Origin of the sequence: uncultured Martelella sp. (assembly GCF_963677965.2) — a bacterium.
Lineage (GTDB): Bacteria > Pseudomonadota > Alphaproteobacteria > Rhizobiales > Rhizobiaceae > Martelella > Martelella mangrovi.
In genome coordinates this window covers 3505788-3562733 of the sequence record NZ_CAXXFM010000001.1, presented here as the reverse complement: position 1 = coordinate 3562733, position 56946 = coordinate 3505788, and the positions used below count along the sequence as shown (strand labels likewise).

55 protein-coding genes and 2 tRNA genes (1 of these 57 cut by a window edge) are annotated in these 56946 nt (G+C 59.6%); 19 read left to right on the top strand and 38 right to left on the bottom strand.

Annotation, left to right across the window (positions count from 1 at the left end; all coding sequences use genetic code 11):
• The 5 genes from ACHZCU_RS16565 to ACHZCU_RS16545 all read right to left on the bottom strand — a co-directional run.
• Positions 1-721: the 5' portion of a glutamine synthetase family protein gene (locus ACHZCU_RS16565; RefSeq protein ID WP_319519615.1), read on the bottom strand. 653 nt of this gene lie to the left of the window's left edge; 721 of the gene's 1374 nt are visible here — the first part of the coding sequence; its start codon is at positions 719-721; its stop codon lies beyond the left edge, outside the window.
• 268 nt (positions 722-989) lie between these two features.
• A complete protein-coding gene (locus tag ACHZCU_RS16560; protein ID WP_319519614.1) occupies positions 990-2036 on the bottom strand; it encodes a TRAP transporter substrate-binding protein in 1047 nt (348 codons plus the stop codon).
• 114 nt (positions 2037-2150) lie between these two features.
• Positions 2151-3461, bottom strand: a complete 1311-nt coding sequence (locus ACHZCU_RS16555; protein WP_319519814.1) for a TRAP transporter large permease subunit — start codon at positions 3459-3461, stop codon at positions 2151-2153.
• 14 nt (positions 3462-3475) lie between these two features.
• Positions 3476-3985, bottom strand: coding sequence for a TRAP transporter small permease subunit (locus ACHZCU_RS16550; RefSeq protein WP_319519613.1), 510 nt, complete (start codon positions 3983-3985; stop codon positions 3476-3478).
• On the bottom strand, positions 3985-4767 hold the full coding sequence (locus tag ACHZCU_RS16545) for an N-formylglutamate amidohydrolase (RefSeq protein WP_319519612.1): 783 nt from the start codon (positions 4765-4767) through the stop codon (positions 3985-3987). Before ACHZCU_RS16545 ends, ACHZCU_RS16550 begins: the two co-directional genes overlap by 1 nt.
• A 149-nt stretch (positions 4768-4916) precedes the next feature.
• Here ACHZCU_RS16545 and ACHZCU_RS16540 point away from each other — a divergent pair, with 149 nt between their 5' ends.
• The gene (locus ACHZCU_RS16540; protein ID WP_319519611.1) at positions 4917-5789 is read left to right on the top strand and encodes a MurR/RpiR family transcriptional regulator; all 873 of its coding nucleotides are present in this window, start codon (positions 4917-4919) and stop codon (positions 5787-5789) included.
• A gap of 347 nt (positions 5790-6136) precedes the next feature.
• Here the strand turns inward: ACHZCU_RS16540 and ACHZCU_RS16535 are convergent, their stop codons facing one another.
• The 18 genes from ACHZCU_RS16535 to ACHZCU_RS16450 all read right to left on the bottom strand — a co-directional run bounded on the left by ACHZCU_RS16535 (position 6137) and on the right by ACHZCU_RS16450 (position 24369).
• On the bottom strand, positions 6137-7810 hold the full coding sequence (locus tag ACHZCU_RS16535; RefSeq protein ID WP_319519610.1) for a ribonuclease J: 1674 nt from the start codon (positions 7808-7810) through the stop codon (positions 6137-6139).
• Between the two features lie 7 nt (positions 7811-7817).
• Positions 7818-8588 carry a biotin--[acetyl-CoA-carboxylase] ligase gene (locus ACHZCU_RS16530; protein WP_319519609.1) on the bottom strand — a complete coding sequence of 257 codons (771 nt, stop codon included), beginning with the start codon at positions 8586-8588 and terminating at the stop codon, positions 7818-7820.
• Entirely contained in the window at positions 8589-10028 is a 1440-nt protein-coding gene (gene nuoN / locus ACHZCU_RS16525; protein ID WP_319519608.1) for an NADH-quinone oxidoreductase subunit NuoN, read from the bottom strand.
• A 17-nt stretch (positions 10029-10045) separates the two neighbouring features.
• On the bottom strand, positions 10046-11557 hold the full coding sequence (locus ACHZCU_RS16520) for an NADH-quinone oxidoreductase subunit M (RefSeq protein ID WP_319519607.1): 1512 nt from the start codon (positions 11555-11557) through the stop codon (positions 10046-10048).
• On the bottom strand, positions 11557-13566 hold the full coding sequence (gene nuoL / locus ACHZCU_RS16515; protein ID WP_106301217.1) for an NADH-quinone oxidoreductase subunit L: 2010 nt from the start codon (positions 13564-13566) through the stop codon (positions 11557-11559). The genes ACHZCU_RS16520 and nuoL overlap by 1 nt, the downstream gene beginning before the upstream one ends.
• A gap of 7 nt (positions 13567-13573) precedes the next feature.
• Positions 13574-13882 (bottom strand): NADH-quinone oxidoreductase subunit NuoK, encoded by a 309-nt coding sequence (gene nuoK, locus ACHZCU_RS16510; protein ID WP_106301220.1) that lies wholly within the window; start codon positions 13880-13882, stop codon positions 13574-13576.
• Positions 13883-13925: 43 nt separating this feature from the next.
• Positions 13926-14540 carry an NADH-quinone oxidoreductase subunit J gene (locus ACHZCU_RS16505; RefSeq protein ID WP_106301223.1) on the bottom strand — a complete coding sequence of 205 codons (615 nt, stop codon included), beginning with the start codon at positions 14538-14540 and terminating at the stop codon, positions 13926-13928.
• 137 nt (positions 14541-14677) lie between these two features.
• Positions 14678-15169, bottom strand: coding sequence for an NADH-quinone oxidoreductase subunit NuoI (gene nuoI / locus ACHZCU_RS16500; protein ID WP_319519606.1), 492 nt, complete (start codon positions 15167-15169; stop codon positions 14678-14680).
• A gap of 40 nt (positions 15170-15209) precedes the next feature.
• Positions 15210-16256 carry an NADH-quinone oxidoreductase subunit NuoH gene (nuoH, locus tag ACHZCU_RS16495; protein ID WP_106301229.1) on the bottom strand — a complete coding sequence of 349 codons (1047 nt, stop codon included), beginning with the start codon at positions 16254-16256 and terminating at the stop codon, positions 15210-15212.
• Between the two features lie 10 nt (positions 16257-16266).
• Positions 16267-18348: an NADH-quinone oxidoreductase subunit NuoG gene (gene nuoG, locus ACHZCU_RS16490; protein ID WP_319519605.1), complete on the bottom strand. Its 2082-nt coding sequence runs from the start codon at positions 18346-18348 to the stop codon at positions 16267-16269.
• 82 nt (positions 18349-18430) lie between these two features.
• Positions 18431-18790: a pentapeptide repeat-containing protein gene (locus ACHZCU_RS16485; protein WP_319519604.1), complete on the bottom strand. Its 360-nt coding sequence runs from the start codon at positions 18788-18790 to the stop codon at positions 18431-18433.
• 4 nt (positions 18791-18794) lie between these two features.
• Positions 18795-20093 carry an NADH-quinone oxidoreductase subunit NuoF gene (nuoF, locus tag ACHZCU_RS16480; protein WP_319519603.1) on the bottom strand — a complete coding sequence of 433 codons (1299 nt, stop codon included), beginning with the start codon at positions 20091-20093 and terminating at the stop codon, positions 18795-18797.
• Positions 20094-20102: 9 nt separating this feature from the next.
• Entirely contained in the window at positions 20103-21068 is a 966-nt protein-coding gene (gene nuoE / locus ACHZCU_RS16475; protein WP_106301239.1) for an NADH-quinone oxidoreductase subunit NuoE, read from the bottom strand.
• A gap of 122 nt (positions 21069-21190) precedes the next feature.
• Positions 21191-22381, bottom strand: coding sequence for an NADH-quinone oxidoreductase subunit D (locus tag ACHZCU_RS16470; protein ID WP_106301242.1), 1191 nt, complete (start codon positions 22379-22381; stop codon positions 21191-21193).
• A complete protein-coding gene (locus ACHZCU_RS16465) occupies positions 22378-22812 on the bottom strand; it encodes a GFA family protein (RefSeq protein ID WP_319519602.1) in 435 nt (144 codons plus the stop codon). Before ACHZCU_RS16465 ends, ACHZCU_RS16470 begins: the two co-directional genes overlap by 4 nt.
• A 10-nt stretch (positions 22813-22822) precedes the next feature.
• Complete coding sequence (locus tag ACHZCU_RS16460) at positions 22823-23419, bottom strand: NADH-quinone oxidoreductase subunit C (RefSeq protein ID WP_106301248.1); 597 nt, start codon at positions 23417-23419, stop codon at positions 22823-22825.
• A gap of 15 nt (positions 23420-23434) precedes the next feature.
• Positions 23435-24013: an NADH-quinone oxidoreductase subunit B family protein gene (locus ACHZCU_RS16455; protein WP_024707024.1), complete on the bottom strand. Its 579-nt coding sequence runs from the start codon at positions 24011-24013 to the stop codon at positions 23435-23437.
• Positions 24004-24369 carry an NADH-quinone oxidoreductase subunit A gene (locus tag ACHZCU_RS16450; RefSeq protein ID WP_106301251.1) on the bottom strand — a complete coding sequence of 122 codons (366 nt, stop codon included), beginning with the start codon at positions 24367-24369 and terminating at the stop codon, positions 24004-24006. The genes ACHZCU_RS16455 and ACHZCU_RS16450 overlap by 10 nt, the downstream gene beginning before the upstream one ends.
• Before the next feature lie 123 nt (positions 24370-24492).
• Between ACHZCU_RS16450 and ACHZCU_RS16445 the strand changes: the two genes are divergently transcribed.
• Positions 24493-24792 carry a hypothetical protein gene (locus ACHZCU_RS16445; RefSeq protein ID WP_319519601.1) on the top strand — a complete coding sequence of 100 codons (300 nt, stop codon included), beginning with the start codon at positions 24493-24495 and terminating at the stop codon, positions 24790-24792.
• Here the strand turns inward: ACHZCU_RS16445 and ACHZCU_RS16440 are convergent.
• Positions 24781-24857 (bottom strand) — tRNA-Asp (locus ACHZCU_RS16440). The genes ACHZCU_RS16445 and ACHZCU_RS16440 overlap by 12 nt on opposite strands.
• 630 nt (positions 24858-25487) lie before the next feature.
• Between ACHZCU_RS16440 and ACHZCU_RS16435 the strand changes: the two genes are divergently transcribed.
• Together ACHZCU_RS16435 and ACHZCU_RS16430 are read left to right on the top strand one after the other, a co-directional pair.
• Positions 25488-25563: transfer RNA gene (locus ACHZCU_RS16435), tRNA-Val, on the top strand.
• A gap of 329 nt (positions 25564-25892) precedes the next feature.
• Positions 25893-26120 carry a hypothetical protein gene (locus ACHZCU_RS16430; RefSeq protein WP_319519600.1) on the top strand — a complete coding sequence of 76 codons (228 nt, stop codon included), beginning with the start codon at positions 25893-25895 and terminating at the stop codon, positions 26118-26120.
• A 344-nt stretch (positions 26121-26464) separates the two neighbouring features.
• Here the strand turns inward: ACHZCU_RS16430 and ACHZCU_RS16425 are convergent, their stop codons facing one another.
• Positions 26465-26791 carry an HlyU family transcriptional regulator gene (locus ACHZCU_RS16425; RefSeq protein ID WP_106301256.1) on the bottom strand — a complete coding sequence of 109 codons (327 nt, stop codon included), beginning with the start codon at positions 26789-26791 and terminating at the stop codon, positions 26465-26467.
• 101 nt (positions 26792-26892) lie between these two features.
• On the bottom strand, positions 26893-28143 hold the full coding sequence (gene ilvA / locus ACHZCU_RS16420) for a threonine ammonia-lyase (RefSeq protein WP_319519599.1): 1251 nt from the start codon (positions 28141-28143) through the stop codon (positions 26893-26895).
• Between the two features lie 104 nt (positions 28144-28247).
• On the opposite strand from ilvA, the gene ACHZCU_RS16415 reads away from it, so the two are divergent.
• From ACHZCU_RS16415 to ACHZCU_RS16385, 7 genes are all read left to right on the top strand, one after another.
• Positions 28248-29702: a TrkH family potassium uptake protein gene (locus tag ACHZCU_RS16415; protein ID WP_106301262.1), complete on the top strand. Its 1455-nt coding sequence runs from the start codon at positions 28248-28250 to the stop codon at positions 29700-29702.
• Between the two features lie 130 nt (positions 29703-29832).
• A complete protein-coding gene (gene purL / locus ACHZCU_RS16410; protein WP_319519598.1) occupies positions 29833-32094 on the top strand; it encodes a phosphoribosylformylglycinamidine synthase subunit PurL in 2262 nt (753 codons plus the stop codon).
• Between the two features lie 2 nt (positions 32095-32096).
• Complete coding sequence (locus tag ACHZCU_RS16405; protein WP_106301267.1) at positions 32097-32330, top strand: BolA/IbaG family iron-sulfur metabolism protein; 234 nt, start codon at positions 32097-32099, stop codon at positions 32328-32330.
• Positions 32331-32465: 135 nt separating this feature from the next.
• A complete protein-coding gene (gene grxD, locus ACHZCU_RS16400) occupies positions 32466-32801 on the top strand; it encodes a Grx4 family monothiol glutaredoxin (protein WP_106301270.1) in 336 nt (111 codons plus the stop codon).
• A gap of 167 nt (positions 32802-32968) precedes the next feature.
• Complete coding sequence (locus ACHZCU_RS16395) at positions 32969-34189, top strand: multidrug effflux MFS transporter (protein ID WP_319519597.1); 1221 nt, start codon at positions 32969-32971, stop codon at positions 34187-34189.
• Between the two features lie 123 nt (positions 34190-34312).
• On the top strand, positions 34313-35494 hold the full coding sequence (locus tag ACHZCU_RS16390) for a multidrug effflux MFS transporter (RefSeq protein WP_319519596.1): 1182 nt from the start codon (positions 34313-34315) through the stop codon (positions 35492-35494).
• Positions 35495-35804: 310 nt separating this feature from the next.
• The gene (locus tag ACHZCU_RS16385) at positions 35805-36485 is read left to right on the top strand and encodes a hypothetical protein (RefSeq protein WP_319519595.1); all 681 of its coding nucleotides are present in this window, start codon (positions 35805-35807) and stop codon (positions 36483-36485) included.
• A 372-nt stretch (positions 36486-36857) separates the two neighbouring features.
• Here the strand turns inward: ACHZCU_RS16385 and ACHZCU_RS16380 are convergent, their stop codons facing one another.
• Positions 36858-37685, bottom strand: a complete 828-nt coding sequence (locus tag ACHZCU_RS16380) for an inositol monophosphatase family protein (RefSeq protein ID WP_319519594.1) — start codon at positions 37683-37685, stop codon at positions 36858-36860.
• Between the two features lie 299 nt (positions 37686-37984).
• Between ACHZCU_RS16380 and rpsD the strand changes: the two genes are divergently transcribed.
• From rpsD to gndA, 4 genes are all read left to right on the top strand, one after another.
• On the top strand, positions 37985-38602 hold the full coding sequence (rpsD, locus tag ACHZCU_RS16375) for a 30S ribosomal protein S4 (protein WP_106301282.1): 618 nt from the start codon (positions 37985-37987) through the stop codon (positions 38600-38602).
• Positions 38603-38707: 105 nt separating this feature from the next.
• Complete coding sequence (locus ACHZCU_RS16370; RefSeq protein WP_106301285.1) at positions 38708-39634, top strand: glutaminase; 927 nt, start codon at positions 38708-38710, stop codon at positions 39632-39634.
• A gap of 62 nt (positions 39635-39696) precedes the next feature.
• A complete protein-coding gene (gene ttcA / locus ACHZCU_RS16365) occupies positions 39697-40563 on the top strand; it encodes a tRNA 2-thiocytidine(32) synthetase TtcA (RefSeq protein ID WP_319519593.1) in 867 nt (288 codons plus the stop codon).
• Positions 40564-40727: 164 nt separating this feature from the next.
• Positions 40728-42152, top strand: a complete 1425-nt coding sequence (gndA, locus tag ACHZCU_RS16360) for an NADP-dependent phosphogluconate dehydrogenase (protein WP_319519592.1) — start codon at positions 40728-40730, stop codon at positions 42150-42152.
• A 90-nt stretch (positions 42153-42242) separates the two neighbouring features.
• Here gndA and ACHZCU_RS16355 read toward each other — a convergent pair whose 3' ends face one another.
• On the bottom strand, positions 42243-43322 hold the full coding sequence (locus ACHZCU_RS16355; RefSeq protein WP_319519591.1) for a diguanylate cyclase: 1080 nt from the start codon (positions 43320-43322) through the stop codon (positions 42243-42245).
• Between the two features lie 322 nt (positions 43323-43644).
• On the opposite strand from ACHZCU_RS16355, the gene ACHZCU_RS16350 reads away from it, so the two are divergent.
• Genes ACHZCU_RS16350 through ACHZCU_RS16340 form a run of 3 tightly spaced genes read left to right on the top strand, consistent with a single transcriptional unit; the run spans position 43645 to position 46188 of the window.
• Positions 43645-44334 (top strand): fumarylacetoacetate hydrolase family protein, encoded by a 690-nt coding sequence (locus ACHZCU_RS16350; RefSeq protein WP_319519813.1) that lies wholly within the window; start codon positions 43645-43647, stop codon positions 44332-44334.
• A 34-nt stretch (positions 44335-44368) separates the two neighbouring features.
• On the top strand, positions 44369-44911 hold the full coding sequence (locus tag ACHZCU_RS16345; protein ID WP_319519590.1) for a gamma carbonic anhydrase family protein: 543 nt from the start codon (positions 44369-44371) through the stop codon (positions 44909-44911).
• Positions 44911-46188, top strand: a complete 1278-nt coding sequence (locus ACHZCU_RS16340) for a diguanylate cyclase (RefSeq protein WP_319519589.1) — start codon at positions 44911-44913, stop codon at positions 46186-46188. Before ACHZCU_RS16345 ends, ACHZCU_RS16340 begins: the two co-directional genes overlap by 1 nt.
• A 35-nt stretch (positions 46189-46223) precedes the next feature.
• Here the strand turns inward: ACHZCU_RS16340 and ACHZCU_RS16335 are convergent, their stop codons facing one another.
• Genes ACHZCU_RS16335 through ACHZCU_RS16325 form a run of 3 tightly spaced genes read right to left on the bottom strand, consistent with a single transcriptional unit; the run spans position 46224 to position 48262 of the window.
• Entirely contained in the window at positions 46224-46628 is a 405-nt protein-coding gene (locus ACHZCU_RS16335) for a Fur family transcriptional regulator (RefSeq protein ID WP_106301297.1), read from the bottom strand.
• A gap of 13 nt (positions 46629-46641) precedes the next feature.
• A complete protein-coding gene (locus ACHZCU_RS16330; protein WP_319519588.1) occupies positions 46642-47436 on the bottom strand; it encodes a metal ABC transporter permease in 795 nt (264 codons plus the stop codon).
• Entirely contained in the window at positions 47429-48262 is an 834-nt protein-coding gene (locus tag ACHZCU_RS16325; protein ID WP_319519587.1) for a metal ABC transporter ATP-binding protein, read from the bottom strand. The genes ACHZCU_RS16330 and ACHZCU_RS16325 overlap by 8 nt, the downstream gene beginning before the upstream one ends.
• A gap of 102 nt (positions 48263-48364) precedes the next feature.
• Between ACHZCU_RS16325 and ACHZCU_RS16320 the strand changes: the two genes are divergently transcribed.
• On the top strand, positions 48365-49372 hold the full coding sequence (locus ACHZCU_RS16320) for a metal ABC transporter solute-binding protein, Zn/Mn family (protein WP_319519586.1): 1008 nt from the start codon (positions 48365-48367) through the stop codon (positions 49370-49372).
• An 86-nt stretch (positions 49373-49458) separates the two neighbouring features.
• Here ACHZCU_RS16320 and mgrA read toward each other — a convergent pair whose 3' ends face one another.
• The 7 genes from mgrA to ACHZCU_RS16285 all read right to left on the bottom strand — a co-directional run bounded on the left by mgrA (position 49459) and on the right by ACHZCU_RS16285 (position 56893).
• Positions 49459-50508, bottom strand: a complete 1050-nt coding sequence (gene mgrA / locus ACHZCU_RS16315) for an L-glyceraldehyde 3-phosphate reductase (protein ID WP_319519585.1) — start codon at positions 50506-50508, stop codon at positions 49459-49461.
• 132 nt (positions 50509-50640) lie between these two features.
• Positions 50641-51774 (bottom strand): Gfo/Idh/MocA family oxidoreductase, encoded by a 1134-nt coding sequence (locus tag ACHZCU_RS16310; protein ID WP_319519584.1) that lies wholly within the window; start codon positions 51772-51774, stop codon positions 50641-50643.
• 11 nt (positions 51775-51785) lie between these two features.
• On the bottom strand, positions 51786-52547 hold the full coding sequence (locus ACHZCU_RS16305) for a sugar phosphate isomerase/epimerase (RefSeq protein WP_319519583.1): 762 nt from the start codon (positions 52545-52547) through the stop codon (positions 51786-51788).
• 128 nt (positions 52548-52675) lie between these two features.
• Positions 52676-53767: an ABC transporter ATP-binding protein gene (locus tag ACHZCU_RS16300; protein ID WP_319519812.1), complete on the bottom strand. Its 1092-nt coding sequence runs from the start codon at positions 53765-53767 to the stop codon at positions 52676-52678.
• A 3-nt stretch (positions 53768-53770) separates the two neighbouring features.
• On the bottom strand, positions 53771-54667 hold the full coding sequence (locus tag ACHZCU_RS16295) for a carbohydrate ABC transporter permease (protein WP_319519582.1): 897 nt from the start codon (positions 54665-54667) through the stop codon (positions 53771-53773).
• 10 nt (positions 54668-54677) lie between these two features.
• Positions 54678-55571, bottom strand: a complete 894-nt coding sequence (locus ACHZCU_RS16290; protein ID WP_106301314.1) for a carbohydrate ABC transporter permease — start codon at positions 55569-55571, stop codon at positions 54678-54680.
• An 89-nt stretch (positions 55572-55660) separates the two neighbouring features.
• A complete protein-coding gene (locus ACHZCU_RS16285) occupies positions 55661-56893 on the bottom strand; it encodes an ABC transporter substrate-binding protein (protein ID WP_319519581.1) in 1233 nt (410 codons plus the stop codon).
• Between the last annotated feature and the right edge of the window lie 53 nt (positions 56894-56946).

The following is a 56946-nucleotide window of genomic DNA, read 5'->3' as shown; positions in this document are numbered from 1 at the left end:
GCCAGGCGATCTCCTTGCAGGCATTCTTGATGATGGCGTGGCGGTCGGCCATGGTCAGCGCGTCGGCATAGCGGACGTTCAGTTCTTCCTGCCCGGCATCCGCCTCGCCCTTGGAATTTTCAATCGGGATGCCCGCGCCCTGCAGGCCGTTGCGGATCGCCCGCATCACATCCTCCTCCTTGGTGGTCTGGAAGATGTGGTAATCCTCGTTATAGGCGCTCGACCGCTTCAGCCCGCGATAACCGGCTTCCTCGGCGCTTTCGAAAGACTGGTTGAAGAGAAAGAATTCAAGCTCGGTCGCCATCATCGCGCGAAAGCCGAGCGCCTCAAGGCGGGCGACCTGTTTTTTCAGCAGCGCGCGCGGCGAATGCGCAACCTCGCCATGCGTGGCATGGTCTTCGACATCGCACAGCACAAGTGCCGTGCCTTCCAGCCAGGGAATGCGCCTCAGCGTGCCGAGGTCGGGCTTCATCGTATAATCGCCATAGCCTGCCGCCCAGCTTGTCGATTCATAGCCTTCGACAGTGTGCATCTCCATGTCGGTGGCCTGCACATAATTGCAGCAATGGGTTTCGCGATAACCGCTTTCAACGAAATATTCGGCGTGGAAACGCTTGCCCATCAGCCGGCCCTGCATATCCACCTGACAGGCAAGCACCGTATCGATCCGGCCTTCGGCCACGTCCCGTTTCAGTTCGTCGAATGTGTAGCTTGCGCTCATCAGGCTCTTCCCATCGGTTGTCGAACGCGACTGCGGCGTCCTTCATGTGCGACCGCCCGGAGCAAACGTGCTCCGGACGATCCTTGTCAACAGTGTTGGCGCCGGCGGCAAGGCCGCCTTTGCCCTTCCCTCAAGTGTTATGCTCGGGCCTGACCCGAGCATCCAGGCGGCACGGAGAACCTTGCCTGGCCCCTCGGGTCAAGCCTGAGGGTGACGCGAAATAGAGGCACGGGTGACAGTTAAAACCCTGCCCCGGTCGCAGCCCCGATCAGCCGGCGCGGTAGGGCGGGCCGGCTGCCTTCATGTCGGCCTGATACTGTTTCAGGATCTTGACCACTTCGGCCGTACGTTCGGTCTCGGCGGCAATCTCGTCCCAGAACGTATCGGCGGCATCCTCCACCGTTTTCCATTCGGCATCGGGAATGGTGGTCAGTTCCAGCTTTTCGCCATGGGCGCGCAGCCGCGCCTCGCCGCCCCAATACCAGTGCAGGCGGTGCAGATGCGAGGAATCAGTGCACATGCGGAACAGCACCTTCAGATGCTCCGGCACTTCGGCCCATTTGTCGGAATTGACGAAGAACGAGCCGCACCAGCCGCCGGAAATATTGTTGGTGAGGAAGTAGTTGGTCACATCGGCCCAGCCGACGGTGTAATCCTCTGTGATGCCAGACCATGCCAGACCGTCGAGTTCGCCGGTCTGCATGGCGACCTGCACGTCTTCCCACGGCAGCGTGACCGGCACCACGCCGAACTGCGACAGGAATTTGCCCGCCGTCGGGAAGGTGAAGATGCGCAGGCCCTCGAGATCGGACAGGCTTTTCACCGGATTGACGGTGGCGAAGTTGCAAGGGTCCCAGGCGCCGGCGGAAATCCACTGCACGCCGACCTCCGCATAGGCCTTTTCCCAGATATCGGCGAGGCCGTATTCGTAAAACAGCGTCGGCACATCGAGGCTGAATTTCGAGGCGAAGGGGAAATAGCCGCCGAATACCTTGATATCGAGCGGCGAATTCATCGAGTCGTCATCGGACTGGACGGCATCGATGGTGCCGCGCTGCATGGCGCGGAACAGTTCGCCCGTCGGCACCAGCTGGTCGGCGGTAAAAAGCTGGATTTCCATCTCGCCATTGGCCGCCGTGTTGAAAGCCTCGATCGACGGCTTGATGACGTGTTCGGCCAGTGCCGCTCCGGCATAGGTCTGCAGGCGCCAGGTGATCTTGCTCTGGGCGCGGGTGACGGCGGGGGCGGCAAGCGCCGTGGCGCCGGCTGCGGTCGCAAGGCCCGCATTCTTCAAAAAACTGCGTCTGTTGGTCATTGCTGCTTCCCTCTGTTTTGCTTCTCAGGTCGTTGAGACCCGGCCTTCTGCCGGGCCTTCCTTCACAAACGCCCGGTCGAACGGACGCACACCAACGCGCTTCGGCCACTCCCCTCAGCGCGCATAGACGAGGTTCGGCAACCACAGGGCAATCTGCGGAAATGCCGTGACGATCGCCAGGCCGGTGATCATGATCATCACGAACGGCCAGACGGAGCGGTAAATATCGGTCAGCGAAATCTCCCGCGGGGCCATCGCCCGCATCAGGAACAGGTTGTAGCCAAATGGCGGCGTCATATAGGCGATCTGGCAGGTGATGGTGTAGAGCACGCCATACCAGACCAGATCGAAACCGAGATGGCCGACCAGCGGCACGTAAAGCGGCGCGACGATCACCAGCATCGCCGTGTCATCCAGAAACGTGCCCATGATGATGTAGGAAATCTGCATCATGATCAGGATTTCCCAGGGGCCGAGGTCCCAGCGCTCAAGCAGCAGATGTTCCAGCGCCCTGACCGCACCGAGCCCGTCAAACACCGCGCCGAAGCAGAGAGCAGCCAGAATGATCCACATGAACATGCAGGAAATGCCGAGCGTCTGCTCCATGGTGCGGTTCAAAAGCTTCCACGTCAGCCGCCGTTTGACGAGGGCCGCAACGAGCGCCGAGAGCGCGCCAATGGCGGCACTTTCCGTCAGGCTGGTGACGCCCATCAGGAACAGGCCCATCATCAGGAAGAAGATCAGGAAGGGGATGATGCCGGCGCGCAGAAGCTTCAACTTCTCGCCAAGCGGCATGTCGCGTTCTTTCTTCGGCAGCGACGACCCGAGCGCCGGGTTCATGCGGCAGCGGATGATGATGTAGATGATGAACAGGGCCGCCAGCAGCAGGCCGGGCAACGCGCCTGCGACCCAAAGCTTGCCGACGGGCTGGCGGGCGATCATGCCGTAAAGCACCAGCACCACGCTCGGCGGCACCAGAATGCCAAGCGACGAGCCCGCCTGAATGACGCCGGACACCATGATCTTGTCATAACCGCGCCTGAGAAGTTCCGGCAGCGCGATGGTCGCGCCGATGGCCATGCCCGCCACAGAAAGTCCGTTCATGGCCGAAATCACCACCATCAGCGCAATCGTGCCGACGGCAAGCCCGCCCGGCAGACCGCCCATCCACACGTGAAATGCCTTGTAGAGGTCTTCGGCGATGCCGGATTCCGACAGCATGTAGCCCATGAAGATGAACAGCGGCAGCGTCAGCATCGGATACCACTTCATCAGCTTCATGCCGGCTGAAAAGCCGATTTCGTAGCCGCCCGTGCCCCACAGGAAAGCCGCCGCCACAACACCGACAAAACCGATGGCAGCAAACACGCGCTGGCCGGTCAGCATGGTCAGCATCATCGAGAAGAACAGCAAAAGCGCGATCATTTCATAGGAAAGGCTCACGTGATCGGCCTCCCCAGCGCCTTTGCCAGATCCTTGAAGAAGATCGAGGTGGTCTGCAGGAACATCAGGAAAATGCCGATAACCATGGTGATCTTGATCGGCGCCATATAGGGCGACCAGCTGGAATAGGAGGTCTCACCGTATTGCAACGCGTAGCTGGTCGAAGAAACGCCGCCGATCAGAAGGAAGATCAGATAGGTGAACAGCATGAATACCGTGATCGCGTCGACAATCGCACGCTGGCGCGGAGACCAGCGGCCGTATATGAGGTCCATGCGCACATGGCTGTCGAGCTGCAGCGAATAGGCGCCGCCGACGAGGTAGTAGGCCGTCATCACGAACTGGGCCATTTCCAGCGTCCACAGCGACGGATTGAAGAAGGTCTTGGAAACCGACGACCAGAGCAGGATGCCCATCATCACGAAAATCAGCCACATGGCGATGCGGCCGACCACGCGGTTGAAACCATCGACATAACGGACATAGGTCTTGATTGCCTCAGGCATCAAGCCACCTCCCGCATGCCGTCGAGGCATTCGCTCAAAAGCCCCGCGACAAAGCCCGCAACCGCGCCCTGCCCCGCCGCATCGGCGATCAGGTCGTTGCGGATCTCGATCATGACATTGAGCAGCCCGGGCTGCAGCGCATGGCGGCGCAGCGTGTGGGTCACGCCGTCCACCGGCGCATAGGGCTCGTTGCGGCGAACGTCATAACCACCGGCCGCACCGGCCCTTTCCAGCATGCAATCGGCAAGCCTGCGGTCCCGGTCATGAAGAATGCCGATTTCGACATCGCGTTTCCGGCCCTTGAAGACGGGCGTGAAGGAATGAACGGTGACGATGATTGCCTTGCGCCCGGCATGCGCGTGTTCATCCAGCAGCGTGTCGATGCGTTCGTGGAACGGCAGGTAAAGCGCCTCGGCGCGCTCGGCCCTTGCCACCGGGCCAAGGCCGCTATTGGCCGGCACCTCGTAAATCTCGCTGACATCCGGAATGGCATCCGCCGCTTCCGGCGGCCGGTTGCAGTCATAGACGAGGCGGGAGAACCGCTGATGCACCAGCGTCGCATCGAGGGCCGCGCTCAAAAGCTTCGCAACAGCAAGCGCGCCCGGGTCCCAGGCGATATGGCTTTCGAGCAGGTCAGCCGCCAGCCCCATGTCGCCGAGGCGTTCGGGAATGGCCCGGCCGGCATGTTCGCAAATCAGCATGATCCTGCTTTGGCCGGATGCGCGCTCGACAATGACGGGCGCACCATCGCGGGCGCTCAACAGCCCCGGCTTTCCCAACATCTGTTCCCCTGCATTTTCTGCATTTGGTTTTGTAAATAGTTCTTCAGAAAACCGTCCGTGTCAATCATCCAGTGAAAACTTCTATTCATATTTTCCATTGACGGACCGGCCGCGCCGTTCCTAAATGGCGGAAAAACAGGAGACGAAGATTGACCGATGGGTCCAGGACTGTCGCCGAGACAATCGCCGCGCGCTACGGCGAACTGACGCGTTCGGAAAAGCGCCTCGCCGATACGATCAGCGAGAATTACCCGGTGTCCGGCCTCGGTAGCATCACCACGCTGGCGGAAAACGCCGATGTCTCGACCCCGACGGTCGCGCGCATGGTGCAGAAGCTCGGTTTCAAGGGCTATGGCGAGTTTCAGGCCCGCCTGCATCAGGAACTGGAGGCGACGCTTTCCAACCCGATCGCGAAACATGACCGGCTGGCGCGCAATGTGCCCGACACGCACATCCTCAACCGCTTCGGTGAAGCGGCCATCGACAATATGCGCCGCACACTGTCACAGCTCGATCAGGAGACGTTCGGCGGCGCGGCGGCGCTGCTTTCCGACCTCGAGCGCGCCGTCTATTTCGTCGGTGGGCGCATTACCGGCGCGATTGCCGGCTATTTCTATACCCATATGCAGGTGATCCGGCCGAAGACGACCCTGATGTCGTCCAATTCCGGCTCATGGCCGCAGCATATGCTGAACATGGCCAACGGCGATGTTCTGGTGATCTTCGACATTCGCCGCTACGAACAGGACATGGCCACACTGGCCCGCGTTGCAAGCGAGAACGGCGTCGAGATCATCCTGTTCACCGATCAATGGGCCTCGCCGGTGACAAAATTTGCGCGCCACACCTTCCGCGTCAATATCGAGGCGCCATCCGCCTGGGATTCGTCCGTGGTGACGCTGTTCGTGGTGGAAGCGCTGATCGAGGCGGTTCAGGCGAAAAGCTGGGACAAGACCCGCCAGCGCATCAGCCAACTGGAAGGCCTGTTCGAGCAGAGCCGGCTGTTCAGGCGTCCGGGGTGATACAAAAGTCCGATCTCCCCCTTGAGGGGAACGCTATCGCAGATGGCCTTGGATCTGGCTCCATATACTCTCTCCCGCTTGCGGGAGAGATGCCCCGAAAGGGGCAGTGAGGGTGAAACAGCATTTCAATCCGTGAGGGCGTCCGAGGGGAAAGCTCCCCCCCTCACTGTCGCTTTCGCGACATCTCTCCCCTCCGGGGCGAGAAGACCCGGGGGCTATGCGGCAAAGCCATGCGACAGCCCTGCCCTTCAAGGGGAGAGATTATTGACTGAAAGGCCTTTGGCACGCCAACATCATGAATTCAGGTTATTTCTTTTCAAAATAACCAAGGGGGCGTGGAAATCCTCTCACCCAAGCCGGTTCACAAACACCGTCACGACCGGCTTCTTGCCCCAGCACTCATTGGCCGCAGCGCGCACGGAACGGCGCACCGCTTCCTTGACCATTTTGAGATCCTTGCGGCGCGAGCGCGGAATGCTTTCGACAGCGCCCAGAACGGCGTCGAACAGCACGTCCTCCATCTTCTCGTCCTCGTCATCGAAGCCCGGCAGGCCGATCGGCACCACATCCGGGTCACCGGCGAACTCGAACTTGCTGTTCAGCAGAACATTGACCGCGACATGGCCGACGAAGGAGAGCTTGCGGCGCTCGCCGATGCCCATCTCGTCGAACCCGCCGATCAGCTTGCCATCCTTGAAGATACGGCCGGCCTCGACATGATCGATCACCTCCGGCTCGCCGGGGGCAAGGCGCAGCATGTCGCCGTTGCGCACGCGCGGCACATGGGCGATTCCGGACTGTTCGCCAAGTTCCTTTTGCGCCGTCAGATGCGCGGCCTCGCCATGGACCGGCACCAGAATATCCGGCCGGACCCATTCATACATCTGCTTCAGTTCATTGCGGCGGGGATGGCCCGACACATGCACCAGCGCTTCATTATCGGTGAGGATATGAACGCCCTGCTCGATCAGCCCGTTCTTGACGTCCTGGATCGCCTTTTCATTGCCGGGAATGGCGCGCGAGGAAAACACCACGAGATCGCCGGCGGCAAGGGCGACATTGCGCATCTCGTCACGCGAAAGCTTGGCAAGGGCCGCACGGCTTTCGCCCTGCGAGCCGGTGAGGATCGCCACCACCTTGTCACGCGGGATATAGCCGAACTCGTCTTCATCGACGAAGGGTTTGACGCCTTCCATCAGCCCGATGTCACGGGCAACCTGAACGGCGCGCTTCAGCGAGGAACCGAGCAGCAGCACTTCCCGGCCGGCCTCTTCCGCCGCTTTCGCAATGGAACGGATACGGCCGATATTCGACGAAAAGCTGGTCAGCGCCACACGGCCTTCGGCGTTTTCGATCACCTTGCGCAGGCTTTCGGAAACCTCCTGCTCCGACGGCGACACGCCATCGCGCAGCGCATTGGTGGAATCGCACATCAGCGCCAGAATGCCCTCGTCGCCAAGTGCGCGCAGACGGGTCTCGTCGGTCTTCGGTCCGAGCGACGGCGCCTCGTCGATCTTCCAGTCGCCGGTGTGGACGAGGTTGCCGAGCGGCGTGCGGATGCACAGCGCCATCGGCTCCGGAATCGAGTGATTGACGGCAACCGCCTCGACCGAAAACGGCCCGGCATTGATCGTGTCGCCCGCCTTGAAGATGGTGACGGGAATTTCGCCCATCGATTTTTCATAGGCGCGCTTGGATTCCAGCAGACCTGCCGTGAACGGCGAGGCGTAGATCGGCACGTTCAGGCCCGGCCAGAGGTCGTTGATCGCGCCGAAATGGTCTTCATGCGCGTGGGTGATGATCATCGCCTTCAGATTGGCACGCTGCTCGCGCACGAATTCGATGTCGGGGAGAATGAGATCGACGCCGGGCAGATCCGCGCCCGGAAAGGTGACGCCGCAATCGACCATGATCCATTCGCGTTTTTCCGCGGGTCCATAGCCGTAAAGGGCAAGGTTCATACCGATTTCGCCCAGCCCGCCGAGGGGAAGGAAAACCAGTTCAGCGTTGTTGTCCGCCATTGAAGCGTTATCCAGTCTTGTTGTTTTCGAAGAAGACATCGCCGGCAGCAAAAGTGCGCGTGCCCTCTTCCGTTTCAAGTTTCAGCATCCCGGCATCATCAATGCCGGTAAAAAGCCCTGAGACCTGCTCGCGGGCCAGATTGATCGTGATCCGTTCGTTAATACCGCATGCGGCTGCACGCCAGCGCGCAACGGTTTTTCGCACGCCTTTTCCGCTATCCCAGATCGAAAGTTCTTCCGCCATGATCTCAAACAGGTGGGCAAACAGGACGGCGGGGTCGGCGCCAGCCACATAATCGGCCAGTCTTGCAACCGGATATGGGGCGCTCTCCGGTGAAAATCCAACATTGACGCCGATACCGACGACAACGGCAAACCGGCCATCGGCCAGTTTCCGGCCTTCCAGCAGAATGCCGCACACCTTTTTGCGGTCGATCAGAACGTCATTGGGCCATTTGATCGCGACCTCGGCCGCCTGCCCGGCCATCATCCGCGTCACCGCCCCGTGAACGGCAACGGCGGCAACCAGCGGCAATGAAGACATCGCCGAAACGGGTGCGGGGTCAATAAGCAGAAGCGAGGCATAAAGATTGCCTCGCTCCGAAACCCAGTTGCGTCCGCGCCGTGCCCGTCCGCCTGTTTGTCGTTCCGCTGTGATCCACAGGCCGCCGGGGTCGCCGCCCTCGGCCCGTTCCATCGCCTTCAGATTGGTCGAGACCACTTCGTCCAGCGCATCATGCCGATAGCTGCCGGCAGCCGCGGGCTTTCCCGCGGCCATCTAGAACAGCGCCGCTGCGGCTGCGCCGGCTGCCGAGTTCAGCGGGCCGCCGAACAGCAGGTAGCCAATGGCAAACAGACCACCGAGACCGAACACGAACCGCAATTCGCTTGCCACCCGCGAAAACTCCACGGCCGGCTCGTCGAACCACATCACCTTGACAACGCGCAGATAGTAGAACGCGGCCACGACGGAAGACAGGACACCGATGATGGCCAGCGTATAGAGCTTTGCATCGATCGCCGCCAGGAACACGAAGTACTTGCCGAAGAAGCCAGCAAGCGGCGGAACGCCGGCAAGCGAGAACATCAGCGCCGTCAGCACCACCGCCATAACCGGCTTGGTCCTGGAAAGACCGGCAAGATCGTCGATATTCTCGACATTGCCACCCTCTTTCAGGCGCATCGCCATGATGACAGCAAATGTGCCGAGCGTCATGAACAGGTAGATCGCCATGTAGATAACGACACCGCGGACACCGGTTTCGGTTCCCGCCGCAAGGCCGACCAGCGCATAACCCATATGGGTGATCGAGGAATAGGCCATCAGCCGTTTGATGTTGCGCTGACCGATGGCGGCGAATGCGCCGAGCACCATCGAGGCAAGCGAGATGAAGACCACGACCTGACGCCACTGATCAATGGCAGGGCCGAAGGCATCGATCAGCAGGCGGATGATGATCGCCATGGCCGCAACCTTGGGCGCAGAGGCAAAGAAGGCCGTGACCGGCGTCGGCGCGCCTTCATACACATCCGGTGTCCACATGTGGAAGGGAACGGCGGAAATCTTGAAGGTGATGCCAGCCAGCACGAACACCATGCCGAAGATGAAACCGAGACCGGTTTCGCCGAGCGAAATCTGGTTGGCGACGGCCTCGAAACCGATATTCCCGGTAAAGCCGTAGATCAGCGAAATACCGTAAAGCAGCATGCCGGACGACAGCGAGCCGAGGACGAAATATTTCAGGCCCGCTTCGGTCGAGCGCAGGCTGTCGCGGTTGATCGCAGCGATCACGTAAAGCGGCAGCGACATCAGTTCGAGGCCCATGTAGAAGGCCAGCATGTCATTGGCCGAGACCATCAGCATCATGCCGGTGGTCGACAGCAGCATCAGCACCGGAAACTCGAAACGGTCGAGATATTCCGGCTCTTCATGGCCGACAGACAGGATCATCGACAGCGCCGCACCGATCAGCACCAGAAGCTGCATGAAGCGGGTGAAGGCGTTGAAGGTGAGCGAGCCGTTGAAGGCCCCGCCATTGCCCGCCCAGAACAGGAAGCCGCCGGCGAACAGCAGCAGGGCCACGGCAAGCGCGACGATGGTCGGCCCGCTCTTGCGGCCGGCAAAGGCTCCGATCATCAACAGGACCATAGCGCCAATCGAAAGGATCAGCTCCGGCATGATCAGCTTCAGACTTGAAAGTAGGAGTTCCGAGGTCATGTCCAAAAGATCCTGTCTCAGTATACCGGCAGCGCGATGTTCTTGGTGGCTTCCAGAACAGCGTCATAATGTTGAACGATCTGGGCGACCGGCCCGTGGATCGCCGCGAAAATCGGTTCGGGATATACACCGAAGAAAATCGTCAGAATGATCAACGGATACAGCACGAACTTCTCGCGCATGGAAAGATCGAGCAATGCCTTCAGGCTGTCCTTCTCCAGTGCGCCGAAAATCACCCGGCGGTACAGCCACAGCGCATAGGCGGCCGAGAGGATGACACCCGTGGCCGCGAACACAGCCACCCAGGTATTGACCTGGAACACGCCGATCACCGTCAGGAATTCACCGATGAAGCCCGATGTGCCGGGAAGCCCGACATTGGCCATGGTGAAGATCATGAAGGCGACCGCGAATTTCGGCATGTTGTGCACAAGCCCGCCGAATGCGGCAATCTCACGCGTATGCATGCGGTCATAGACGATACCGACGCAGAAGAACAGCGCGCCGGACACGATACCGTGCGACAGCATCAGGAAGATCGAGCCCTCGATGCCCTCGGTGGTCGCCGAGAACATGCCCATGGTGACGTAGCCCATATGCGCGACCGAGGAATAGGCAATCAGCTTCTTCATGTCGGTCTGCATCAGCGCCACCAGCGAAGCGTAGATGATGGCGATGATCGACAGCGCGAAGATCAGCGGCGCGAAATAATAGGAGGCATCGGGGAACATCGGCATCGAATAGCGCAGCACGCCGAAGCCGCCGAGTTTCAAGAGAACACCCGCCAGCACGCCCGAGGCCGCCGTCGGCGCTTCCACGTGGGCGTCCGGCAGCCAGGTATGCACCGGCCACATCGGCATCTTCACCGCAAACGAGGCGAAGAAGCCGAGGAATAACCAGTATTGCATGTTGACCGGGAAATCATACTCCAGCAGCACCGGCACGCTGGTGGTGCCCGTCACCCAGTACATCGCCATGATCGCCAGCAGCATGAACACCGAACCGGCGAAGGTATAGAGGAAGAACTTCAGCGACGCGTAGACGCGGCGGTCATGCCCCCAGATGCCGATGATCAGATACATCGGAATCAGTCCCGCTTCGAAGAAGACGTAGAACATCACGATGTCAAGCGAGACGAACACGCCGATGATCAGCGTTTCCAGAATGAGGAACGCAATCATATAGGCCTTCACACGGTGTGTGATGGCCTCCCAGGAGGCGAGGATACACAGCGGCATCAGCACCGTGGTCAGCAGGATGAACAGCATCGAGATGCCGTCAACGCCGAGATGATAGGAAATCCCCGTGCCGAGCCAGGCATGGTTTTCGATCATCTGGAAGTTCGGATCGGCGGGATCGTAATTGACCCAGATAAACAGCGACACCACGAAGGTGAACAGTGTTGTCAGCAGCGCCACATTGCGAATGTTGCGCAGCCCCGCTTCATTGTCGTCGCGGGTAAACAGGATCAGCACCACGCCGACGAGAGGCAGGAAGGTGACTGTCGAGAGAATTGGCCAGTCGCTCATTACAGCGCCCCTCCGAGCATCATCCACGTTACAAGAGCGGCCAGGCCGATCAGCATTGCAAACGCATAGTGGTACAAATAACCGGACTGCAGCTTGACCACGCGGTTGGTGACATCAACGACCAGCGCCGCAATGCCGTTGGGTCCGAACCGGTCAATCACGCCGATATCTCCCTTCTGCCACAGGAAGTGCCCGAGCTTTTTCGCAGGGCGGACAAACAGGAAATCGTACAGTTCATCGAAATACCACTTGTTGAGCAGGAATGCGTAGATCCGCGGGAAGGCACGCGCCATCGCCGGCGCCGAAGCCGGCTTGATCAGGTACATGTAGATCGCGACCACCGTACCGATCAGCATGGCGAAGAACGGCGACAGCTTGACCCACAGCGCCACGTGATGGTGCTCTTCCAGAACCTCGTTGTGCGGCCCGGTAAACAGCGCGCCCTTCCAGAACTCGCTGTAGTCATGGCCGTAGAAGAACTCGGCGAAAACCACACCGGCAAACAGCGCGCCGACCGACAGCACGATCAGCGGGATCAGCATAACCCAGGGCGATTCATGCACGTGATGCATGACGTCCGAGGAAGCACGCGGCTTTCCGAAGAAGGTCATGAAAATCAGGCGCCATGAATAGAAGGCCGTCAGCACGGCGGCAATCACCAGTGCCCAGAAGGAGAAACCGGCCAGCGGGCTTGGCGAAACAAAGGCCGCCTCGATGATCGCATCCTTGGAGAAGTAACCGGCCGCACCGAAGATCGTGCCGGGAATGCCGACGCCGGTAATGGCAAGCGTGCCGAAGATCATGCCCCAGAAGGTGATCGGGATATGCTTCCGCAGGCCACCCATGCGGCGCATGTCCTGATCCCCGGAAACGGCATGGATGACCGAGCCGGCGCACAGGAACAGAAGCGCCTTGAAGAAGGCGTGGGTGAACAGGTGGAACACGGCAGCGCCGTAGGCCCCTGCCCCGAGGGCTGCAAACATGTAGCCGAGCTGCGAACAGGTCGAATAGGCAATCACGCGCTTGATGTCGTTCTGCACCAGACCGATCGTCGCGGCAAACAGCGCGGTGACCGAACCGATCAGCGTGACGAAGGTGAGTGCCGACGGCGACAGTTCGAACAGCGGCGACATGCGCGCCACCAGGAAGACGCCGGCCGTCACCATGGTAGCGGCGTGGATCAGGGCCGAAACCGGGGTCGGGCCTTCCATCGCGTCCGGCAGCCAGGTGTGCAGCAGGAACTGCGCCGACTTACCCATGGCGCCCATGAACAGCAGCAGGCAGACCGCGGTGATGGCGTGCATCAGCGACAGGTCCATGCCGAGGAAATGCAGCACCGGCGCCTGCTCGCCCGCAGCAACGGCAACCGCATGGTCGTCGGCAATGCGTTCGGCGGCGGCGAAGATCGGCTCGAAATTGATGGAATGCGCCAGGAAGAACAGGCCGGCAATGCCGAGCAGGAAGCCGAAGTCACCCACACGGTTGACGATGAAGGCCTTCATCGCGGCAGCGCAGGCCGACGGCTTCTTGTACCAGAAGCCGATCAGAAGATAGGAGGCAAGGCCAACACCTTCCCAGCCGAAGAACATCTGCAACAGGTTGTCGGCAGTCACCAGCGACAGCATCGCAAAGGTGAACAGCGACAGATAGGCAAAGAAGCGCGGACGATGCGGGTCGTCGTGCATGTAGCCCACCGAATAAAGGTGGACGAGACAGGACACCGTATTGACCACGACCAGCATAACGGCGGTCAGCGTGTCGATCCTCAGCGACCAGGCAACATCGATATTGCCGGAGGAAATCCACTGCATCACCGGAACCTGGATTACCAGATCCTCTGCATGCGACAGGAAGCCGACCGAGATGAACACGTACCAGGACAGGATGGCGGAAACGGCCATGAAGGCGATGGTCAGCCATTCGGTGGCCTTCGCGCCCATACGGTTTCCGAAGAGGCCTGCGATGAGGAAGCCGAGCAACGGCAGGAAAATGATGAGTTTGTATATCATCTGGTAGTCAGCCCTTCATCATATTGACGTCTTCGACCGCAATCGAGCCGCGGTTACGATAAAACACCACGAGGATCGCCAATCCGATCGCCGCTTCGGCCGCTGCCACCGTGAGGATGAAAAGCGCGAAGACCTGACCGACCACGTCATTCAGGAACGAAGAAAACGCGACCATGTTGAGATTGACCGAAAGCAGGATCAGCTCAATGGACATGAGAATGATGATGACGTTCTTTCGGTTCAGAAAAATGCCGAAAACGCCGATCGTGAAAAGTATGGCACTGACCGTCAGGTAGTGGGAAAGTCCGATTTCCATTGCTCTGTCCTTGAGTCCGTATCCCTGCTGAATTCTCTTAAATTTACAGGCCCTGTCCGGGCTTGACCTTGACGGCCTCGTGCGCTGTTTCCGGCGTGCGCGCCACCTGCTTGCCGATGTTCTGGCGCTTGACGTCGGTGCGATGCTTCAGCGTCAGCACGATCGCGCCGATCATGGCCACCAGAAGGATGAGGCCGGCGACCTGGAAGAAATAGGCGTAATGCGTGTAGATCACATCGCCCAACGTCTGAATGCTGGAGGATTCGGAAAGCGGCGCCATCGGCATCGCGGTATTGGCTGCGATCTCCGGGGAGATGAAGGTGCCGCCGACAACGATGATCAGTTCGGCCAGAAGCGCGACACCGATCAGCGCGCCAACCGGCGCATAGCGCAAGATGCCGGATCTGAGCGCCGTGAAATCGATGTCGAGCATCATCACCACGAACAGGAACAGCACCGCGACCGCCCCAACATAGACGACGAGCAGCAACAGGCCGAGATATTCCGCGCCGGCCAGAATGAACAGCGCAGCGGCATTCACGAACACCACGATCAGAAACAGGACCGAATGGACCGGGTTCCGCGCGGAAATCACCATGAACGCCGAGGCCACGGCGATAAACGCGAAAATATAGAAAAAAAGAGCCTGGAGACCCATCTTGGTGCCTTCTCTTCCTGTACGCCGCGGGAACCCCGGACGCGTCTCATTGAAAAACCGGCCGACGGCCAGGCTTTCCGTTCTCAAATCGTCTCACCGGCCGGCTTTATGCCGCCCGGCCACTTATTGTTCAAATCTCAGCGATAAGGTGCGTCCATGGCGATGTTCTGCCCGATTTCGCGCTCCCACCGGTCGCCATTGGCGAGCAGGCGCTCCTTGTCGTAGTAAAGTTCTTCGCGCGTTTCGGTCGCGAATTCGAAATTCGGCCCTTCGACGATGGCCTCGACGGGACATGCCTCCTGGCAGAAGCCGCAATAGATGCACTTCACCATGTCGATGTCGTAGCGCACCGTGCGGCGCGTGCCGTCATTGCGGCGCGGGCCGGCCTCAATGGTGATCGCCTGGGCGGGACAGATCGCCTCGCACAGCTTGCAGGCAATGCAGCGTTCCTCGCCGTTGGGATAACGGCGCAGCGCATGCTCACCGCGAAAGCGCGGGCTCACCGGTCCCTTTTCGAAGGGGTAATTGACCGTCGACTTCGGGGCGAAGAAGTAGCGCATCGTCAGAAAGAACGCGCCCACGAACTCCTTCAGGAAGACGGCATTGAAAGCCTGAGCAACAGAACCCATTTCAAATTCTCCAATCCGGCACTTCGAAAAGTACCATCAATCAGCCCACCCAGCCGGTCAGTTTAACAACGAAGGCCACGATGACGACCATGGCGAGCGACAGCGGAAGGAAAACCTTCCAGCCGAGACGCATCAGCTGGTCGTAGCGATAACGCGGCACGAATGCCTTCACCATGCCGAACATGAAGAAGCACAGCAGCACCTTGATCAGGAACCAGATCACACCGGGAACCCAGTTCAGCACCGGCACATCCAGGATCGGCAGCCAGCCACCGAGGAACAGCGTCGTCGTCATCGCGCACATCAGGACGATGGCCGCATATTCACCGAGCATGAACATCATGTACGGGGTCGAGCCATATTCCACCATGAAGCCCGCAACCAGTTCCGATTCCGCTTCCGGCAGGTCAAAGGGCGGACGGTTGGTTTCGGCAAGCGCGGAAATAAAGAACACGATGAACATCGGGAACAGCGCCAGCCAGTTCCAGTCAAGGAACGAGTTGGGCAGGCCGAGCATGGTGCCGAGACCGGTTTCCTGTGCATAGACGATATCCGAAAGGTTCAGCGAGCCGACCGTCAGCAGCACGGTGACGATCACAAGCCCGATCGACACTTCGTAGGACACCATCTGCGCGGCAGAGCGCAGCGAGCCGAGAAAGGCGTATTTCGAGTTCGACGCCCAGCCGCCCATGATCACGCCATAGACCTCAAGCGAGGAAATCGCGAAAACGTAGAGAATGCCGATATTGATATTGGCAATCACCCAGCCATCGGCCACCGGCATCACCGCCCAGGTGGCCAGCGCCAGCGTCACCGTGATCAGCGGCGCCAGCAGGAACACGACCTTGTCGGCACTGGCCGGAATAATCGGCTCCTTCAGCACGAACTTGAACAGGTCGGCAAAGGACTGGAACAGGCCGAAAGGTCCAACCACATTCGGTCCGCGCCGCATCTGCACGGCGGCCCAGATCTTGCGGTCGGCGAGCAGGATGAATGCGATACCGACGAGCAGCAGGACCAGCAGCAGCAGCGACTGACCGACCATGATCAGTCCGGGCCAGAGATAGGTTGAGAGAAAAGAATCCATTGTTCGGTCCTTATTCCGCCGCTGCCTTGAAATTATTGCGCGCCAGCGCCGAGCATTCGGCCATCACGGCAGAGGCCCGGGCAATCGGGTTGGTCAGGTAGAAATCGGTGATCGGCGAGACGAAACCGGCTTCGCCCAGGTCCCCACCCTTCGATGCCGCCGTTTCGACCGCCTTGATATCAGCGTCAGCGACCGCGTCAAGCGCAGCAAGGTGTGGATATTCGCCATAAATCGCTGCACGCAACGCCATCAGCGAGTCGTAGGGCAGCGTCTTGCCGAGAATGCCGGAAAGCGCACGCAGCACCGCCCAGTCCTCACGCGCATCCCCCGGCGCAAAACCTGCGCGGCTGGTCATCTGCACGCGGCCCTCGGTGTTGACGTAGGTGCCCGACTTTTCCGTATAGGTCGCAGCCGGCAGAACCACATCGGCATTCATCGCGCCGGCATCGCCGTGCGAGCCGATATAGACGGTGAACCCGGCCTTTTTGGCGGAGAAATCAAGTTCGTCGGCGCCGAGCAGGAACAGAACGTCGGTATCGCCCAGCATCTGGGCTGCGGTCTTGCCGCCCTCGCCCGGCACGAAGCCGATATCGAGACCGCCGACGCGCGATGCTGCGGTATGCAGCACGGCAAAGCCGTTCCAGTCTTCGCTCACCGCACCGACATCGCCGGCAAGCTGAGCCGCCCTGGCCAGCACGGCCGCGCCGTCTTCGCGGGTCAGAGCGCCCTGCCCGATCAGAACGATCGGACGTTCGGCGTTCTTCAGCACGTCGAGGAAACCGAGCGAACCGGAGGCGAGATCGGAAAGCGTCTGGGGACCGGCGCCGAGATACTCGTAGTCGTACCGCAGGTCCGCATGTTCGCCGATCACGCCGATCGGGAAATTGCCCTTGCGGAAACGCTTGCGGATACGGGCGTTGAGAACCGATGCCTCGAAGCGCGGATTGGCGCCGATAATCAGCAGAGCGTCAGCGTTTTCAATGCCTTCGATCGTCGGGTTAAACAGGTAGCTTGCGCGGCCAAGCGACGGATCAAGCGCCGTCCCGTCCTGCCGACAGTCGATATTGACCGAGCCGAGCGAGGCCATCAGACCTTTCAGCGCATACATTTCCTCAACCGTTGCCAGATCGCCGGCAATCGCGCCGATCCTGTCACCGGAAACACCGTCGACGGCGGACTTGATCGCGGCAAAGGCATCGTTCCAGTTGGACGCCTGAAGACGACCGTTGACGCGGATATAGGGCTTGTCGATGCGCTGGGTGCGCAGACCGTCCCAGATGAAGCGGGTCTTGTCGGAGATCCACTCCTCGTTCACCTCTTCATTGACGCGCGGCATGATGCGCATCACTTCGCGGCCGCGCGTATCGACGCGGATCGCCGAACCGACAGCATCCATCACGTCGATGGATTCGGTCTTGTTCAGCTCCCACGGACGGGCGGTGAAGGCGAACGGCTTGGAGGTCAGCGCGCCGACCGGGCAAAGGTCGACGACATTGCCCTGCAGCTCGGAGGTCATTGCCTGTTCGAGATAGGTGGTGATCTCGGCGTCCTCGCCGCGGCCGATCAGGCCAAGCTCGGAAATACCGGCCACTTCCGTGGTGAAACGAACGCAGCGCGTGCAGTGAATGCAGCGGTTCATCACCGTCTTGACCAGCGGGCCGATATACTTGTCCTCGACGGCGCGCTTGTCTTCCTGATAGCGCGAAGCGTCGATGCCGAAGGCCATGGCCTGGTCCTGCAGGTCGCATTCGCCGCCCTGGTCGCAGATCGGGCAGTCGAGCGGATGGTTGATGAGCAGGAACTCCATCACCCCTTCGCGCGCCTTCTTGACCATCGGCGTCTTGGTGTAGATTTCCGGCAGCGAGCCATCCGGTCCGCCGCGAATATCCTTGACCCCCATGGCACAGGAGGCTGCCGGCTTCGGCGGTCCGCCCTTCACCTGGATCAGGCACATGCGGCAATTGCCGGCAATCGACAGCCGCTCGTGAAAGCAGAAGCGCGGAATTTCAGCGCCCGCCGCTTCCGCTGCCTGCAGCAGCGTATAGTGGTCGGGAACCTCGATTTCGTTGCCGTCAACAATCAGATTTACCATATCCGTTCTTCCCGCTTCGCCGACGATCCAAAGGCCGCCGACAGTCCATTCTCGCTTGCGTGCGCCCGGTCAGGGCCTCGTCTCAAGCCTTATGTTCTTTCCACAGCGCCAGCATTGCGCCGACATCGATGCCTTCGATCGTCATGCCGTCGAGACGGCAATCGCTGATCGAGACACCGGAGAGATTGGCATCCGTCACCACCATGCCGGAGAAGTTGGCGTTGTTCACGCGCCACCCCGACATATTCACATTCTCGAACCCGCAACCCGACATGTTCACATCGTCGAAGCTGGAGCCGGACAGCGTGATACGATGATACTTGCCGCCCGAGAGATTGACGTTCTCATGGGAAACCCCGGACAGGTTGACATCGTCGAAGGTCGATCCCGAAAGATCGCTTTTCCTTGCGTCGATGCCTGTGGCCTGTCCGTGGATGTCCATCACCCTACTCCGCCGCTTCCATCACCGCGCCTTCAGACGTGGCGTTGGCCGTGTACTGGTCGATCCGCTTTTCGATTTCCGGACGGAAATTGCGGATCAGGCCCTGGATCGGCCACGCGGCAGCATCGCCAAGCGCGCAGATCGTGTGGCCTTCAACCTGTTTGGTAACCTCGAACAGCATGTCGATTTCGCGCTTCTGGGCGCGGCCTTCGACCATGCGTTCCATCACCCGCCACATCCAGCCGGTGCCCTCGCGGCACGGCGTGCACTGGCCGCAGCTTTCATGCTTGAAGAATTCGGCCAGCCGCGCGATCGCCTTGATGATGTCGGTCGACTTGTCCATGACGATGGCGCCGCCGGTCCCGAAGGAGGATTTGACTTCCTTCAGGCCGTCGAAATCCATCTGCACGTCCATCATGTCCTCGGCCTTGACCACCGGGCAGGAGGCGCCGCCGGGGATCACCGCCAGCAGATTGTTCCAGCCGCCGCGAATGCCGCCGCAATGCTTTTCGATCAGTTCGCGGAAGGTAATGCCGAGGCTTTCCTCAACCACGCAGGGACGGTTCACATGGCCGGAGACCATGAACACCTTGGTGCCGACATTGTTGGGACGGCCAAAGGAGGAGAACCAGCTTGCGCCGCGTCTGAGGATCGTCGGCGCGACCGCAATCGACTCGACGTTGTTGACCGTGGTCGGAAGACCGTAAAGGCCCATATTCGCCGGGAATGGCGGCTTCAGGCGGGGCTGGCCCTTCTTGCCCTCAAGGCTTTCCAGAAGCGCCGTTTCCTCGCCGCAGATGTAAGCGCCAGCACCGTGGTGGACGATCACGTCCATGTCCCAGCCGCACTTGTTGTTCTTGCCCAGAAGGCCGGCATCGTAACATTCGTCGATCGCCGCCTGCAGCGCCTCACGCTCGCGCATGAACTCGCCGCGGACATAGATATAGGCCGTATGCGCCCCCATACCGACGCCGGCAAGCAGGCAGCCCTCGATCAGATGGTGCGGATCATGACGCATGATCTCGCGGTCCTTACAGGTGCCAGGCTCGGATTCGTCAGCATTCACAACAAGATAATGCGGACGGTCATCCTTGGGCATGAACGACCATTTCAACCCCGTCGGAAAGCCCGCGCCGCCACGGCCGCGCAGCCCCGAATCCTTCATTTCCTGAACGATCCAGTCGCGGCCCTTGTCGACCAACGCCTTGGTATTGTCCCACGAACCACGCGCCATCGCGCCCTTCAGGGACGTGTCCCGATGGCCATAGAGGTTGGTGAAGATGCGATCCCTATCCTTTAACATGCTTCACTCCTAGCGCGCTGTTCTGCCGAATACTTTTTCATATTCCTCGATGCCGCCCTTGGCCAGCACCCCGGCCTGACGCACCCATTCGTCGCGTTCGATGCGACCGCCGAGTTTCAGCGATTCATTGACCCAGGCGCATTCGCCGGGCGTCCATGCCGCAATCTGCTCGAACTTGTAGATGCCGATATCGTTGAGAAGCTTCTCGATCTTCGGGCCGACGCCGGACATCATTTTCAGATCATCGGGGTCTTCCGGCTTCTCTTCGGCAGCCGGCGGACGATCGCCCTTGGCGCCGTTGATCGCTTCGGGCGAACCGGCGTCGTCTTCGGTCTCGTCCTCGCGGGCCGTAACGGCATCGTCGTCGTCATCAGTCAGCGAGGTGAAGCCGCCTTCAGGGGCGGAAAACCAGCGGTCGATCTGCGGACCGGGTTTGATCTCGTCACCGCGACCGGCCTCGAACGCATCGATGATTTCCTCAAGCCGTTCCGGCGTCAGGTCCTCATAGGCGTCCTTGAAGATCATCACCATCGGCGCGTTGGCACAGGCGCCCTGGCATTCAACCTCTTCCCAGGACAGCGTGCCATCGGCATTCGGCTCAAGCGCTGCCGCGCCGATCTTCTTCTTGCAGACATTGATCAGGTCGCCGGCCCCGCGCAGCATGCAGGGCGTCGTTCCGCACACCTGGATATGGGCCTTGGTGCCTACCGGCTTCAGTTGGAACTGGGTATAGAAGGTTGCGACCTCGAGCACCCGGATCAGCGGCATGGACAGCATGTCGGCGACCTTTTCGATCGCCGCGCGCGTCACCCAGCCTTCCTGTTCCTGCGCGCGCATCAAAAGCGGGATGACGGCGGATTGCTGGCGGCCTTCGGGATATTTCTTGATCGTGGCTTCGGCCCAGGCGGCATTCTCGTCTGAAAACGCAAATGCGGCAGGCTGGACATTCTCTTCGGCTAGTCGACGAACGGACATGCTCTCTTATACCTCTTCGGAGGTTTTAGTCACAGCTCTCGCATATCCCATGTTCTGGTACCGGCCTTCAACCGGTCCGGGACAGCAAAAAGCGGTTCTTGAAAGTTCAAAGGCGTCTGGCTTCACCGGTCCACCTCACCGAACACGATGTCGAGCGTCCCGATAATGGCGGTGACGTCGGCAAGCTGATAGCCCTTCGACATGAAGTCCATTGCCGAAAGATGGGCAAAGCCCGGCGCGCGGATCTTGCAGCGGTAAGGCTTGTTGGTGCCGTCGGAAACGAGATAGACGCCGAACTCGCCCTTCGGCGCTTCGACGGCGGCATAAACCTCGCCTTCCGGCACATGATAGCCTTCGGTGTAGAGCTTGAAGTGATGGATCAGCGCTTCCATCGAGCGCTTCATCTGCGCGCGCTTGGGCGGAACCACCTTGCCGTCCATGGAATTGAACGGGCCGGTCTTGGCATCGCCCAGAAGCCGCTCAACGCACTGCTTCATGATCTTCACCGATTCGCGCATCTCGTTGATGCGCAGAACCCAGCGGTCATAACAGTCGCCATTCTTGCCGATCACGACATCGAAATCGAGATCGGAATAGCATTCATAGGGCTGCGCGCGGCGCAGGTCCCAGGCAGCGCCCGAACCGCGCACCATCGGGCCGGAGAACCCCCAGGCAAATGCATCGTCAAGCGAAACCACGCCGATATCGACATTGCGCTGCTTGAAGATGCGGTTGCCGGCCAGAAGCGCCTCGATGTCATCAAGGCGTGCCGGGAACTGCTCGCACCACTTGCCAATATCCTCGACCAGTTCCGGCGGCAGATCCTGGTGCACGCCGCCGGGGCGGAAATAGGCCGCATGCATGCGCGCGCCACAGGCCCGCTCGTAAAACACCATCAGCTTTTCGCGCTCTTCAAAGCCCCACAGCGGCGGGGTCAGCGCGCCGACGTCCATGGCGGCGGTCGTCGAATTCAGAAGATGGTTGAGAACACGGCCGATTTCGGAAAACAGCACGCGGATGAGCTGCCCGCGGATCGGGATCTCGACCTCCAGCAGCTTTTCCACGGCAAGCGCGAAAGCGTGTTCCTGGTTCATCGGCGCCACGTAATCGAGGCGGTCGAAATACGGCACGGCCTGAAGGAAGGTCTTGCTCTCGATCAGCTTCTCGGTTCCGCGGTGAAGCAGGCCGATATGCGGGTCGACACGTTCTACGATCTCACCGTCCAGCTCCAGCACCAGACGCAGCACGCCGTGGGCGGACGGATGTTCGGGACCGAAATTGATCGTGAAATTGCGGACATTATGTTCAGTCATGCCGATGGATCCTGTTGTGCAGCATAAGCCGCAAAGAATTCTGCGGACGTCATCTTCTTGGTCTCGTTGGCGAAGGCGTAGTTGTCCGGCTTTTCGTCAATGAAAATCTCGCTGGTAAAGCGGAAGGCACCCGGCGCATCGAAAGCATGGGCGGAAACGACCACGTCGGAACCATCCTGCATGCGCCAGAAAAGCGTCGTTCCGCAGGTCTTGCAGAATACGCGCTCTCCATACTCGGACGATTTGTAGACGCCGAGCATGTCCCCGTTTTCGACGTCCACAGCCGTGCCGCATTCAACACCGACAAAACCGGCGCCACCGCTCCAGCGACGGCACAGGCCGCAATGGCAAACGCCCATCTCATCGTTTACCGGGACAGCGGTAAAACGAATCGCAGCGCAGATACAGCCGCCAGAAAGCCGTTCAGCCATCACACGCTCCTCAGCTCGCCTTCTCGTCACCGGGCAGGACATATTCGGGTCCTTCCCAGGGGCTCAGGAAATCAAAACTGCGGAATTCCTGGCGAAGTTCGACCGGCTCGTAGATCACCCGCTTGGCTTCCTCGTCATAACGCAGCTCGACAAAGCCGGTCGTCGGGAAGTCCTTGCGCAGCGGATGGCCCTCGAAACCGTAATCGGTCAAAAGCCGGCGCAGGTCCGGATGGCCGGAGAAGGGAATGCCGTACATGTCCCAGGTCTCGCGCTCGAACCAGTCGGCGCCGGGAAAGATCGAGGTGATCGACGGCACGACCTCATCTTCTTCCACCGCAAGCTTGATGCGGATACGGACGTTCTGGGTCGGCGACAGAAGGTGGTAGACGACGTCGAAACGCTGTTCGCGTCCGGGCCAGTCGACACCGCAAACATCAATGATGTTCACGAAAGCGCACTGCCCGTCATCACGCAGGAACTTTGCAACATCCACGATCGCTTCCGGCGTCGTGAACACGGTCAGCTCACCATGGGCGACTCGGCTATCGTGGACACCGTTGCAGGCCTCGCGGATATGGGCGCCGAGTTCGTTCAAAACTTCACTCATAATGGTCTCCAGCCGCTATCGCTCGATGGTGCCGGTACGCCGGATCTTCTTCTGCAGCAGAAGCACGCCGTAAAGCAGCGCCTCGGCCGTGGGCGGACAGCCCGGCACGTAAATGTCGACGGGAACAACCCGGTCACAGCCGCGCACGACGGAATAGGAATAGTGATAATAGCCGCCGCCATTGGCGCACGACCCCATCGAGATGACGTAACGCGGCTCGGGCATCTGGTCATAGACCTTGCGCAGCGCGGGCGCCATCTTGTTGGTCAGCGTGCCGGCAACGATCATCACATCCGACTGGCGCGGTGAAGCGCGCGGGGCAAAACCGAAGCGCTCACAGTCATAACGCGGCATCGACATCTGCATCATCTCGACGGCGCAACAGGCAAGACCGAACTGCATCCACATCAGCGAGCCGGTACGCGCCCAGGTAATCAGCTGCGCGGACGAGGTAACAAGAAAGCCCTTGTCGGCAAGCTCATTGTTGATCTCACCAAAAAAGCGGTCGTCAGCGCCGACCGGCTTGTTGGTCATCGGGTCAACGACGCCTTTCGGCACCGGCGCGACCAGCGTTTCGTCCTGGCTCACTCCCATTCGAGTGCTCCTTTTTTCCATTCGTAGATGAAGCCGATCGTCAGCACGCCGAGGAACACCATCATCGACCAGAAACCGAACCAGCCGATTGTCCCGAAGGATACCGCCCAGGGAAACAGGAAGGCCACTTCGAGGTCAAAGATGATGAACAGAATCGCAACAAGATAGAAGCGGATATCGAACTTCATGCGGGCGTCATCAAACGCGTTGAAACCGCACTCATAGGCCGAAAGCTTTTCTGCATCGGGCGCCTTGAAGGCCAGCGCAAAGGGCGCGACCATCAGGGCAAGCCCGATGATGAGACAGATTGCGATAAAGATGACGATCGGAATATAGGAACTGAGGACTTCAGCCATAAAAACACCCTTGCCGTTAGATGGCGCCCGGGTCAGCGCACTCGCAGAATAAACCGCGAGACCGAAAATTGATAGATGTCGGGGTTGTGGTTAGCGCAGCCGACGCGCTCACGCAAGCCAATTATGACTTCATTTCGTCGCGCTGCAGCATTCGGTGACGGACGAAATGCGGCGTTTTTATACCCGTTGCAGGGCTTATTTAAGGGTGCGGCAATTTGCTGCGCCCGGCGACACGTTCCGCCGCCCGCCATGACATTCGTCAATAAAGACAGCCAAAACAAACCGAGTCGCACAAAGCTGCAGAGCCGCGCGCAAACGCAAACAGCCGAACGCATCCTGACAAAAGAGTTTAAGTCAGGCGGCGAACCGCATTGCAACAAAAGAGAAAAAGCATTTTCAGGAAGAAGAAAATGGCGCGAGTGACGGGGCTCGAACCCGCGACCTCCGGCGTGACAGGCCGGCACTCTAACCAGCTGAGCTACACCCGCGCATTTTCGCCGTTTCAGGGTCAAACGCTTGTTTTCGTGAGCGCTTGTCTGTCTGGCGTGAGCGGCTGTTTAAGGGGGACGCCTGCTACTGTCAAGCAGCTTGTCACGCATTTCTGCTTTTTTTACGCGGCCAATTTCAAGACCCCCGCAAAACCGGGAAAACCACCGTCAAAAAAATGCGCTTCCATAAGATCAGGCCGCAGCACACCGACGGCGAAAACCACAATCATGGCCGCCCCGGCCAAAGAGCGATTCACTTTTCACCTATCCGTCACTCACACCAGGAGTCGATGATTAGGACTCATATGACCGGCGTGTGTTGAAAGCCGCAGTCGTAGCCATAGCGACAGTGAGGATTTTCAACGCCGCAGGCTTTCAAAAGCGCCCTGCCCTTTAAGGGGCGACTGGAATAACCGCCGAGGGCGTTAAAATCCTCGCGCGATGCGTCTGCATCGCTCTCACGGTATCTTCCTGCTCGGACAGCCATTCCAGCACGCATCATATGAGTCCTGATCATCGACTCTTGGCACTACACACGGCAGCGTCTTTTTGAAAAAAATTGCAGATTCCGCGAAAACCCTCTTGCGGTTTCCGCGCGTTCCGCATATTTCACGCCTCACCAACGCGGTCGGGCGATTAGCTCAGTTGGTAGAGCGCCTCGTTTACACCGAGGATGTCGGGAGTTCGAGCCTCTCATCGCCCACCATTCTTTCCCCTTTCCTTCCTTTTCGGCATTCGAAACCGCAACATTTCGGTTCGGATTTTCAGCGCGCCCCGCTTTCAGGCTGTCCGATTATGAATCGCATCGGCGAAAGCAGCTTTTGCGATCGGATGGCGTCGCCAAGCAGAATACGGGAAGGCCACGTTCATGCGCCGAACCTTTCGGAAAATAGAACTTTTCTAATAAAGCATAATATAAATCACACAAACGATCGCCCCTACCCTAAACACCGACAATAAATTTCAAGAATGTTCAACTTGATTGCGCTGCCATTCAGGACTATTCTTTCGCGCATCACGGGGGAGTCGATTATTATGGCCCATTACAAGTGTTCCGATTGCTTGATGGTGCAGGATACCGGGCGCGTTTGCCGTCGGTGCGGAAGTTACAGTCTTACGGCGCTTGAGACGCATAGCGGCGCTGCCGACGAGCGCGAGCAGAACACCCAGGTGCCCGCGGCGACGTCGTTCAACATGCCGGTATGGATCTCCTTTTTCGGGATCGCCATCCTGACCAGTTATCTGCTGATCTTTCATATGTAGCGATGGCAGGTTGCCGGTGTCGGCAAGACGGTGGTTGCGCCGACCGCATGGCAGCGGACACGCCATGTCACGCGTAGGTTTCCTCGCCAGCGGGCGGTAACGGCACCGTCTTCGAAGGTTTATGGCAAGGAGATATGCTTGTCTGGCCGACTCGCCCAGCCGGCTGGCTACTGCATGGAGAAAAAAGCCAGCGAGGCCGCTTTCGCCGTATTGCGCGGATCATTTCACGCGCAGCGCATTATTCGCGGGATGCAGGATTCATGCAGCGGATGCGCGGCGGCAGTGCAGATAAAGCCGCCACACAGGGAAGGTTGCTTCAATCCTGTTTCCGAAAACGGGCAGGATCAGGCCGTGCGATTCTTTTCGCCGTCGGAAAACAGAGACTTGCCGTTCTGGTCGATGATCTGCTTGCCCTTCTTGAGGCTCCATTCAATCGCTTCATCCTGAGAGGCAAACAGGTCGGCGCGAATGAAGGTGCGGACCAGTGTTTCCTCGCCGACCTCCTTCTCGATGCGACCCTGAAGCCGGTATTGCGCGCCTTCCTTCACCGGCTCGGCGAAGATGATGCACTCCTCATGAACGATCGACTTGACGGCCTGATCGTTCTCCTGGCCGCCGCCGCCGGGGCCACCGGAAAACAGAGAACCGAGCTTCGAGAAAAACGATGCCATAGAAACAACTCCCTTTTTTGCGTTCTTAACCGATCAACCCCGGTTTCGCCAGCCTTGCGCACCGAATTTAAGCGCAATGCAAACGCGGCATGCCGCCGCGCTCAGATGATCAGGTTCGCCAGAATTTCGTTTTCGGTAATGTCCTGATATTTGAGGCCGCTTGCCGTCATCTTTTCGAACAATGCCGCAAAATTCTCCGGTTCCGCCGTTTCGATGCCGATCAGGATCGATCCGAAATTGCGGGCGGACTTTTTCAGATATTCAAACCGGGCAATATCGTCGTGCGGGCCGAGCAGGCCGAGAAAATCCTTCAGCGCACCCGGTCGCTGCGGCAGGCGCAGGATGAAGTATTTCTTCAGCCCGGAATAGCGCATCGCCCTTTCTTTCACGTCCGGCAGGCGGTCGAAATCGAAATTGCCGCCGGAGACCAGAACGACGATCCTGCGGCCGCGCACCTGTTCGGGCGAAAGCATGCCAAGCGCGGTCAGCGCCAGCGCGCCGGCGGGCTCGAGCACGACCCCCTCGACATTCAGCATTTCCGTCATCGTCACGCAGATCGCATTTTCCGGCACAAGCGCCACCTGTTGGGCGGAAAACCGGTTCAGTGCGGCAAAATTGGCGTCGCCGATCCGAGCCACAGCGGCCCCATCGACAAAATTGTCGACCTCGTCCAGCGTGACGATTTCTCCCGCCTCCAGAGAACGCCTGAGGCTCGGCGCGCCGGAGGGCTCGGCAAACAGGAAGGCATCGGGCGCAAGCCGCCCCTCGAAATATCCCGTAACGCCGGCCGAAAGCCCGCCGCCGCCGACCGGCATCACGATCAGGTCGGGCAGTTCCCCCGCCTCCGGCCATGCGGCCTCGATTTCGGCTGCCACGCTTGCCTGCCCCTCGATGATATCCGGGTCGTCGAAGGGCGGCACCATCACTCCGTCATTTGCCGCCACGAAATCCCTGGCGGCCGCATAGCAGACGTCGAAAATATCCCCGACAAGCTCGATTCGTATATTGCCGCCCCCGAAAATGCGGGTCTTGTCGATCTTCTGCTGCGGCGTGGTCACCGGCATGAAGACGACGCCCTGAACCCCGAAATGGCTGCAGCAATAGGCAAAGCCCTGGGCATGGTTGCCGGCCGAAGCGCAGGCGAACACCTTGTCGCCCCCGCCTTCGGCCATGCGTTTGCGCATGAAGTTGAAGGCCCCGCGCAGCTTGTAGGAACGCACAGGCGTCAGGTCCTCGCGTTTCAGATAGATGTCGGCATCAAATTGTGCGCTCAGATGCGCATTGCGCTGGAGCGGTGTCGGTTCGAACAGGCTTCTGAGTGCTGTGGTCGCTTCTTGAACTTGATCGCGCATTCTGGTGCTTCCCATTGAGTTTGTGCCGCTACACCGCTATGGCATAGATCGCGGGTTTGGAAAAACCCCGCTCATGACACTGAGTATGACAGGGTACGGTCTCCTTGAACGCCACTCTATTGCGGTCAGCCTTTTATATTGCGGCCATCTGCGGGATCTATCTTGCCGCCGCGATGTTCGTACCGGCCATGGCCGACCTCTATTACGCGAATGACGATTGGCAGGTCTTCGCCATTTGCGGCTTCATGGTCGGCGGCACCAGCCTTGTCACCGCAGTGGCGATGCGCGGCAACCCGCCGCCATTCAGCCGGCGGCTGGGCTTCTTCCTCGTCAATCTGCTGTGGATCACCTTTGCGCTGGTCGGCTCGATCCCGATTTACCTCGCGCGGGAAGACCTCACCTTTGCGCAGGCGCTGTTCGAGGCGGTCTCCGCCATCACCACGACTGGCTCGACCGTTTTGACCGGGCTGGACGATTCGGCGCCCGGTCTTCTGCTCTGGCGTTCGCTGCTGCAATGGATGGGCGGTATCGGGATTGTTGCTCTCGGGTTGTTCATCCTGCCGTTCCTGCGCATCGGCGGCATGGCCTTCTTCAAGATGGAATCGTCGGATACCAGCGACAAGCCGTTCGCGCGCATGGCAAGCTTCACCCGGGCCTTCCTCGCCATCTATGTCGGTATCACCATCGCCTGTGCGGTAGCCTACGATCTCGCCGGCATGTCGCATTTCGATGCCGTCAACCACGCGCTGACGACGGTGGCGACCGGCGGGTTTTCCACACATGATGCGTCTTTCGGCTATTTCGACAGCCCTGCCCTGCTGTTGATTTCCAGCTTCTTCATGATGCTGTGTAGCCTGCCGTTTTCGATCCTGATCCTGTTCGTGGTCCGCGGCCGTCTCGATACGCTGCGCGACCCGCAGATCATGCTGTTCCTGTCCTATCTGGCGATGGCCACCTTCGTGCTGGCGCTATATATCAGCCTGGACGGGCAGATGGATTTCGTGAATGCGCTGATACAATCTTACTTCAATGTGTCATCGATCCTCTCGACGACGGGTTACGCCAGCACCGATTATACACAGTGGGGCGCGTTTGCCATCGTGCTGGTGTTTTTCCTGATGTTCATGGGCGGATGCTCCGGTTCGACGGCAGGCGGGATCAAGGCCTATCGTTTTCTGATTCTCTACAACATGCTGTCGACCGGCATGAAAAAGCTGATCTATCCGAATGCCGTCTATTCGATCCGTTACGGGCGCCTGAGCGTCGATTCGGAAACGCAGCGCGCCGTCTCGATGTTCTTCTCCGCCTTCATCCTGCTGTGGGCGTTCGGCAGCATTGCCATGGCGGCTTTCGGCTATGATCTGATCACCGCCATTTCCTCGGTGCTGACCGCGCTTTCGAATGTCGGCCCGGGACTGGGAGACATCATCGGCCCGGCCGGCAATTTCGCCACCTTCGCCGATCCGGAGCTTTACCTCCTGTCGGTGCTGATGCTGCTTGGCCGTCTTGAAATCCTCACCGTCGCCGTGATCCTGATGCCGATGTACTGGCGCGGGTAATCCGCAGCCGTCATCTGTCAGCGGAAAACCGTGCGCGGGCGGTGGAGAAGCTTCCATTTCAGCGTGAACCGCTTTATTGAGGGGCGAAAACGCGCAAACGTCGAAAACCAATGCGGGATGCTCTTGTCTCATGACACTTTCCAACAATCAGGCCATCACGCCTGAAATCGTCGAAGCCCATGGACTGAAGCCGGACGAATACGAGCGGGTTCTGGAACTGATCGGCCGGGAGCCGAGCTTTACCGAACTCGGCATTTTTTCGGCGATGTGGAACGAGCACTGCTCCTACAAATCGTCGAAACGCTGGCTCAGAACCCTGCCGACGACCGGCCGGCGGGTCATCCAGGGGCCCGGCGAAAATGCCGGTATCGTTGATATCGATGACGGCGACTGTGTCGTCTTCAAGATGGAGAGCCACAACCACCCCTCCTATATCGAGCCCTATCAGGGTGCTGCGACCGGTGTTGGCGGTATCCTGCGCGACATCTTCACCATGGGCGCGCGTCCTGTTGCCGCCATGAATGCGCTGCGCTTCGGCGCGCCCGACCACCCGAAGACCCGCCATCTGGTCTCCGGCGTGGTTGCCGGCGTCGGCGGCTACGGCAATTCTTTCGGCGTGCCGACGGTGGGCGGCGAAGTGGAATTCGACGCCCGCTACAATGGCAACAATCTCGTCAACGCCTTTGCCGCCGGCATCGCGCGCACGGACGCGATCTTTTATTCCGAGGCCAAGGGCGTCGGCCTGCCGGTGGTCTATCTCGGAGCCAAGACGGGCCGTGACGGCGTTGGCGGCGCAACCATGGCCTCTGCCGAATTCGACGAGGATATCGAGGAAAAGCGCCCGACGGTTCAGGTCGGCGACCCCTTCACGGAAAAATGCTTGCTTGAAGCCTGCATGGAGCTGATGAAGACCGGCGCCGTGATCGCGATTCAGGACATGGGCGCGGCTGGACTGACTTGCTCGGCCGTCGAAATGGGCGCCAAGGGCAATCTCGGCGTCGAACTCGATCTCGACCGCGTGCCGGTGCGTGAAACCGAAATGACGGCCTACGAGATGATGCTGTCGGAAAGCCAGGAGCGCATGCTCATGGTGCTCGACCCCGAAAAGGAAGAGGAAGCCGAGGCGATCTTCAAGAAATGGGGCCTGGATTTCGCCATCGTCGGCAAGACCACCGATGATCTGAGATTCCGCGTGCTGCATCGCGGCGAGGAAGTCGCCAATCTGCCGATCAAGGAGCTTGGCGACGAAGCGCCTGAATATGACCGCCCGTGGCGCGAACCCGATACTCGCGGCGAACTGCCCTCACATCTGGTCGAGGCGCCGGAGGATTATGCCGCCGCTCTTCTGAAACTCGTCGGCGGGCCGAACCAGTCGAGCCGCCGCTGGGTCTATGAACAGTATGACACGCTGATCCAGGGCAACTCGCTGCAGCTGCCCGGCGGCGATGCCGGTGTCGTTCGCGTTGACGGCCATCCGGTCAAGGCACTCGCCTTTTCCTGCGATGTGACCCCGCATTATGTCGAGGCCGATCCTTACGAGGGCGGCAAGCAGGCTGTGGCCGAATGCTGGCGCAACCTCACCGCAACGGGCGCCGAACCGCTGGCGTCAACCGACAATCTCAATTTCGGCAACCCGGAAAAACCGGAAGTCATGGGCCAGCTGGTCAAGGCAATCGAAGGCATTGGCGAGGCCTGCCACGCGCTCGGCTTCCCGATCGTGTCGGGCAATGTCTCGCTTTATAACGAGACCAATGGCGAGGCGATCCTGCCAACCCCGACAATCGGCGGTGTCGGCCTCATTGCCGACTGGCGCAAGATGGCCCGGGTCGGTTCGTTTTCCGATGGCGACCAGGTGATTCTCATCGGCGCCGATGGCGACCATCTGGGCGCTTCGGCCTATATGCGCGAAGTTCTCGGCCTCATTGACGGTCCGGCCCCGGCGGTTGATCTTTATGTCGAGCGCCGCAATGGCGATTTCGTCCGCTCCGCCATCAACAATGGCCAGATCACCGCCTGCCACGATATTTCGTCAGGTGGCCTCGCTGTTGCCCTGGCCGAAATGTGCATGGCCGCAGGCAAGGGCATGGCGATCAGCATCGAACAGGCGCGCGGCATGCCCCATGCACTGCTGTTCGGCGAAGACCAGGCGCGCTACGTCATCACGGTTCCGGCAGAATACGGCAATTTCGTCTGCGCTTCGGCAGAAGGCAGCGGCGTACAGTTCCGTCGCCTCGGCAAGGTCGAGGGAGACGCGCTGGTGATCGATGATCTGTTGTCGGTCCCGGTCGGGGAGTTGCGCGACGCCCACGAAATGTGGTTCCCTCAATTCATGACCGCAACGAGCGGCAATAGCCCGTCGGCGGAAGAACCGGCGTCAAGCGAGGAGCACTGAATATGGCAATGAACGCGGGCGAAATCGAAGACATGATCAAGGCTGCAATCCCGGATGCCACGGTCACGATCAGGGATCTGGCGGGCGACGGCGATCACTTTGCTGCCGAAGTTGTGTCGGAAAGTTTCAGAGGCAAGACCAGGGTGCAGCAGCACCAGATGGTCTATGATGCCCTGCAGGGGAACATGGGCGATGCGCTGCACGCTCTTGCCCTGCAGACTTCGGCGCCACAATAAGCGCGTACCGGTTCGTTTTCGACCTGTCGCGGTCAATTCGCCGGCCTGGGGGCTTGGCGGTTGTAAATCGATCGATTATATGCTGAAAGCAAATAAACGCTACGGATCTTGAACCCGTATGTGAAAGGATTACGCATGAGTGACATCAACGCCTACATCAAGAGCGAAGTCGACGGTAACGATGTCGTCGTCTTCATGAAGGGCACACCGCAGTTTCCGCAGTGTGGTTTCTCCGGTCAGGTCGTTCAGATTCTCGACTATCTCGGCGTCGACTACAAAGGCATCAACGTGCTGGCCGACGGCGACCTGCGCCAGGGCATCAAGGACTATTCCAACTGGCCGACCATTCCCCAGCTCTACGTCAAGGGCGAGTTTGTCGGCGGCTGTGATATCGTACGCGAGATGTTCCAGGCGGGCGAATTGCAGGAACACCTGTCATCCAAGGGTGTCGCCGTCAGCGGCGCGGCCTGAGACCGGGCGTCGGCTTTTTCACAAGGAAAGCCGGCCGGAGGGCGCCGCGCCAAGCGGCTGCCCGGACATGCTCTGCATTTGTTTGGGTACAGGCGTCGCTCTAGCGGCGCCTTCTTTTGCTTTCAGGATTATTCGTTTTGACAGATACGTTACAGAGATCGGGACCAATGGTCCGAAAAGCACCGGGGAAATGGGAACTGGTCGCGATGATGGCCGGGTTGATGGCGCTCAACGCGCTGGCCATCGATATCATGCTGCCTGGCCTGAAACAGATTGGCGCCAGCCTCGGCGTCGAGGCGGAAAACCAGCATCAGTTCATCATCACCTCCTACGTGCTCGGTTTCGGCATAGCCCAGCTCGCCTACGGCCCGCTTGCCGACCGTTTTGGACGCAAACTGCCGCTTCTGGTGGGGCTGGCAATCTATTTCGCCGGCGCCGTCACCTGCGCCTTCGTGCCGACATTTACGGCATTGCTGCTTGTGCGCTTCTGCCAGGGATTGGGCGCGGCAGCCACGCGCGTCATTTCCGTTGCCGTGGTGCGCGACCTTTACGGCGGGCGCAAGATGGCCGAGATCATGTCGTTGATCATGATGGTGTTCATGATCATCCCCGTGATTGCACCGTCAATCGGCCAGACGATCATGTTCCTCGGCGACTGGCATCTGGTTTTCGTGTTCCTCGGTCTGGCCGCACTTGGCAATTTCTTCTGGGTGACATTCCGTCTGCCTGAAACGCAGCATCCCGAAGATGTCATCCAGCTGACGCCGAAGGCTGTCGCCCACAGCTTCCTCTACGTGCTGAGCCATCGTGTTGCCCTGTTCTACACGCTGGCGACCACCTTCATCATGGCCTGCATCTTCGGTTTCGTGACCTCGGCACAGCAGGTCTATATCGACATATACGGGCTTGGCGCACTGTTTCCCCTGGCGTTTGCCGGCATCGGCGTCACCATGGCGGCATCGTCGCTGGCAAATTCCCGCATTGTCGGCAAGATCGGCATGCGCAGGCTTTCCCACGGCGCGCTGATCGGCTTTGTCCTGACAAACGGCGTCTGGCTCGCCATCGATCTGATATTCGCCGGCGCCATGCCGTTCGTGCTGTTCTATCTGATCTTCATGATCGCCTGGTTCCAGTTCGGCTGGATCGCGCCGAACTTCAACGCGCTGGCGATGGAGCCGCTCGGCCATGTGGCCGGTGCAGCCTCATCCGTTCTCGGGTTTGCCAGCACGGCCGGTTCCGCGCTTCTCGGCGCGATGATCGGGCTGTCCTTCAACGGCACGACGACACCGATGATCGCCGGTTTCTTCGTCTTCGCCCTCGTTGCGCTGGGCCTGACGCTGATTGCGGAAAAAGGAAAGCTTTTCCAACCACATAATCCAGAAGTCTAAAGTCAATACCCGGTTCCGGCTGGGACCGGGCCCTCCTCCCGAAAGTCCCCGCCCGTGACCTATGCCTCTCACCCCGAACACGCAACAATAACCGCCCGGCTCCCCAAATGGGAGCTGGTCGCCATGATGGCCGGATTGATGGCGCTCAATGCGCTCGCCATCGACATCATGCTGCCAGGCCTTCAGCAGATCGGCGCAAGCCTCGGGGTTGAAGAGGAAAACCGGCGACAGTTTATCGTCACCGCCTATGTTCTCGGCATGGGCTGCGGGCAATTGCTGTTCGGGCCGCTGTCCGACCGGTTCGGGCGCAAAATGCCTCTGCTTGCCGGCCTGGCTCTTTATCTCGCGACATCGGTTTGCGCCGCCTTCGTTCCCAGCTTCGCCCTGATGTTGTTCGTCCGTGTCATTCAGGGTGTAAGCTCGGCGGCAACCCGCGTGATCTCGATTTCAATCGTGCGCGATCTCTATGGCGGGCGGATGATGGCGGAAGTCATGTCGCTGATCATGATGGTGTTCATGATCATACCGATATTGGCGCCCTCAATCGGCGAGGTCATTCTGCTTGCCGGCGAATGGCACCTGATCTTTCTTTTTCTGGCGCTGTTTTCGTCGGCCATGTTTATCTGGACACTGACCCGGCTGCCGGAATCGCTCCACCCTTCCGACAGACGCCCCTTCAGCATCGCCTCGATTGCGGGCGGCTTCATGATCGTGATCCGCAACCGCTCGGCGGCATTCTACATCCTGGCGACCACCTTCATTCAAGCCTGCATGTTCGGCTACATCACCTCGGCCCAGCAGATCTATATCGGCGTTTTCGATCTTGGAAGGCTGTTTCCGGTCGCGTTTGCAGGTCTTGGCATCACCATGTCCTGTTCGGCACTGTTGAACTCGCGCCTTGTCGGCCGCTTCGGTATGCGGCGGCTGTCGCAGGCAGGCCTGATCATCTTCACCACGCTGATCGGGATATGGCTGGTGCTCGACCTTGCCTATGCGGGCGTGATGCCGTTCTGGCTGTTTTACACGATGTTCTGTCTCGCCTGGCTGCAATTCGGCATTCTCGGCGCCAATTTCAATTCCATGGCCATGGAGCCGCTTGGTCATGTCGCCGGCATCGGCTCCTCGATCCTGGGCTTCACCAGCACCGCCGGGTCTGCCCTTATCGGTTCGCTCGTCGGCCAGTCGTTCAACGGTACGACCACGCCGCTGATCACCGGGTTCTTCACCTTCGCCGTCGGCGCCTGCATTGCCACGGTGATCGCCGAACGCGGCAAGCTGTTCCAGCCGCATAATCCCGAGGTCTGAACAAAAACGACGCCTTCGGACGGCAGCCCCGGCAATCACCAAAGGGTTGCCGGTGGCCTGAACTATGGCATGAATCGCACCATATCCTCCCTGAAATATTAATTCTTTTCAGAGCATTATACCGTTTCGATCTACTGAATTCTCGTCCCGCACATCATGAATGCAAATGTGAGTTTCGCGTTTAGCTGGAACTAAAATTCCGAAACTCACGTTTATCAACCTAAGACCGGGCGGGAGGCTCGGTCCGTTTCCGACTGAACACGAGGTTGAACTCGGTGACTTCATGCCGGGAGCCCAGAAGGAGGACATGATGATCACAGCTATTTTGAAATCCAGACTGCTTGCCGGTTCGGTAATCGCCGGATCTCTGCTGGTTTCGGCATCGATAACCCAGCAGGCTCACGCTATCGATGTCAATGTCGGTGGCGAAAACGGAGTGAGTGCAAGTGTTGATGTTGGCCAGAACGACGATGGCGGCCTCGGCGCCGACGCCGGCGCCAGTGTCGGCGGCGACAGCGGAGTAAATGCCGATGCCGGTGCGGATGTCGGCGGCAGTCAGGCTGCCAGTGCCGATGTAGACGCCAGCGTTGGCGGTTCCAGTGGCGTTGATACCAACACCAGTGCGTCGGTCGGCGGCGACCAGGCCGTGGATGCGGATGTCAGCGCCAGTATCGGCGGTTCAGATGGCGTGAATGCCGATGCCGGTGCTGATGTTGGCGGCGACAGCGGCATCGGTGCCGATGTGGATGTCGGCATCGGCGATAGTGCGGCCGTTCCCGGCAATGGCGGCGGGACTGGCAATGGTTCGGGCGGCGGAGGCGGCTCTATGCCTCCGGCGAACGACGACCGTCAACTTGTTGCTGGTTTCGACCAGCTTTCGGGTGACGAGCAGGCTGTTGTTAGAAAGCAGTGCGAGCAGGTCATGCGGACCCCGCAGTCATTCGAAGTGGGACTGCAGCGCTTGTGCAAGCTCGTCGATACCTACCGCTGAACCGGCGCGTCGAATAGCACTGGCCACAGGCTCTAAACGACAACACAAAACAGGCGCGCTGCAGTCAGCGCGCCTCAGTTTGATGACAAACCCTCCAAGGAATCACAACTTTGCCTATCCCCCCCGCCGTCATACCGGCCTTGAGCCGGTATTCAGGGCAGCTTGTCGCGCGCTTCCAGAAAGTGTCTTTGCGCGCAAGAACTTGCGCTTACTGGATACCGGCTCAAGGCCGGTATGACGAAAGAACGAGGGGCGAGCTTTGTCAGCAGTCTGAAGCGCGCTGCAATCAGTGCGTCTGTTTTTCTCACAAACCTATCCCCACACCGCGCTTCATTCCTCGACCTGAAGAAGAAGCTCCAAACCGGGCAAGGTCTAGATCGTAAACACTTTCTCGCGCAGTTCCTGCCAGCTTTCCTTGTCGGGCGCCCCCAGCAGGCCGCCATCGAGGTGGTCGGGACGGTAGGGGGAGCCGTCATAGCGGGCGATATAGCCGCCGGCCTCCTGGCCGATCAGAACGCCGGCCAGATGATCCCACGGCATCAGCTTGAAATAGGTGAAGAAGTGCAGGCCGCCCGAGGCAAAGGCGCGGTATTCGACGGCGGCGCAGCGATAGCTCGCCGCATAACGCAGCTTTGCGGTGTTGGCCAGAAGCGTGGCGCGCTTCTCGCGCGGCATGAAGGCGACGGAGGCGGTTCCGAGCATATCCGCCAGCGCAACCGGGGCTGCAACCTTCATCCGGCTTGTCGAACCGTCAGCGCGTTTCAGCCAGGCACCACTGCCCTTCTCGGCCACCATGAAGTCATCGCCCATCGGATCATAGATCAGCCCGGCAACGGTTTCGCCGTTGACCACGATTGCCGCCATCACGCCGTAGGCGGAAATCCCGTGGGCAAAGTTGAACGTGCCGTCGATCGGGTCCACGACCACCGCCAGTTCGGCATCCTTCAGTTTCGAAAGAAGCGTCGGATCAGCAGCAACGCCTTCCTCGCCGACAAAGGCGGCGTCGGGCAGGATTTTCTCGATACCCGCCTTGATCACGCGCTCCGCGCCGGTATCGGCGATGGTGACGAGATCGCTTGCCTCGGTCTTTTCCGCAACGTCCTGATCGTCGAGTTTTCGAAAACGCGGCAGGATTTCCTGCGCCGCAGCGTCGCGCATCAGCCCGGCGATGGCGTCGAGCGTTTCGGAGGTGATCGTCATGTGATGAAATCCCGGTTGACTAGACTAAGCTGGCGCCGGTTAAATCATGACCATGGCGGCAAAGTCCATGGTTTGCCGGCCAAAGCCGCGTGCTTTGTCGTTGACTTTTCGCCAAAACCCGACTATTTCCGCGCCAACACCGGCTCCGGCCGATGTTTCACCGACATGTCCCGTGGTTTTCCGGGCGCTTTTTTCCGCGAAAACCTGTCAGGATCTTCCCTCGGGAAGAACCAAAGGAGGGCGTGTTTCCTTGGAGCCGGGAAAACCCGGTTCTTTTGTTATGACTTAAAGGAAATACGATGAGCAAGCGCGAATCGTCCAAGCATAAAATTGACCGCCGTATGGGCGAAAACATCTGGGGCCGTCCGAAGTCCCCGGTCAACCGCCGCGAATACGGCCCCGGCCAGCACGGTCAGCGCCGCAAGGGCAAGCTTTCCGACTTCGGTGTGCAGCTGCGCGCCAAGCAGAAGCTGAAGGGTTACTACGGCGAACTGCGCGAAAAGCAGTTCCTGGCCACCTTCGAGGAAGCCAACCGCCGCAAGGGCGACACCGGTGAAAACCTGGTCGGCCTGCTCGAAAGCCGCCTCGACGCGATCGTCTACCGCGCCAAGTTCGTTCCGACGGTCTTTGCTGCCCGTCAGTTCGTCAACCACGGCCACGTTACGGTCAACGGCACCAAGGTCAATGTCGGCTCCTATCGCTGCAAGCCGGGTGATGTCATCGAAGTGCGCGAGCGCTCCAAGCAGCTCGCCAGCGTTCTCGAAGCAAGCCAGCTTTCCGAGCGTGATGTTCCCGAATACATCGATGCCGACCACAACAAGATGGTTGCGACCTACGTACGGGTTCCGGCGCTCGCCGATATCCCCTACCCGGTCATCATGGAACCGAACCTCGTTGTCGAATTCTATTCGCGCTGATTTTTCACGTGGATCGAAATCCGGAAAGCCGCTCCTTCGGGGCGGCTTTTCTTTTGTCCGGTATGTTTTGCGCATAGGGTAGCAACGAAACCCGAGAGAGCGACCATGGATCTGCAGGCCATTGCCGACGATATCGTGCGTGACCTCGCCCCCCGTCTCGGCGAGGGCAAGGTGGCCGATTACATTCCCGAGCTTGCCAAGGTGGAGCCGGAGCAGCTCGGCATCGCGATTTCCACCGTCGACGGCACGACCTACCAGGCCGGCGATGCGCAGACCATCTTTTCCGTGCAAAGCATCAGCAAGGCATTCATGCTGACCCTCGCCCTTGGCAAGGTTGGCGAAACGATCTGGCGCCGGGTCGGGCGCGAACCCTCGGGCACGGCCTTCAATTCCATCGTCCAGCTCGAGCACGAGCATGGCATTCCGCGCAATCCCTTCATCAATGCCGGCGCCATCGTCGTCACCGACATCGTGCTTTCCGGGCACCGCCCGCGCGAGGCGATCGGAGAATTCCTGCGCTTCATGCATTATGTCGCCGATGATGACAGCCTCTATATCGACGAGAAGGTCGCACGCTCCGAACAGCGCACCGGCTACCGCAATTACGCGCTCGCCAATTTCATGCGCGGCTTTGACAATCTGAAACATCCCGTCGATCATGTTCTCGGCGTCTATTTCCACCAGTGCGCGCTTGCCATGAACTGCGTTCAGCTGTCCCATGCGGGACTGTTTCTGGCCAATCGCGGCACCAATCCGCTGACCGGCTTTTCGGTCGTGTCGCCGCGGCGTGCGCGGCGCATCAACGCCATCATGCTGACCTGCGGCCATTATGACGGATCCGGCGATTTCGCCTTCCGCGTCGGCCTTCCGGGAAAATCCGGCGTTGGCGGCGGCATTCTCGCCGTGGCGCCCGGCAAGGCCTCGATCGCGGTCTGGTCACCGGCGCTCGATGAAACCGGCAACTCCCTGCTTGGCGGTGTTGCCCTCGAAATGCTTGCCGCGCGCACGGGCTGGTCGGTGTTCGGCACTTGATCACGGCCGCAGGACAAGGCATGTGCATGACCAACGGAATGAAACATGACGGACATCAGGCCATGAGTGAAACTGCAATCTTTGCCGAAGCTGACGACACATCGCCGGAAGACAGGGCGTTCCGCGCGCTGTTTGCCAATGCACCGTCCTCCGTCAATTTTGCCAGGCTGCGCAAGCGGCTGTTGCGGCAGACGCGCCAGGCGATTGCCGATTTTGCCATGCTTGAAGGGCAGAAACGCTGGCTTGTTGCCCTTTCCGGCGGCAAGGACAGCTACGGACTTCTTGCCATCCTGATGGAACTGAAATGGCGCGGCCTGTTGCCGGTCGAGCTGATCGCCTGCAATCTCGATCAGGGCCAGCCGAACTTTCCCAAACATATCCTGCCGGAATATCTGGACAGTCTGGGTGTAAAGCACCGGATCGAATATCGCGACACCTATTCGATTGTCACCGACAAGCTCGCGCCCGGTTCCACCTATTGCTCGCTGTGTTCGCGGCTCAGGCGCGGCCATCTTTACCGGATCGCCCGTGAGGAAGGCTGCGATGCGCTGGTGCTCGGCCATCACCGCGAGGATATTCTTGAAACCTTCTTCATGAACCTGTTTCACGGCGGCAAGCTCGCCACCATGCCGGCAAAGCTCTTGAACGACGAAGGCGACCTGACCCTGCTGCGCCCCCTCGCCTATGCTGCTGAGGATGACATGGCGCGCTTTGCCGAAGCCATGCAGTTTCCGATCATCCCCTGCGATCTCTGTGGCTCGCAGGACGGGCTGGAACGCAACGCCATGAAGCAGATGCTGGCCGATATGGAAGCCCGCATGCCGGGCCGCAAGGATGTGATGTTAAGGGCTCTTTCAAACGTCAATGCCTCGCATCTCCTCGATCCGAAGCTGTTTGATTTTGCCGGTTTGAAACCCGGAACCGACTGAAATCTGCCGTCCGGCACGGTTCGGATTCCGCCTTAAAAAACATGTCAGTTTTACTAAACTTTCGATCATCTTCCTGAAAAGAGACAGTTTTGCGGCTCCGACCCTTGCTGTTTGTTTTTTGCGGTGCCACAAAAGGCCACCATCAAAACACGAGAGGTGATGTCGTGGAAAAAGCAGAAATCGGACTGATCGGTCTGGGTGTCATGGGCTCCAACCTCGCCCTGAACATTGCTGAAAAAGGCAACAGAATCGCCGTTTACAATCGTACGGTCGACAAGACGCGCGCGTTTTATGCGGGTGCAGGTGAACTTCAGAAGAATATCGTTCCCACAGAAACGCTTTCGGAATTCGTCGCAGCCATCCGTCCGCCGCGCCCGCTCATCATCATGATCAAGGCCGGCGAGCCCGTCGACCAGGAAATCGAAAAGCTTCGCCCCTATCTCGGCAAGGGCGACATCATCATCGATGCCGGCAATGCCAATTTCCACGACACCCGCCGCCGCTTTAAGGAACTGGAAGGCACCGGCCTGACCTTTATCGGCATGGGTGTTTCGGGCGGCGAGGAAGGTGCGCGCCACGGCCCGTCGATCATGGTCGGCGGCACGGAAGACAGCTACGCCCGGGTCGAAAAGGTCCTGACCTCGATCTCCGCAAAATATGAAGACGACCCCTGCTGCGCATGGCTTGGCCCGGACGGCGCCGGACATTTCGTCAAGACCATCCATAACGGCATCGAATATGCCGACATGCAGATGATCGCCGAAATCTACGGCATCCTGCGCGACGGTGTCGGCCTGAATGCTGCCGAAATCGCCCAGGTCTTCAGCGAGTGGAACGACGGCCGCCTAAACTCCTTCCTCATCGAAATCACCGCGAAGGTGCTGACGGCTGCCGACCCGGAAACCGGCAAGGCCATGCCCGACGTCATCGTCGATGCCGCCGGTCAGAAGGGCACCGGACGCTGGTCGGCGATCGAGGCTCAGCAGCTTGCCGTGCCGGCCACCGTTATCGAGGCCGCCGTCGCCGCGCGTTGCCTTTCCTCGATGCGCGATGAACGCAAGAACGCCGAACCGATGTTCAACAAGGAAGAGCTCGAATTCGGCATTGCGCCCGGCCCCTGGCTCAACCGCGATCTCGAACTTGCCCTGTTTGCCTCCAAGATCGCGGCCTACGCGCAGGGCTTTGACGTGATGGCTTCGGCTTCGCAGGAATATGACTGGAAACTGCCGATGCCCGAGATCGCCCGGATCTGGCGTGCCGGCTGCATCATCCGCTCGCAGTTCCTCGACGAGATCACCAAGGCGTTCTCCGACACGCCGGATGTCGCCAACCTGATCGTCACACCGGCCTTTGCCGCCATGGTCAACGAGTGCCTGCCGTCGCTGCGCCGCATTGTTGCAGCCGCAACGTCTGCCGGCCTGCCGGTTCCGGGCCTTGCCTCGGCACTGACCTATTTCGACGCCTATCGCCAGTCGCGCGGCACTGCCAACCTGATCCAGGCACAGCGCGACTTCTTCGGCGCCCATGGTTTCGACCGCCTTGATGGCCTCGACATCCATCACGGCCCCTGGGGCAGCGGCGCTGCCTGAGGCGCTCCGCACCAAGTCCATAAATGCAGAAAAGCCCCGGAAACGGGGCTTTTTTTATGAAAACAGCGGAACGGTTCGTCATCCAGGGAGCTAGACAGGTTTCGAATAGGTCACGACCTCGTTCCGTCCCTTGTGTTTGGCCATATAGAGCGCCATGTCGGCATTCTTGATGACGGTGTAGACCGACGAAGCCTCTTGCGATGACTGCGCAACGCCGGCGCTGGCCGTGACGGTGACGTTGCGGGAAAAATTCTCTCTGGCTAGCTGCTGCCTGATGTCCTCGGCGATACGTTCGGCATTATCGAGGCGGGCATCGTTGAGGATCACGCAGAACTCCTCGCCGCCATAGCGCACCACGAGATCGCTTCCTCGAATCCGCATTGAAATGATCTCGGCAAAACGGGCCAGCACCACATCGCCAAAGCTGTGGCCATAGGTGTCATTCACGCTCTTGAAGTGATCAAGATCGAACATGATGACGCAAAAAAGCCCGGAACTCTCATGGCCGGGCGTGCGTCGTTCGACAAGTTCCAGCGCCCGCCGATTGCTGAGCCCCGTGAGAGCGTCGCGTTCGGCAAGCTGCTTGAAGGTCATATACTCCTTCTCGCGCCGTTCCTCCATGGCCAGCAGAGAGCCGACGAGCATGGTTCCGAAGATGTTTCTCACAATCAGCGCAGGCAGGGATTTCACGGCCATGGTCACCAGCACGTCAACCGGCAGCAACACGGCGCTCAAAAGACTGAATGATATGACCAGCCCCAGCAGCGCAAGGGTCGGCAAATCGCGTCTGTTGCCGCGAAAATGCACGAATGTAAGCGCAATCACGGTTCCCAGAATGATGCTGACCGTTCCGGGCAGAAGCCCCGCTCCACCGATAGCGATACGGACGAGAACCGCAATCGTACCCGCGATAACAGCTGACCAGACACCACCGAAGACGGCGGCAAGAGCAATCATGACATTTCGAACGTCGATCATGACGCCCGGACTGACTTCGAACGGATCAATCATGGTGACGACTGCAGCAAGCCCGAAGAGCACACCGATCGCCGGTCCGCGCCACAACGCCGGCAAATGCCAGCGCAGAATGATACGGTAGGTCAGGACCACCAGCGCGGCCAGCCCGACCTTCTCGAGCATGCCGGCGAGAATGTTCATATTCTCAATCATCGGTCACTGTCCTACCATTTCCATCCGCACGGTCAGTTTCAAATTTTTCGCAAATACCAGCGCGCAACGACCGCATTGCAGCAACCGGCACCCCTCAGGCACCACAGCACGAGACCGACGACAATTTTCGGAGAACACACCTCACACGCTCTGACGCGTAAGTATGGTTAACGGCCTTAGACCACAAGTAAAAAAAGCCATCAGCGCAAACCATCCCCGTTTATGTCATCGTTGTCTAATGTACCGCTTGATCAACCTGTCCGAATGCGCAAGGTTCCAGACCCCGACCCGGCATAACGACAAGACAAAAGGCACCCCGACAATGTCCGCCACCGTATTTCCACCTTCGCCTCCCGTATTACTGCCCGTCACCGGGATCCAGAACTGTTTCCCGGTCCGCCGCGTTTATTGTGTCGGGCGCAATTATGCCGCCCATGCCGTCGAGATGGGGCACGATCCAAGCCGCGAGGCGCCTTTTTTCTTTCAGAAAAACGCCGACAATCTTCTTCTGCCGGGCCTTCCCTTTCCCTATCCGGGTCTTTCGAAAAACGTTCACCACGAAGTCGAATGCTATGTTGCCCTCAAAAGTGGCGGCGCCAACATTCCCGTCAGTGAGGCTCTCGACTGCATATACGGTTATGGCGTGTCCGTGGATTTCACCCGGCGCGACATTCAGGACGAAGCCAAGAAGAAAAGCCGCCCCTGGGAAATGGCAAAGGCATTCGAGCATTCAGCACCCGTTTCCGCGATCGCCCGCGCAGAGGATATCGGCCATCCTTTTGAAGGTACCATCGTGCTTTCACGCAACGGCGTGGACGTCCAGCACGGAAACCTCAACCAGATGATCTGGAAAGTGCCGGAAATCATCGCCGCGCTGTCGGAATACGTAACGCTGGCGCCCGGTGATGTCATTCTGACCGGCACACCGTCCGGCGTCGGGCCGGTCACACGCGGAGATCGTATTTCCTGCGCGATTAAGTCTGTCGCACAACTTGCGTTCGACGTAATCTGATATACTGTGGCGTTTCTCTTCTGGAGGATGTGACGTGACGATTTATGCTCTTGGCGACCGCCGACCGAGCTTGCCCTCGGCCGACAGATACTGGATCGCGCCCGACGCGGCGGTGATCGGCGACATTATCGTCGGTGACAATGTGGGTATCTGGTTCAATGCCGTCCTGCGGGGGGATAACGAGCCGATCACCATCGGTGCAGGCAGCAATATCCAGGACGGCGTGATGGTCCACACCGATATGGGTTCGCCGGCAACCATCGGAGAGGGGTGCACCATCGGCCACCACGCCATCATTCATGGCTGCACCATCGGCGACAACAGCCTGGTCGGCATGGGCGCAACCATTCTCAACGGCGCGGTTATCGGCAAGAACTGCCTGGTGGGCGCCAATGCTCTGGTCACCGAAGGCAAGAGCTTTCCCGACAACAGCCTGATTGTCGGCGCGCCGGCAAAAGCGGTCCGCACGCTCAACGAAGCGGCCATCGAAGGGCTTCGCCATTCGGCAGAGAGCTACCGTCAGAACTGGCAGCGCTTCAGCCGGGATCTCGTTGTCGTCGATGATGGTCATGCCTGATGCGCACCGCCCCGGCCATCACATTGTCGGCGCATGATCAGGCACTGGATGAGCTGATCGGCAGGAATCTGGCGCGCTCCGGCTGGATGATCAGTTTTCCCGCAGCACTCGAAGACCGGTTCAACGAACATATCCACACCAACCGTCACCGGCAGGTCGTTCGCGCGGCCGTGGTCGGCATCGTGTTTCTGTTTGCCTTCGTTTCCATCGATCTGATCTATCGCCCGGCATTGCTCGTGCATCTGTCGATCATCCGGGCTGGCGTAATTTTGACCATAATGGCAGCGCTATCACTTGTGATTATCTGCAAACAGGACATCCGCCTGCCGGGCCTTATGTCCATTCTCGGCATATCGGCCGCATCGCTCGGCACCGGGCTGATGCTGGTCTCCATCGGCAACCCGATTGTCCGCTTTGAGCCCTACACGTTCATCCTCGTCGCCGTCATTGCCAATATCGCGCTGCCGCTGCGCCCGCCTCAGGCACTTCTGGCTTCGACCATCAATTTCGCCATTGCCGTCTATTTCATCATGCCTCTGCCGGCCCTCCTGCCGGACGAAAAGGCCTCGCCGCTGATCTTTCTTCTGGCAACGACCCTGATGACGCTGCTGGCCAATGTCCGCATCGAAACCATCGAGCGGAAAATATTCCTGCTCTATCTGCGCGAAAAGCTGCGGGGCGAGGCCCTGCTGCACGAATACCGTTCGCTCGATCAGATATCGAATACCGATGCCCTGACCGATCTTGCCAATCGCCGGCTGTTCGACGACAGCCTCAAGCAGAACTGGCAGGCCGCCAGGTTAAACGGCGAGCCGCTCACATTGCTGATGATCGATATCGACCATTTCAAGGGCTATAACGATACCTATGGCCACCCCGCCGGCGATGAATGCCTCAAGCGCGTCGCGCAGGCGCTCAAGGCCTGCACACGCTCGGACCGCGACCTGCCCGCGCGTTTCGGCGGCGAGGAATTTGCCCTGATCCTGTCCGGTTGCGACGAGAGCGGCGGACTTCGCATGGCCGCGCGCATCCACGAAACCATTGCCGGGCTGGCGATTACCCATGCCACAAGTCCGCTGAAGCGGCTTTCGGTCAGCATCGGGGTGGCTTCCGAGCGACCGTCGGACACCACCCATGAGCCGCGCAACCTGCTGCTCAGGGCCGACCGCGTGCTTTACGAGGCCAAGCAGGCCGGTCGCAACCGGACATGCATTGACCAACACAAGCCGCAGAACTCGTTCGAAGAAAGCCAGGCTGCCGAATATCGAGCCTATTGAAGGCAAAGACCGGTTCCTGTAACGTCAGCGGGGCATCAGTTCCGGCAGGCCTCGCACAGCCCCCGCATTTCCACGGTCATCCGTTCCGGCTTGAAGTTTTTGGCTTTGGCAAGCGAAACCAGCGCATCCTCGATATCGTGGGCGTGGAATTCGATCACCGCGCCGCAGCCCTCGCAGATCGCAAAAGCGGTCATGCCGTGATGGGTACAGTCTTCATCCGGATGGGCACAGGCGACATAGGCATTCATGCTTTCGAGCCGGTGCACCATGCCGGCATCGGTCAGCTTATCGAGCGCGCGATAAACCTGCAGCGGCGCCTTGAAGCCATGATCGCGCAGCCGGTCGAGGATGGTGTAGGCGCTCAGCGGTCCGTCGCTTCCGGCAAGGCAGTCGAACACGAGTGACTGATTTCGGGTCAGTTTTCTGGCGGCAATATTCATAACAAGACCTCCTTCATGCCCGACGGACGGCGAGCGGCACCAGGCCCGCAAGAAACAGCAGCATGGCAGCCACCACGATCGAAGGGCCGGACGGCGTATCATAATAGAGTGAGGCGTAAAGACCCAGCACCACGGAAACCGCCCCGATCAGGGATGCGATCACGGCCATGGCCTCCGGGGTTCTGGCAAAGCGCCGGGCGGTTGCTGCCGGAACGATCAGAAGCGAGGTGATCAGCATGATGCCGACGATCTTCATCGCGATCGCGATCACCAGCGCCATCAGCAGCATGAAGATGAAACGTGAGGTTTCCGGCCGCATCCCTTCGGCCTGGGCAATTTCAGGCGAGACGGTTGCCGCCAGAAGCGGCCGCCACAGGGCGGCAATGACCCCGACGACCACCAGGCCACCAAGCCAGACGATGGCGATATCGGTGCGCGTTACCGAAAGGATGTCCCCGAAAAGGAAACTGATGAGATCGACCCTGACCCAGGTGAGGAAGGAGACGATCACCAGCCCGACGGCGAGTGTGGAATGGGCGAGAATGCCGAGCAGGCTGTCGGTCGACAGCGCGCGGTGGCGCTCCAGAAGGATCAGCATGACCGAGACGGCAGTTGCGACGACGAAGACGCTGAGCGTCAGATTGACGGTGAACAGCAGCGACAGCGCCACCCCCAACAGCGCGGAGTGCGCCATGGTGTCGCCGAAATAGGCCATCTTGCGCCAGATGATGAAACAGCCGAGCGGCCCGGCCGTCAATGCCACGCCGATGCCGGCAATCAACGCGCGGGTGAAGAAATCATCAAGCATGCGACGTCTCCCCGTGTTCATGCGCGTGGTCATGATGACCGTCACCGGGTGTGCAATGCTCGGTCACCGTGCCGTCGGCATGGCGCACCTTGCCGTCGGGCAGATGGGTATGGTCGTGATGGTGGCGATAGACCGCAAGCGCGCCGGACGCCCGCGCACCGAAGAGCGTCTGATAGGCTTCGCTGCCGCTGACCGCCTCCGGCGTGCCCGTGCAGCAGACATGACCGTTGAGGCAGACCACCGTATCGGTCTGCGCCATCACCACGTGCAGGTCGTGCGAAATCATCAGCACGCCGCAGCCCTGCCGGTCGCGGATCTTCGAAATCAGCTCGTAAAGCGCGATCTCGCCGGAATAGTCGACGCCCTGCACCGGCTCGTCGAGCACAAGCAGATCGGGCTTGCGGGCAATTGCCCGGGCCAGCAGCGCACGCTGGAACTCACCGCCGGAAAGGGTCTGCACGCTGGCCTCTTCCATATGGGCGATGCCCACCTGCTCCAGGGCGTCCTGAATGGCAGATCGCGGCAGCGGGCCGGTCACCGTCATCAGCCGGCGCACGGTCAACGGCAGCGAATGGTCGATATTGAGCTTCTGCGGCACATAACCGATCTTCAGCCGGGCAGCACGCGTGACCCTGCCCTCATCCGGCTCGAACACGCCGATCGCCATTTTCGCGCTGGTCGATTTGCCGGCGCCGTTCGGGCCGATCAGGGTGACGATCTCGCCGCGGCGGACATCAAAGCTCACGCCGCGCACCAGAAAGCGCCCCTCGCGCCTAATCCCGGCATCGTCCAGCGACACCAGCAGGTCGGCGTCTTTTTTGGTCATGTTCAATTTCTCAAAACTCCGTCTTGCGGTGCTCTATGACATACGTTATAGCATTACGCAATTAATGTAATAACATTACGTTTTAATGCAAGTGAGGTGACAATGAAATCGCTCAAAATGCTTCTCCTGACCACAGCCGTCGTCTCGGCCGCAGGAGCCGCCATGGCCGACGACAGCCTGAAAGTGGTCACGTCGATCAAGCCGCTTTATGCGCTGACAACCGCGCTGACGGCTGGAACGGAGACGGAGACGACGCTTCTGGTCAAGGGCGCGGCCTCACCCCATACCTACAGCATGACGCCGTCGGAAGCACGCGCGCTGCAGAACGCCGATGTGGTGTTCTGGATCGGTCCGGCGCTCGAGCACTTCCTTGAAAAGCCGCTCGATGCACTTGGCGGCAATGCGACACTGGTCGAACTGGAAGACGCCCCCGGTGTGGAAACGCTGGCGCCGCGTGAAGGCGGCGCTTTCGAGGCGCATGATCACGATCACGAAGGTCATGATCATGACGGCGAAGAGCACGCCCATCACGATGAGGATGAGCATGATGACCACGAAGCGCATGCGGAAGACGGGCATCACCATGACGGCGAGGTCGATCCGCATATGTGGCTGGACCCGCTGAACGCCAAGGCCTTTGCCGCGACCATGGCCGAAACGCTGGCGGCAAGTGACCCCGCCAATGCCGAAATTTACGCCGACAATGCCGAAAAGCTCGAAGACAGGCTCGATGGCCTGATGGCCGACATCCAGACCCAGATCGACAGTGTTTCGGCCAAGCCCTACGTCGTCTTCCACGACGCCTATCATTATTTCGGCCACCGCTTCGGCGTCGAGGCCGCAGGCTCGATCACGGTCAACCCGGAAGCCCCGCCGAGCGCCCAGCGTATCCGCGAAATCCATGACAAGCTGACCGATCTCGGCGCGGCCTGCGTGTTCTCCGAACCGCAGTTCCCGCCAAAGATCATCAATGCGGTGATCGAGGGCACGGATGCCCGCACCGGCGTTCTAGACCCGCTGGGCGCAGGGCTGGAAGACGGACCGGACCTTTATTTCGTGCTGCTGGAAAACCTTGCCGGCAATCTGACCGACTGCTTCGTGGCTGAATAAACGGCTGTGAAGGCATCATCCCGGGCATGCGCATGACCGGGATGATGGAGCCTGCGGGTGTCGTAGCTGCCACCCGCGGGCTTTTTTTATTTCTTGCGATCGGGGCCTTTGCGCTCGGCCGATTTTGCCCAGATATTGATATTGGCATCCAGCGCATAGCTATCGATTTCGGCCAGTTCGGCATCGGTGAAATCGGGATTGTCGAGGGCGGCAACGCAATCTTCCACCTGCTCGGGACGGCTTGCGCCGATCAGCGCTGTGGTCACCCGGCCCTTGCGCAGAACCCAGGCGAGCGCCATCTGCGCCAGCGTCTGCCCGCGCCGCTCGGCAATCGCATTCAGCGAGCGGATGTGGGCGATGGTCTCGTCCTTCAAGAAGGCCTGCTGCAAGGACTTGCCCTGGGCAGCGCGGCTGTCTTCGGGGATGCCCTTCAGATATTTCGACGTCAGCATGCCCTGGGCCAGCGGCGAAAACACAATGGAACCAAGGCCAAGCGCTTCCAGCGTATCGAGCAGCCCGTCATCCTCGACCCAGCGATTGATCATCGAATAGCTCGGCTGATGGATCACGAAAGGCGTCTTCAGCTCTTTCAGGATGGCATAGGCCTCGCGGGTGCGCTGGGAGTTATAGGAAGAAATGCCTACGTAAAGCGCCCTGCCCGACCGCACGATATGATCGAGCGCCATCATGGTTTCCTCAAGCGGCGTGTCGGGATCGAAACGGTGGGAATAGAAGATGTCGACATAGTCGAGACCGAGCCGCTTGAGGCTCTGGTCGCAGGATGCAATCAGGTTCTTGCGGCTGCCCCACTCGCCATAGGGCCCGTCCCACATGCCATAACCGGCTTTGGACGAGACGATCAGTTCGTCGCGAAGGCCCGCAAATTCGCGCTTCAAAATGGTGCCGAATGCCAACTCCGCGCTTCCGGGCGGCGGCCCGTAGTTATTGGCGAGATCGAAATGGGTAATGCCCTTGTCAAACGCCGTCTGGCAAATGGCAACCTTGCGTTCGCGTGGCGTATCATCACCGAAATTATGCCAGAGCCCCAGCGAAATGGCCGGCAGCTTGAGGCCTGATTTGCCGCAGCGGTTATATTTCATCGTGTCGTAACGCGTTTCGGACGGTGTCCAGCTCATTATGTCGTTCCCGTTTCCTGAAGAACGCCGTCGCGCCTGCCGGCACGGCGGCATGAAAAAGGCGGCCAGGCCGCCTTTCGTGATTGTGATTATAGGCAGGCTGGCTGCAACAGGCCATGCCTTATGGCAAGACTACCGCAAAAGAGCAGAAGCTGCTGCGGCATCGAGAGCGGCCGGCCGGGTGCAGGTCGTCGACAAATCCACAAACGCACCGGTTTCTCCGGATTTCAGGATTGCCGCCATGACATCAACCCCATGAAGCGCCCGCTGAAGCGAGCATCGCGCGTCGCGCCCCTCGATGAGAGCGAGCGCCATGTCGGCTAGCCCGGCCGTGCGATAATTCGCCCGCGATCCGCGCGGCGTTTCCTGATTCGGTTTGCCGAACGGATGCCCGCGCTCTTCGAGCACCTCAATCTGCCCGTCGCGGCCTGCCGCTTCCACAGTGCCGCCGAAAAAGTTCGGATCCGGCACGAACAGAGAGCCTTCGGTGCCGTAGAGCTCCATGTTGGCATGCCGGTGCGCCCAGACATCCCAACTGGCGACAAGCGATATCGTTGCCCCGTTTTCGAACTCCAGCAGCGCATGGATATTGGTTGGCGTCTCAACCGGAATGATTTCGCCATTGCGCGGTTCGCTGGTGATCGTGCGGGTTTTGGTTGCCGTGGAGGCAAGTGCTGCAACGCGCTTTACCGGCCCGACAAGATTGATGAGATTGGCGATATAATAGGGCCCGATGTCAAACACAGGCCCTCCCCCCGGCAGAAAGAAGAAATCGGGATTGGGATGCCACATCTCCATGCCATGGCTCATGACATGACATGTGCCGGAGGTTATCGCGCCAATACCACCTTCATCGATGAAGGAACGGGCAAGCTGATGCGCGCCGCCCAAAAACGTATCAGGCGCACACCCGACAGACAGGTTGTATTCCGCGGCGATACGGCCAAGCGCCTTGCCCTCGTCGACGGAAAGCACGAGCGGCTTTTCCGAATAGACATGCTTTCCGGCCTCAAGCGCGCGCTTCGACATGTCGTAATGCGCTCCGGGAACCGTGAGATTGACGATGACATCGACCTCGTCATTGGCCAGAAGCTCATCCACGGTTTGCGCGGTGACGCCATATTCTTCGGCCCGCACTGTAGCCATTGCGGGATTGATATCCGCGCATGCCTGGAGCTTCAGCCCCTTGAACATCGGCGCGAGCGAAAAATAGGTCGCAGAAATATTGCCGCATCCCAGGATGCCGACGCCCAGTTCCTTGGTCATGGATGCCTCGCTCAGAATGTCTGGAAGGATGCGATCGAACGCTCGATCGTGCGGTCGATGTCATTCGGGTTGTCGTGTTCGACAACATAATGTTTGACCGGCATGGATTTCAGCACCTTCATCAGCCCCTTCCAGTCGACCGTGCCGTGGCCGACATCGGCCCAGCCGTCCTCATCCGCGTTCTCTCCTTCTTCCGCAAGGTCCTTCACGTGGACGGCGGTGATGCGCTCCTTGAAAAGCTCGATCCAGAAATAGGGATCAGCGCCGGCCCGGATCAACCACGCAAGATCGGCCTCCCAGGCCAGAGAGGGGCCGTTCTCCAGGATATGGCGGAGCGGCGCCGTGCCATCGGGCAGAAGCTCGAATTCGAAATTGTGGTTATGCCAGCCGAAGATGAGGCCGGCATCGCGGAACGGTGTGCCGATGGCTTCAAGCCGTGCGCCGAATGCCTTCCAGTCCGCTGTGGTATCGGGCCGCTGCTCGGGCGGCAGGTAAGGGCAAAACACGCTGTCCATGTTCAGCCTTGCGGCAATTTCCAGAACGCGGCCCGGCTCATTCTCCAGCATGGCGATACTGAAATGACCGGTCGGCATCGAAAGGCCCAGGGCATCGAGATCGGCAGCCAGCCGTTCCAGACCGGCCGTATCGAGATCGTCATAGAGTACGCCGTAGCCTTCAACTTCACCATAACCCGCGGCTGCCAACTTTTTGAAAACGCTGGAAAACGGTTGATATTCCCGAGCGCCATACAGTTGAAATCCAAGTTTTGTCATGTCTTCCTCCCGGCAACGTATTGCCGCCGATCTCCGCAATGCGACCGGCGCGCACGCCGGCGATCCTTCTCATTTTTTACATATTAGTGCGTTCCCCCAAAAGGGAAAGCGGCAACTTTCCAAACGGCCTAAAGCCTGAGTTCGGTCTCCGCATCGAAAACGGACGCCAGCTCCATGGCGAAAGCGAGCCTGATTTCCTGCCCCGGGCGATACCGTTTGTTGCCGCCGACACGCACGGTAAACAGATGACCTGCATGTTTCAGCCACAGGAGATTGTCCGCGCCCATCGGCTCTTCCAGATCGACCACGGCCTGATGGACCTCCTGACCGGACGGAATTTCATCATCGACCATCACATGTTCCGGCCGGACACCGAGGGTCACCTTGCCCGACGTCGGCAACAGCCCATTGCCGTCATAGCCGTCGAGGTCGAAATCGACGCCGTTGGAACGGAAGATCGTCTTGCCATCCTTTTGCGCCAGTTCACCATCGAGAAAATTCATCGAGGGCGAGCCGATGAAGCCGGCAACATAGCGATTGACCGGGCGATTATAGATCGTTGTCGGCTCGTCGAGTTGCTGGATCACGCCGCCGCGCATGATCGCGATACGGTCGGCCAGCGTCATCGCCTCGATCTGGTCATGCGTCACATAAATCATCGTGTTTTCAAGGGACTGATGCAATCTCTTGATCTCGACACGCAACTCCGATCTGAGCTTTGCATCGAGATTGGACAGCGGTTCGTCGAACAGGAACACGTCCACGTCGCGCACCAGTGCACGGCCGATGGCAACACGCTGGCGCTGACCGCCGGACAGTTCAGCGGGCTTGCGCTTCAGAAGCGGCTCGATCTGCAGGATTTCGGAAGCCCGTTTGACCCGCTTGTCGATCTCCGGCTTGGGAACCTTGCCGACCTGCAGGCCGAAGGAGAGGTTCTTTGCCACCGTCATTTGCGGATAGAGCGCATAGGACTGGAACACCATGCCGATGCCGCGATCCTTCGGCTCCAGCCAGGTGACGTTTCTGTCCTTGATGAAGATCTGGCCAGCCGAGACATCCAGAAGCCCGGCAATGCAGTTCAGAAGCGTTGACTTGCCGCAGCCCGACGAGCCGAGCAGAACCAGAAACTCGCCGTCATGGACATCGAGATCGAGGTTCTTCAACACATCGATAGCGCCGAAGGAAAGCGACAGATCCTTGATGGAAACACTTGTGTTCATCATTCAGCCTTTCACCGCGCCGGCGGCGATGCCGCGCACGAACAACGGTCCGGAAATGAAATAGACGATAAGCGGAACGAGGCCGGTCAGAAGCGTTGCCGCCATGTTGACGTTGTATTCCTTGACCCCCTGCACCGCGTTGACGATGTTGTTGAGCTGCACCGTCATCGGGTAATTCTGCTGGCCGGCGAAGATCACGCCGAACAGGAAGTCATTCCAGATGCCGGTGGTCTGGATGATCATCCCGACAACGAAGATCGGCAGCGACATCGGCAGCATGATCCTGAAGAAGATCTGCCAGAAGCCGGCGCCGTCCACGCGCGCGGCCTTGAACAGTTCTTCGGGCAGCGAGGCGAAATAATTGCGGAACAGCAATGTGAGGATCGGCATGCCGAAGATCGTGTGCACCAGCACAATGCCCGGAAGCGTGGAGAAGATATGCAGCTCTCGCAGGATGATCACCAGCGGATAGAGCAGCACCTGATAGGGAATGAACGCCCCGAACAGCAGCACGGTGAAGAAGAATTCTGAGCCCTTGAAGCGCCAGTTCGCCAGCGCATAGCCATTGACCGAGGCAACGGCAATCGAGACGATGATGCCCGGCACGGTGATCTTCACCGAATTCCAGAAGCCGACGCGGATCCCCTCGCAGTAAAGCCCGGTGCAGGCCTGGCTCCAGGCTTTCACCCATGGCTCGAAGGTGATCTCGACCGGCGGCGCAAAGATGTTGCCCATGCGGATTTCGGGCATGCCCTTCAGCGAGGTCACCACCATCACGTAAAGCGGGATCAGGTAATAGACGGCAGCGACAAACAGGATGGAATAGAGAATGATCCGTGAAGGCGCGAGACGGCGTTTCGGGCGCGGGCCGGACGGTTCGGTTGATTGAACAGCACTCATCATCCGTTCCTCACTTCTTCTTGTCTCTGAATTCCATCAGCGCCCATGGCACGATGATGATGAAGACGGTGACCAGCATGATGGTCGAGGCCGCGAGCCCCTGGCCGATATTGCCGCGCTGGAACATCAGGTCGTAGACGTATTTCGCCGGCACTTCGGAGGCAAAACCGGGCCCCCCTTGGGTCATCGCCACGACGAGATCGTAGACGCGGACAATGCCGGAGGCGACGATCACCAGCGTGGTCACGAACACGCCGCGCATCATCGGAATGACGATGAAGATATAGGTGCGCCAGGCGGGAATGCCGTCGACCTTTGCCGCCTTCCAGATTTCGTTGTCGATGCCGCGCAGCCCCGCCAGCATCAGCACCATGACCAGACCGGTTCCCTGCCACAGGCCGGCAATCACCAGTGCATAGATGACGGTGCTCTTGTTGCCGAGCAGCGCAAGATCGCCGCCGGGAAGGCCAAGATCATCAAGAAATTTCGGCACGCCGAGACCGGGATCGAGGATCCACTGCCAGACAAGGCCCGTGACGATAAAGGAAAGCGCGAAGGGATAGAGAAAGATGGTGCGGAATGTATTTTCGAAACGGATCTTCTGATCCAGCAGCGTTGCCAGCAAAAAGCCGACGACAAAGGAAAAGACGAGGCTCAGGCCCCCGTAGATCAGCAGGTTGACGATTGCGACATTCCAGCGCGTGGTGTCGAACAACCGGTCATACTGGTCAAAGCCGACGAAATTTTCGCTCGGCAGCAGACGCGAGTCGGTGAATGAATAAATGACAGTCCAGGCGGTGCAGCCGATAAAAATGACCACGGCGGTCAGCATCATCGGGATTGCCGCGATCTTGGCGTTCAGATTCTTGAACAGACCAAACGGACGGCGAGCAACAGCAGCCATTGCAGCTCCCCTTGAAAGGTTGGCATCAGACCTTGAGGAAACGGAGCGGGGTTCGCCGATTGCGCCCCGCTCCGGATCATATGGCAGGCTTATCTGGCCTGCTCGATGATCGATTGCTGCTGCTCGAGCGCCTCATCGACCGACATGTCGGAGGAGAAGAACTCAAGCGCCAGATCGGTGATCTGTCCCTGGGTGTCGGAATCGAGCATCTGCTCGGTCGACGGCAGGACATTTTCCGGGTTGGCGAGAATTTCGAGCCCCTTCTTCATGCAGGCATTGGCCGCCTCCAGGTCGACATCGCCACGCACCGGCAGAGAGCCCTTGACGAGATTGAACTCGACCTGGGTTTCCGGCGAAACCAGCATCGACGCCAGCTCCAGCTGGGCGGCCGTAATCTCTTCATTGTCATTTTTCGGGAAGTAGAACGCATCGCCGCCGGTATCGAGCACGGCGGTGTTGCCAAGCCCCGGAAGGCAATCGTAATCAACGCCGGCTTCCAGACCGGCCATGGCGAATTCGCCCTGCGCCCAGTCGCCCATGATCTGGGCAGCGGCATCGCCCTGGATCACCATATTGGTGGCCACGTTCCAGTCACGACCGGAATAGGCATCGTCCACCATGTCGCGGGCCTGGGCGAACGCCTCCCAGATGGACCGGTTTGCATCGCTCATCACGGCATCGGGATCTTTTTCGTCGTTGACGGCGAGATAGTTGTCGACACCGCCGACAGCGCTCTGCATGACGTTGCGGATACCGTCCACCTGCCAGGGCTGGCCGGTGGCCAGCGGAATGACGCCGGCTTCACGAAGCGCGGGCGCGGCCTCCACCAGCTCATCCCAGTTGGTCGGCACGGCAAGGCCGTTATCCTCGAACACATGGCGGTTCAGCCACATCCACTGCCAGGAGTGAATGTTGATCGGCACGCAATAGATCTTGCCATCATATTCGCAGGCTTCCAGAAGCTTTGCCGGACGGATTTTCTCGGCCCAGTTCTCCTCCTCGGCCAGCTCCGTCAGATCCACCATCAGCCCGGCCTTGATCAGCTCCTCGGCATCGCGGCCGGTGTTCATCTGGGTTGCACCCATGGGGTTACCGCCGATAATCCGGCTGATGATAATCGGGTTGGCGGTGGAGCCTGAACCGGCAATCGCACTATCCACCCAGTTGTTACCGGTTTCATTGAAATTGTCAGCGAGCACCTTCACGGCCTCCGCCTCGCCACCGGAAGTCCACCAGTGGGTGACCTCAAGGTCGGTCGCATTGGCTGCGACAGGCATGGCCACGCCGGCCGCCAGGGCGGCGGTGAGAATTGCATGTTTCATACTGTCCTCCCAACTGAAACGTTGCCGTAAAACGGTATTCGAAAGCCAAATAT

Coding starts and splice junctions, on each gene's coding strand:
- ACHZCU_RS16385 (WP_319519595.1), top strand. CDS start 35,805: ATGATCACAGCTATTTTGAAATCCAGACTGCTTGCCGGTTCGGTAATC.
- ACHZCU_RS16445 (WP_319519601.1), top strand. CDS start 24,493: ATGACTTCATTTCGTCGCGCTGCAGCATTCGGTGACGGACGAAATGCG.
- mgrA (WP_319519585.1), bottom strand. CDS start 50,508: ATGAGCTGGACACCGTCCGAAACGCGTTACGACACGATGAAATATAAC.
- ACHZCU_RS16450 (WP_106301251.1), bottom strand. CDS start 24,369: ATGGCTGAAGTCCTCAGTTCCTATATTCCGATCGTCATCTTTATCGCA.
- ACHZCU_RS16350 (WP_319519813.1), top strand. CDS start 43,645: ATGTCCGCCACCGTATTTCCACCTTCGCCTCCCGTATTACTGCCCGTC.
- ACHZCU_RS16310 (WP_319519584.1), bottom strand. CDS start 51,774: ATGACCAAGGAACTGGGCGTCGGCATCCTGGGATGCGGCAATATTTCT.
- ACHZCU_RS16460 (WP_106301248.1), bottom strand. CDS start 23,419: ATGAGTGAAGTTTTGAACGAACTCGGCGCCCATATCCGCGAGGCCTGC.
- ACHZCU_RS16535 (WP_319519610.1), bottom strand. CDS start 7,810: ATGGCGGACAACAACGCTGAACTGGTTTTCCTTCCCCTCGGCGGGCTG.
- ACHZCU_RS16290 (WP_106301314.1), bottom strand. CDS start 55,571: ATGGCTGCTGTTGCTCGCCGTCCGTTTGGTCTGTTCAAGAATCTGAAC.
- ACHZCU_RS16530 (WP_319519609.1), bottom strand. CDS start 8,588: ATGGCCGCGGGAAAGCCCGCGGCTGCCGGCAGCTATCGGCATGATGCG.
- ACHZCU_RS16320 (WP_319519586.1), top strand. CDS start 48,365: ATGAAATCGCTCAAAATGCTTCTCCTGACCACAGCCGTCGTCTCGGCC.
- ACHZCU_RS16335 (WP_106301297.1), bottom strand. CDS start 46,628: ATGAATATTGCCGCCAGAAAACTGACCCGAAATCAGTCACTCGTGTTC.
- ACHZCU_RS16505 (WP_106301223.1), bottom strand. CDS start 14,540: ATGGGTCTCCAGGCTCTTTTTTTCTATATTTTCGCGTTTATCGCCGTG.
- nuoL (WP_106301217.1), bottom strand. CDS start 13,566: ATGATATACAAACTCATCATTTTCCTGCCGTTGCTCGGCTTCCTCATC.
- ACHZCU_RS16380 (WP_319519594.1), bottom strand. CDS start 37,685: ATGACGATCACCTCCGAAACGCTCGACGCCATCGCCGGGCTGATGCGC.
- nuoF (WP_319519603.1), bottom strand. CDS start 20,093: ATGTTAAAGGATAGGGATCGCATCTTCACCAACCTCTATGGCCATCGG.
- ACHZCU_RS16395 (WP_319519597.1), top strand. CDS start 32,969: ATGGTCCGAAAAGCACCGGGGAAATGGGAACTGGTCGCGATGATGGCC.
- nuoG (WP_319519605.1), bottom strand. CDS start 18,348: ATGGTAAATCTGATTGTTGACGGCAACGAAATCGAGGTTCCCGACCAC.
- grxD (WP_106301270.1), top strand. CDS start 32,466: ATGAGTGACATCAACGCCTACATCAAGAGCGAAGTCGACGGTAACGAT.
- ACHZCU_RS16430 (WP_319519600.1), top strand. CDS start 25,893: ATGGCCCATTACAAGTGTTCCGATTGCTTGATGGTGCAGGATACCGGG.
- ACHZCU_RS16330 (WP_319519588.1), bottom strand. CDS start 47,436: ATGCTTGATGATTTCTTCACCCGCGCGTTGATTGCCGGCATCGGCGTG.
- ACHZCU_RS16305 (WP_319519583.1), bottom strand. CDS start 52,547: ATGACAAAACTTGGATTTCAACTGTATGGCGCTCGGGAATATCAACCG.
- ACHZCU_RS16295 (WP_319519582.1), bottom strand. CDS start 54,667: ATGAGTGCTGTTCAATCAACCGAACCGTCCGGCCCGCGCCCGAAACGC.
- ACHZCU_RS16550 (WP_319519613.1), bottom strand. CDS start 3,985: ATGCCTGAGGCAATCAAGACCTATGTCCGTTATGTCGATGGTTTCAAC.
- nuoN (WP_319519608.1), bottom strand. CDS start 10,028: ATGACCTCGGAACTCCTACTTTCAAGTCTGAAGCTGATCATGCCGGAG.
- ACHZCU_RS16545 (WP_319519612.1), bottom strand. CDS start 4,767: ATGTTGGGAAAGCCGGGGCTGTTGAGCGCCCGCGATGGTGCGCCCGTC.
- ACHZCU_RS16555 (WP_319519814.1), bottom strand. CDS start 3,461: ATGATCGCGCTTTTGCTGTTCTTCTCGATGATGCTGACCATGCTGACC.
- nuoE (WP_106301239.1), bottom strand. CDS start 21,068: ATGTCCGTTCGTCGACTAGCCGAAGAGAATGTCCAGCCTGCCGCATTT.
- ACHZCU_RS16470 (WP_106301242.1), bottom strand. CDS start 22,381: ATGACTGAACATAATGTCCGCAATTTCACGATCAATTTCGGTCCCGAA.
- ttcA (WP_319519593.1), top strand. CDS start 39,697: ATGAGTGAAACTGCAATCTTTGCCGAAGCTGACGACACATCGCCGGAA.
- nuoH (WP_106301229.1), bottom strand. CDS start 16,256: ATGGATTCTTTTCTCTCAACCTATCTCTGGCCCGGACTGATCATGGTC.
- purL (WP_319519598.1), top strand. CDS start 29,833: ATGACACTTTCCAACAATCAGGCCATCACGCCTGAAATCGTCGAAGCC.
- ACHZCU_RS16390 (WP_319519596.1), top strand. CDS start 34,313: ATGATGGCCGGATTGATGGCGCTCAATGCGCTCGCCATCGACATCATG.
- ACHZCU_RS16285 (WP_319519581.1), bottom strand. CDS start 56,893: ATGAAACATGCAATTCTCACCGCCGCCCTGGCGGCCGGCGTGGCCATG.
- ACHZCU_RS16405 (WP_106301267.1), top strand. CDS start 32,097: ATGGCAATGAACGCGGGCGAAATCGAAGACATGATCAAGGCTGCAATC.
- ACHZCU_RS16455 (WP_024707024.1), bottom strand. CDS start 24,013: ATGGGAGTGAGCCAGGACGAAACGCTGGTCGCGCCGGTGCCGAAAGGC.
- ACHZCU_RS16425 (WP_106301256.1), bottom strand. CDS start 26,791: ATGGCATCGTTTTTCTCGAAGCTCGGTTCTCTGTTTTCCGGTGGCCCC.
- ACHZCU_RS16355 (WP_319519591.1), bottom strand. CDS start 43,322: ATGATTGAGAATATGAACATTCTCGCCGGCATGCTCGAGAAGGTCGGG.
- ACHZCU_RS16340 (WP_319519589.1), top strand. CDS start 44,911: ATGCGCACCGCCCCGGCCATCACATTGTCGGCGCATGATCAGGCACTG.
- ACHZCU_RS16370 (WP_106301285.1), top strand. CDS start 38,708: ATGGATCTGCAGGCCATTGCCGACGATATCGTGCGTGACCTCGCCCCC.
- ACHZCU_RS16325 (WP_319519587.1), bottom strand. CDS start 48,262: ATGACCAAAAAAGACGCCGACCTGCTGGTGTCGCTGGACGATGCCGGG.
- ilvA (WP_319519599.1), bottom strand. CDS start 28,143: ATGCGCGATCAAGTTCAAGAAGCGACCACAGCACTCAGAAGCCTGTTC.
- ACHZCU_RS16485 (WP_319519604.1), bottom strand. CDS start 18,790: ATGGACATCCACGGACAGGCCACAGGCATCGACGCAAGGAAAAGCGAT.
- ACHZCU_RS16465 (WP_319519602.1), bottom strand. CDS start 22,812: ATGGCTGAACGGCTTTCTGGCGGCTGTATCTGCGCTGCGATTCGTTTT.
- ACHZCU_RS16520 (WP_319519607.1), bottom strand. CDS start 11,557: ATGAGCGACTGGCCAATTCTCTCGACAGTCACCTTCCTGCCTCTCGTC.
- nuoK (WP_106301220.1), bottom strand. CDS start 13,882: ATGGAAATCGGACTTTCCCACTACCTGACGGTCAGTGCCATACTTTTC.
- rpsD (WP_106301282.1), top strand. CDS start 37,985: ATGAGCAAGCGCGAATCGTCCAAGCATAAAATTGACCGCCGTATGGGC.
- ACHZCU_RS16300 (WP_319519812.1), bottom strand. CDS start 53,767: ATGAACACAAGTGTTTCCATCAAGGATCTGTCGCTTTCCTTCGGCGCT.
- ACHZCU_RS16560 (WP_319519614.1), bottom strand. CDS start 2,036: ATGACCAACAGACGCAGTTTTTTGAAGAATGCGGGCCTTGCGACCGCA.
- nuoI (WP_319519606.1), bottom strand. CDS start 15,169: ATGGGTTCTGTTGCTCAGGCTTTCAATGCCGTCTTCCTGAAGGAGTTC.